This is a genomic window from Pseudomonas boreofloridensis, assembly GCF_030580795.1.
In the GTDB taxonomy this organism is placed as follows: Bacteria; Pseudomonadota; Gammaproteobacteria; order Pseudomonadales; family Pseudomonadaceae; genus Aquipseudomonas; species Aquipseudomonas boreofloridensis.
This window is the reverse complement of record NZ_JAUQOQ010000007.1, coordinates 223,952-281,622: the sequence shown is the minus strand read 5'-3', so window position 1 is coordinate 281,622 and position 57,671 is coordinate 223,952. Positions and strand designations below refer to the sequence as shown.

Genomic DNA, 57,671 nt, shown 5'->3' with positions numbered 1-57,671 from the left:
AACCCCGAGTGGATGGACGCCGCCCTGGCCAGCCTCAAGGTCGCCGTGCTCACCACCATCGCCGCCGTGGCCCTGGGCCTGCCCACCGCCTTCGCCTTGGTGCGTGGGCGTTTCCCCGGGCGCGAAATGCTCTACGGTCTGTTCACCCTGCCCATGATCGTGCCTTTGGTGATCATCGCCGTGGCGGTCTACGCGCTGTTTCTCAAGCTCGGCTACACCGGCACGCTGTTCGCCTTCGTGGTCAGCCATGTGATCGTCGCCCTGCCCTTCACCATCATCTCGATCATCAACTCGCTGAAGCTGTTCGATCAGTCGATCGAGGATGCAGCGGTGATCTGTGGCGCCTCGCGACTGCAGGCGGTGTTCAAGGTGACCTTCCCGGCGATCCGCCCCGGCATGATCGCCGGCGGACTGTTCGCCTTCCTGGTGTCCTGGGATGAAGTGGTGCTCAGCGTGATGATGGCCAGCCCTGACCTGCAGACCCTGCCGGTGAAGATGTGGACCACCCTGCGCCAGGACCTGAGTCCGGTGATCGCCGTGGCTTCGACCTTGCTGATCGGCCTGTCGATCCTGGTCATGGTCATCGCCAGCGCCCTGCGCCGTCGCAACGAAATCAACGCCTGAGTGCCGGAGACAACAACCATGAGTGCAGTCATCCAAGACACCGCGCAGGCCAAGACCCTGGTCAGCCTGCGCAACCTGAACAAGCACTACGGCGACTTCGCCGCGGTCGACGACATCAGCCTGGACATCCAGGACGGCGAGTTCCTCACCTTCCTCGGCTCCAGCGGCTCGGGCAAGTCCACCACGCTGTCGATGCTGGCCGGTTTCGAGACGCCCAGCAGCGGGCAGATCCTGGTCGACGGCCAGTCGCTGGTCAACGTGCCGCCGCACAAGCGCGACATCGGCATGGTGTTCCAGCGCTACTCGCTGTTCCCGCACCTGAGCGTGCGCGACAACATCGCGTTCCCGCTGACCATCCGCAAGCTGGCCAGCGCCGAGATCGCCAAGCGCGTGGACGCCATGCTCAAGCTGGTGCAATTGGAATCGTTCGCCCATCGGCGCCCGGCGCAACTGTCCGGCGGCCAGCAACAGCGCGTGGCCATTGCTCGGGCGCTGGTGTACGAGCCGCGCATCCTGCTGATGGACGAACCGCTCGGCGCGCTGGACAAGAAACTGCGCGAAGACCTGCAGGACGAGTTGCGCCAGTTGCACCGGCGCCTGGGCATCACCATCGTCTACGTGACCCACGACCAGGAGGAGGCGATGCGCCTGTCCCAGCGCATCGCCATCTTCAGCCACGGCAAGATCGTCGGCCTGGGCAGCGGCTATGACCTCTACCAGAATCCGCCCAATGCGTTCGTTGCGTCGTTCCTGGGTAACTCCAACTTCCTGCGGGTCAGCGCCACCGGTCATGGTGCGGCGACCTTCGAAGGCCAACCCTTGGCGATCCGCCTGACCGCAGGGCTCGCCGCTGGCCAGCCGGCGCTGGTGATGGTGCGGCCGGAGAAGGCGTTGGCACTGAGCAGCGAGCAGGCGAGCCGCGAGCCACTGCCAGCAGGCTGGAACGAGGTCGAGGCCAAGGTCGGCGAACTGTTGTTCCTCGGCGAGAGCCAGACCTGCCATGTGCACACCGACGGTGGTACCGCGATGACGGTCAAGGCGCTGTCGGCGGCCGGCATGCCGATGCGCCCCGGTGACCGGGTGAAGGTGCGCTGGGCGGTGGCCGATGCGTGCGTCTACACCCAATGGGCCGAGAGCGACCTGAGCAAAGCGGCCGGCGCACACTGAGCCGCACGGGGCCTGAAGCTGAAAGACGGCGCGCGCGGGTAAGCACCGTCTTTCAGATCACCGCTGCACGGCTACGGCAAGTCTTCCCAGGACCGCTCATCCTGCCCTAGTCTTGTGCACCGAACCCTGATCGCATCCGGCGATCGCACAGGGATCGAAGACACTCAGGAGATGAGATCGGATGAGCAAAAGCCCCTACGTTCCCCCGAAGGTGTGGAAGAACGATGCCGCCTCAGGTGGCCAGTTCGCCAGCACCAACCGCCCGATCGCCGGCCCCACCCATGAACGCGAATTGCCCGTGGGCGAGCAGCCGCTGCAACTGTATTCGTTGGCCACGCCCAATGGCGTGAAGGTCACCATCATGCTCGAAGAGCTGCTGGCCCTGGGGCATGCCGGCGCCGAGTACGACGCCTGGCTGATCCGCATCGGCGAGGGCGATCAGTTCTCCAGCGGCTTCGTGCAGGTCAACCCGAATTCGAAGATCCCCGCCCTGCTCGACCGCAGCGTCGAGCCGCCCGTGCGGGTGTTCGAATCCGGCTCGATCCTGTTGCACCTGGCGGAAAAATTCGGCGCCTTGCTGCCTGCCAACCCGGCAGCGCGCACCGAAACCTTGAACTGGCTGTTCTGGCAGATGGGCTCGGCACCTTACCTGGGCGGCGGTTTCGGGCATTTCTACGTGTATGCACCGGAGAAGATCGAATACGCCATCAACCGCTTCAGCATGGAAGCCAAGCGTCAGTTGGACGTCCTGGAACGACGCCTGGCCGAAAGCCCGTTCCTGGGTGGGGAACACTACAGCATCGCCGACATCGCGGTGTGGCCGTGGTACGGGCAATTGGTGCGTGGCAACTTGTACGGCGCGGCCGAATTCCTCTCGGTGCAGGACTACCCCAACGTGCAGCGCTGGGCCGACAGCATCGCCGCACGCCCGGCGGTGCAGCGTGGCACCCGGGTCAATCGCACCTGGGGCGAGCAAGACAGCCAGGTACCGGAGCGCCATTCGGCGGCGGACCTGGACTGAGTCACCCGCCAGGGCCGCACCGGCGGCCCTGGCTGAGCCGCTTCACCCCAGGCGGTGCCATTCGCGCTTGTCGCGGGTGAGCAATTCGTCACCCGCCTCGGGGCCATCTTCGCCCGCCGCATACTCGTGCACCTCACCGCCTTTGGCCCAGGCGTCGAGGAAGGGCTGCACCGCACGCCAACCGTTCTCGATGTTGTCGGCGCGCTGGAACAGCGTCTGGTCACCGGTCAGGCAGTCGTAGATCAGGGTTTCGTAGCCGGTGGCCGGGGTCATCTTGAAGAAGTCCTTGTAGGCGAAACCCAGCTCGACGTTCTCCATCACCAGCTCCGGGCCGGGGCGCTTGGCCTGCAGGTCGAACCACATGCCCTCGTTCGGCTGGATCTGGATCTTCAGGTAGTTGGGCTTGGGCCGCTCCAGCGCCGACTCGCGGAACTGCGCATAAGGGGCCGGCTTGAAGCAGATGGCGATCTCGGTGTCGCGCACGCTCATGCGCTTGCCGGTGCGCAGGTAGAACGGCACGCCGGCCCAGCGCCAGTTGTCGATCATCACCTTCAGCGCCACGTAAGTCTCGGTACGGCTGTCTTTATCGACGTTGCTTTCCTGGCGGTAACCGGCCAGGCGCTTGCCAGCGCCGTACTGCCCGCGCACCGAGTTCTTCAGGGCCAGCTTCGGCGTCCAGGGTCGGATCGCGCCGATCACCTTGGCCTTTTCACCGCGAACCGCATCAGCGCCAAACGCCGCGGGCGGCTCCATCGCCACCATCGCCAGCAACTGGAACAGGTGGTTGGGCACCATGTCGCGCAACGCGCCGGTGCTGTCGTAGAACGCCCCGCGCGTCTCGACGCCAACGGTTTCGGCGGCCGTGATCTGCACATGATCGATGTAGTGGTTGTTCCAGAACGATTCGAACAGCCCGTTGGAGAAGCGGCTGACCAGAATGTTCTGCACCGTTTCCTTGCCCAGGTAATGGTCGATGCGGTAGATCTGCCGCTCGCTCATCACCTTCAGCAGGCACGCGTTGAGCGCCTCGGCGCTGGCCAGGTCGGTGCCGAAGGGTTTTTCCACCACCACCCGGCGGAAACCACCGCCGGACTCGTCGAGCAGCCCCGCTTCGCCCAGGCGCTGCGCCACTTCCGGGAAGAAGCGCGGCGAGGTGGCGAGGTAGAAAATCGCATTGCCGTGGCGGGTCTTGTCGATGCGCTTGCCCAAGGCCTGGTAGGTGGCCGGGTCGAGGAAATCGCCGGTCTGGTAGTCGAGGCGCTTGGCCAGGCGCGCCCAGAGGTCGGGATCGAGGCTGGGCGGTGCGCCCTCGCCGCCTTTGTCGCGGCCAGCCATGAAGGCATGCAGGCGTTCGGCGAATTGTTCGGCGCTGGCTTCGTTGTGGTCGACGCCGACGATGCGCAGGTTGCGGTCCAACAGGCCATCGCGACTGAGGTTGTACAGCGCCGGCATCAACAGGCGCTTGACCAGGTCGCCATTGGCGCCGAAGAGGAACAGCGTGCAGGGCGGTGCAGCGGGCGTGGTTCGTTTGCTCATGGGCGTTTGTTCTCGACGTGGCCACCGAAGCCCAGGCGCATGGCAGACAGCACCTTGTCACCGAAGGTGCCTTGCTGCTGGCGTGAGCGGAAGCGCGCGAACAGCGCGCTGGACAGCACCGGAACCGGCACCGCCTGTTCCACGGCGGCGTCCACCGTCCAGCGACCTTCGCCGCTGTCGGATACCGAGCCGCTGAACTGGGCCAATTGCGGGTCGGCCACCAAGGCGTCGGCGGTCAGGTCCAGCAGCCACGAGGTGACCACGCTGCCGCGCCGCCACACCTCGGCGATCTCGGCCACGTTCAGGTCGAAGCGCTGGTCTTCCGGCAGCTCGTTGCCACCTTTGCTGCGCAGCAGGTCGAAGCCTTCGGCGTAGGCCTGCATCAGGCCGTACTCGATGCCGTTGTGCACCATCTTCACGTAATGCCCGGCGCCGGGTGGACCGGCGTGGATGTAACCGTGTTCGGCACGCACCGGCTCGCCGCTGCGCCCGTGGGTGCGGGGAATGTCGCCGACGCCTGGGGCCAGGGCAGCGAACAGCGGCTCCAGGCGCTCGAACACCTCACGCTCGCCGCCGATCATCATGCAGTAGCCGCGCTCAAGGCCCCAGACGCCGCCGGAGGTGCCCACGTCCAGGTAATGCAGGCCGCGCGTGGCCAGTTCGGCGGCGCGGCGCATGTCATCCTTGTAGAAGGTGTTGCCGCCGTCGATGATCGCATCGCCCGGCTCAAGCAGATCGGCCAACTGCGCGATGGTCTGCTCGGTCGGCTCGCCGGCCGGCAGCATCACCCAGACGGCACGCGGCGCCTGCAGCGCCTGGACCATGGCGGCGAGGTCGTCAACGCCTTGCGCGCCGTCGCCGGCCAAGGCCGTGACCGCGTCGCGGTTGCGATCGTGCACCACCGTCTGGTGGCCGGCGCGCATCAGGCGCCTTGCAATGTTGCCGCCCATGCGGCCCAGCCCGACGATTCCCAGTTGCATGTGCCGATGCTCCCTCTTTGCGAATGAATGACAACGCGGTTCGGTAATTCAGGTTAGTCCAGCGCGCCGCCCCAGGGTTCACCGACGAACGGCATGACCACGATAAACAAAAAAGTTCCCATCGCCTGGCAAAGAATTCAAAATGCGCGCCGCACGAAGCGTCTACGCTTACTACCGTCACCAGCCAAACTGCGAGGTGTACTCATGGGTACCGTCATGCCTGCCACCGCCACCCAGACCCTCTACGTCACCGTACGCCGCGACGAACTGCGTCAGCTTCGCGACGAGCGTGATCAACTGCGCGCGCAGGTGGCCCAGCTCAACCTGATGCTCGAAGAAGCTCGCCTGAACGGCAAACTGCCCCAGTTCTGACCCTCATGCACTGTTTCGGGGCCTGATCAGGCCCCATCGCCTTATTTCACGCCCTCCTCTCGCGCCTCGTTCCGCTCCCTTTCCGGGCACCTCCAACGGCGCGTGCTCTGCCGCCAACGTTTGCGCAGATCAACGGTCATGGAAAATGTGACCGGCGGGTCACCGCCGCTACCTTTCGTCACCTACACTCAGGCTCGGCCCGTGTTTTGCTGTGTCAGACGGTGAGTGCCACCTTTCGGCCCTCCCTCGACAACCAGTGAAGGCAGCTACTGCAAAATAAGTAGAACTTTCCAAAACATGGGTAGGTCAGCAACTAAGTAGGCCGCGCAAGAGGATCACCTCACGCGCCAGCCCGCCCACCCCAACCAGTCCAAACGCCCGCTCGACCGGACTTTCGAGCGCGCGGTGTTGCTGTGCACGACTCAGGGGCAAGGATCGCATCACGAACACCTGTAACAAAAGGCGAAAACCAATACGAGATAACGCGATGGGTGACGCACCCACCAGCGCAAGGGATGGAGAGAAGTAATGATCAGTGCCGCTGTCGAGCCTCATGTAGAACTGTTCAACCCCGATAATAGCGGGCCCCTGCCACCAGGGTTCGTCACGACAGGCAAGGCACCCGGTATCCAGCGCGGTCAGAACCCGCTCAAGCGCAAGGTGTTGTTCGTCACCTCGGAATTCGCCGATTTGGTCAAGACCGGCGGGCTGGGTGATGTATCCGCTGCCCTGCCCCGCGCCATGGCCCACCTGCACGACGTACGCGTGCTGATTCCCGGCTATCCGCAAGTGGTCGACAGTGACAACCCCATCCATATCGTCGGCGAACTGGCTGGCCATGCCGCGTTGCCGCCGTGCAAGATCGGCCGCATGGACCTGCCCGATGGCCTGGTCATCTATGTGCTGATCTGCCCCGAGCTGTACGAGCGTGAAGGCACCCCCTATGGCGCCAACAACGGTCGCGACTGGCCAGACAACCATATCCGCTTCGCCCGTCTGGGCCTGGCGGCTGCCGATATCGCCGCAGGCGAAGGCATGATGCACTGGCGCCCGGACCTGGTGCACGCCCACGACTGGCCAGCAGGCCTGGCGCCGGCGTACATGCACTGGCGCGGCCTGAATACCGCGACCTTGTTCACCATTCACAACCTGGCCTATCAGGGGGTGTTCAGCCGCGCCTGCAGCCCCGAGCTGGCCATCCCCGACCATGCCATGCAGCAGGAAGGCATGGAGTTCTACGGCAAGCTGTCGTTCCTCAAGGCGGGCCTGGCCTACTCCAGTCACATCACCACCGTGAGCGCCACCTACGCCCAGGAAATTACCACCCCCGAGTTCGGCTGCGGCCTGGACGGTTTCCTGGCCAGCAAGGCCCAGCAAGGCTTGCTCGGTGGGATCCCCAATGGCATCGACGAAAGCTGGGATTCGGCCACCGATACTCACCTGGAGCACAACTTCAGCCTCAACGACTGGGAAGGCAAGGCACGCAACGCCGATCAGGTGCGTGAACTGTTCGGCCTCGAACCGTCCGAAGGTCCGCTGTTCGCTGTGGTATCGCGCCTGGTCTACCAGAAAGGTCTGGACCTGACCTTGGGTGTGGCCGAAGACATCGTCCGTCAGGGCGGACAGATCGCGATCATCGGTCGCGGCGAGCCGGAGGAAGAGCAGGCCATGCGCGAGCTGGCCCTGCGTCACCCGGGCCGCATCGGCGTGCGCATCGGCTTCAACGAAACCGACGCCCGCCGCATGTTCGCCGGCAGCGACTTCCTGCTCATGCCGTCGCGCTACGAGCCATGCGGACTCAGCCAAATGTACGCCCAGCGCTTCGGCTCGCTGCCGGTGGCGCGCAACACCGGTGGCTTGGCTGACACCATCGAAGATGGCGTCACGGGCTTCCTGTTCAACGAGTCGACCGTGGACAGCTACCGCGAAGCGCTGAGCCGGGCATTTTACGTGCATGCCCATAAAGACCTGCTCAACGCCATGCGCTGCCTGTCCATGACTCAACCCTTCAATTGGTGCCAGGCGGTGGAACCCTATGCCCGCCTGTACGAGGAACTGGTCTGCCAGGCACACGCCGGCGCCTACTGACAACGAGGTGTGAAGATGCACAGGCATGGCGCACATTCAATGGACGCCACGTCGGCGCGCTTCGCCCTCTGGGCGCCGGACGCGCGCAACGTGAGCGTGGAAATCCAAGGGCAGCCAGCGGTCACGCTGCTGCCCAAGCACGATGGCTGGTTCGCCGGCATCGCCCCTTGCACACCGGGTGACCGTTACTTCTTCAAGATCGACGATGAGCTGAAAGTGGCCGATCCGGCCTCTCGCTATCAGCCCGAAGGCGTGCACGGCCCCAGTGAAATCGTCGAACTGTCTCACTACTCCTGGGAGCACCCCTGGCAAGGCCGGCCTTGGCACGAGGCCGTGATTCAGGAACTGCACGTGGGCGTGCTGGGTGGGTACAAAGGCGTGGCCCAGCAACTGCCGCGCCTGGCCGAACTGGGTATCACCGCCATTGAGTTAATGCCCGTCAACCAGTTTCCCGGCGAGCGCAACTGGGGTTATGACGGCGCCCTGCCCTTCGCCCCGCAGCATACCTATGGTTCGCCCGCCGATCTCTGCCACTTGGTCGACCAGGCCCACGGCCACGGCCTGATGGTCATGCTCGACGTGGTCTACAACCACTTCGGCCCCGACGGCAATTTCCTGCCCCAGTACGCCAGCACCTTCTTCCGGGAGGATCGCCAGACCCCCTGGGGCGCGGCCATTGATTTCCGCCGCCCCGAAGTGCGCGAATTCTTCATTCAGAACGCGCTGATGTGGCTATGCGACTACCGCATCGATGGTCTACGCCTGGATGCGGTGCACGCGATCGATCAGCCCGATTTCCTCGTCGAACTGGCCGCGCGCGTGCGCGAAGCGGTCGAACCAGGCCGACAGGTCTGGCTGGTGCTGGAGAACGAACATAATCAGGCAGCGCTACTGGAACAAGGCTTCGACGCCCAGTGGAACGACGATGGCCACAATGCCTTGCATGTGCTGCTCACCGATGAAACCGAAGGTTACTACGAAGACTACAAGGACCAGCCCATCGCCAAGCTCGCGCGCTGCCTGGGCGAAGGCTTCGTGTTTCAGGGCCAGCCCAACCGCAAGGGCGAACCGCGAGGCGAGCCCAGCGGCCATTTGCCACCCAGCGCCTTCGTGCTGTTCCTGCAAAACCACGACCAGATCGGCAACCGGGCGCTGGGCGAGCGCTTGACGCGCCTGTGCCCGCCCCAGGCACTGCGCGCCGCGACAGGGCTGTTGCTGTTGTCGCCGATGATCCCGCTGCTGTTCATGGGCGACGAGGAAGGCAGTTGCCGACCCTTCCTGTTCTTCACCGACTTCCACGACGAACTGGCCGATGCCGTTCGCGAAGGCCGTCGCGCCGAATTCGAACACTTCGCCGCGTTCGCCGACCCGGAAAAACGCGAGCATATTCCCGACCCTAATGCGTTGGACACCTTCACCGCCTCGCATCCCGCCGGCAAGCAGGTGCTCGCCGGCTGGCATGGTCTGTATCACCAACTGCTGCATATCCGCCAGCGCGCGCTGATGCCACGCCTGGTCGGCAGTCACGCCCTGGGCGCTGAGGTCATCGGCGAAAAGGCCCTCACAGCGCGCTGGCGCCTGGGCGATGGCAGTGAGCTGCGAATCGATCTGAACCTTGGGCCAGCGGCGCAGCCCATAACCTTACCGGGCGCCGACTCGCGCCTGTTCGACAGCAGCGACAACGCCCACCCGGATTCCACCCTGGCCGCCTATAGCTGTGTGGTCAGTCTGCTTGCCCCTCGCCAGGAGACGCCATGAGCGATACGCCGCTGCACCGCCTCGCCGCCCGCGCAGGCCTGGCCCGTGACTGGACCGATGCCAACGATCGCCCGCAACGCGTTACCGATGAAGCCCTGCGCGGTGTCCTGCAGGGCCTGGGATTGCCTGCCGAAGACGACGCCACCATCGAGCGCAGCCTGGCTGCGCTGGATGAGGCACATGACAGCGACCATCTCCCGCCCCTGCTGACGGTGGACCTGGAAAAGCCCTTGGCGCTCAAGCGCTGGTTCACGGCCGACAGCGCGGTGCGCTGTTCGCTCGAAGACGGCACCTCGCTCACGCTCACGCTCGACGCCCAGGCGCAGTTGCCCGGCGAGCTGCCGATCGGCTATCACCGTCTCGACATTGACGGGCGCACCTTTACCGTGGCCGTCGCCCCTGCGCGCTGCTATAGCCTCACGGACGTGGTCGAGCAACAGCCCCCCCGCTGCTGGGGATTGTCGGCGCAACTCTACAGCTTGCGTCGCCCGGGCGATGGCGGCTTCGGCGACTGCCTGGCGCTGGAGCAATTTGCCCGCAGCGCCGCCGAGCGCGGCGCCGACGCCTTGGCGATCAGCCCGATTCACGCCTTGTCGCTGTTCGACCAACAACATTTCAGCCCCTATTCCCCCTCCAGCCGCCTGCTGCTCAACTACCTCTACGCCAGCCCTTCGGTGGTGCTGGGCGAACGAGAGGTGCGCATGGCCGCTGAGATGGCTGGGCTCACCGAAAGCCTGGAAGACCTGGAACAGCAAGCGCTGGTCGATTGGCCGCGTGCCGCCGATGTGCGGCACAAGCTGCTCAGGACGCTCTATGAAGAGTTCAGCAAGGGTGACCATCCCCTGCGTTCGGACTTCGACAGCTTCCGCGATGCTGCAGGCGATGCCCTGGAGCAGCATTGCCGTTTCGAAGTGCTGCAGGCCGAAGCCGTGGAGCAGGGTCTGGGCGCCGATTGGCGTGAATGGCCCGATGCCTGGAGTCAACCCGACGCCGCCGAAGTCGAGGCGATGGCCGCCGCGTATCCTGCGCAAGTGGAGTTTCAAGCATTCTGCCAATGGTTGACCGAGCGCAGCCTGCAACGCGCCCAACAAGCGGCCAACGGCAGTGGCATGCGCGTGGGCCTGATCGCCGATCTGGCGGTCGGCGCCGACGGTGGCGGCAGCCAGGCCTGGAGCCGTCAGGACGAACTGCTCGCCGAGCTCACCGTCGGCGCACCGCCGGACATTCTCAATCGCTCCGGGCAGGACTGGGGCATCAGCGGCTTCTCGCCCGAGGGCCTCAAGCGCAACGGCTTTCGCGCCTTCATCGAAATGCTGCGGGCCAACATGGCCCATGCCGGCGGCCTGCGCATCGACCATGTCATGGGCCTGCGCAGACTGTGGCTGATCCCCAGAGGCGCCACACCCAAGCAAGGCGCCTACGTCGAGTACCCGTTCGACGACATGCTGCGGCTGCTGGCGCTCGAATCGGTGCGCAACCAGACCATCATCCTCGGCGAAGACCTGGGCACCGTGCCTGAAGGCCTGCGCGAGCGCCTGGCCGACAAGGCCGTGCTGGGCATGCGCGTACTGCCCTTCGAGCAGAGTTCCACGGGCCATTTCAAGCCGCTGTTAGACTGGCCCGATTCAGCCCTGGCCACCACCGGCACCCACGATCTGTCACCGCTGGCCGGCTGGCTCAAGGCCCGCGACATCGACTGGAATCACCGCCTGGAACTGATCGACGCCGCCACCGAGTCGCATTGGCGGCAGGATCGCGAACAGGAAATTCATGGCCTGCGCCGTACCTTGGAATCCAACTACGGTCACTTGAAGGATAACGACGCCTTGATCGACGCTGCCATCCGCTATGTCGGCCACACCCGCGCCCCGCTGGTGCTGGTTCCGCTCGAAGACCTGCTGGGCTTGGAAGAGCAGCCCAACCTGCCCGGCACCACCGATGGGCACCCTAACTGGCGACGGCGCTTCGAGCGTCCGGTGACCGAATTGCTGGATGACGAACACGCCGCCCGCCGCCTGGAATTGCTGGCCCAAGCGCGGGTCCAGGCCGGGGAGCGCGACCGATGAACGCCTTGACTGCGACCCAACGCCTGCAATTTCACAGCGACTTCACCCTCGACGATGCCGTGCCCTTGGTGCCCTATTTCGCTCGATTGGGCATCAGCCACCTGTACGCCTCGCCCATTCTCAAAGCCCGCGCCGGTTCCCGGCACGGTTACGATGTGGTCGACCCGACCCTGGTCAATCCGGAACTGGGCGGCGAGGCCGCACTGCTGCGCCTGGTGGCTGCCCTGCGCGAGCACGGCATGGGGCTGATCCTCGACACCGTGTCCAACCACATGGCGGTCGGCGGCGCGGACAATCCTTGGTGGCAAGACTTGCTGGCCTGGGGGCGGCGCAGTCCCTACGCCGAGTTCTTCGATATCCAGTGGCATTCAAGCGATCCACTGCTAGCGGGCCAGTTGCTGCTGCCATTCCTGGGCAGCGACTACGGCGTCGCCCTGCAAAACGGCGAGCTGCCTCTGACCTTCGACGCCGAACGCGGCGTGCTGGAAGTCGAGCATCACGAGCACCGCTTCCCGATCTGCCCACTGGATTACGGACGCGTCCTCGGCCACAGCGACGACGCAGCGCTGCAGGCGCTGGGCAAGCGTTTCGACGCCCTGAACGACTCCACCCAACCGCTGGCCGAGGCAGCGCCTTTGCAAGCCGAGCTGGCCCAGTGCGTCAACCAAGGCGCCAGTCTCGACCGGGCGCTAAAAGCCTTCGACAGTCACACCGAAGACGGTTTCCAGCGCCTGCACTTGCTGCTCGAACGCCAGAGCTATCGCCTGGCCAGCTGGCGCACCGCTGCCGATGACATCAACTGGCGGCGCTTCTTTGACATCAATGAACTGGGCGGCCTGCGCGTGGAGCGCTCGGCGGTGTTCGAAGCCACCCATGCCAAGCTCTTCGAGCTGATCGAACGCGGCTTGGTGGACGGCTTGCGCATCGACCACATCGACGGCCTGGCCGATCCGCGCCGTTATTGCCGCAACCTGCGCCGCCGAGTGGATACCCTGCTGGCCAAGCGCCCTACCGAAGCGACGCTGCAGCACTTCCCGATCTATGTGGAGAAGATCCTCGGCACGGGCGAACACCTGCACCCGGATTGGCTCACCGATGGCACCACCGGCTATGAGTTCATGAACCAGGTGTCGCTGGTACAGCACGATCCGGCGGGCGAAGCGCCCTTGACCGAGCTCTGGCGCAGCGTGGCCGAGCGCCCCGAGTTCGACGAAGAAGTGCGCATTGCCCGGCGCCTGGTACTCAACGCCAGCCTGGCCGGCGACTGGGAGTCGGTGGCCCAGGCCTTGTTGCAGGTGGCGCGCGACGACCTGATGACCCGTGACCTGACCCTGGGCGCGATCCGCCGGGGCGTGCAGGCGCTGGTCGAGCACTACCCGGTCTATCGTACCTACATCAGCGCGTGTGGCCGTCCCGAGCAGGACGAACCCTTCTTCCAGCAGGCCATGGAAGGCGCCCGGCAATCGCTCAGCGAGGCCGATTGGCCGCTGCTGGAGCAGTTGCAACGCTGGCTCGGCGGCCAATCCTGGCGCGAACTGCCCGTTGGCCGTGCGCGCAAGCGCCTGCGTCACGCCTGCGTGCGCTTCCAGCAACTCACCGCCCCCAGCGCGGCCAAGGCCGTGGAGGACACCGCGTTCTACCGCAGCGCACGACTGCTCTCGCGCAACGATGTAGGCTTCGAGGCCGAGCGCTTCAGCGCGTCGCCGGCCGAGTTCCATAACGAGGCGCAGCGCCGCCTGCGCGACTTTCCCGACAATCTGCTGGCCACCGCGACCCACGATCACAAACGCGGCGAAGACTGCCGCGCGCGCCTGGCCGTGCTCAGCGAGCGCGGGCCATGGTTGGCCAGCCGCGTCGAACATTGGCGCGAACTGGCCCATTCGCTGCTGGACGGGCAGGACGACGGTCCGGCGCCGAGCCCTGCCGATGAAATGCTGCTGTTCCAGACGCTACTGGCCAGTTGGCCGCTGACGCTGGACCGCGACGACCGTGCAGGCTTGCAGGCGTTCGCCGAGCGGGTCGGCCAATGGCAGCGCAAAGCGCTGCGCGAAGCCAAGCTGCGCAGCAGTTGGGCCGCGCCGAACGAGGCGTATGAGCAGGCCTGTTCACGCTATCTCGAAGGCTTGCTGATCAGCGAGGACCACCAACACCTTCGCCATTCGCTGGCCGACGCCGCCGAGCGTATCGCCTGCCCCGGCGCGCTCAACGGCCTGGTGCAGAGCCTGTTGCGCATGACCACGCCGGGCGTGCCCGATCTTTACCAAGGCAACGAATACTGGGACCTGAGCCTGGTCGATCCGGACAACCGCCGGCCGGTGGATTACGCGGCTCGACATGCCAGCCTGGAGCACGAAGCACCGCTGCACGATCTGCTGACGCACTGGCGTGACGGACGTCTGAAACAATCGGTGATCGCCCGTGTACTGAACCTGCGCCGCGCCCATCCCGCCCTGTTCCAGCGCGGCGCCTACCTGCCGCTCAATGCCCAGGGCCGTCACGCCGACAAGGTGCTGGCCTTCGCCCGACTCGGCGAAGGAGAACGGGCAATTATCGTCGTGCCGCGTCTGGCCAGCGATCTGCTCGGTGCGGCCAGTATTCCGTTGATTGCGGCGCAGAACTGGGACGACACCCGCGTCATCCTGCCGTTTGCCGTTTCGCCTGCCACTTGCAGTGGACTTTTCCCAAACACCGTTGTCAGCCCTAGTAGGGAGCTGATGCTCAGCGAAGTGCTGTCGGAATGTCCGCTCAACCTGTTGATTGAACAAGCATGAAGATCAGGAGCGTCTAAATGAGTGTCGATGAAAAGCGTGTTCGCGAACTGGCCCACCAGATCTGGGAATCGGAGGGTAAACCCCACGGTCGCGATGAAGAGCATTGGAAAAAGGCGGTGAAGTTGGCCGAGGCGGAAGCAAAAGCGCCGGCGCCCAAGTCCAAGAAGGCACCCGCCAAGCCCAAGGCTCCGTCCGAGCCGAAGGCCGCGGCATTACCGGGCGCCAAGCCTGCCCCACCGAAAAAGCCGCGCGCACCGAAGAAACCCGCAGCGCAGTAACGCAGTCGCGACACCGCGTCGTTGCCGGCCTTCCTACGGCAACGACGCCTAACCCTATTCCATTCGTTTGGCTAGACGAGAGCTGCCATGACCGCACGCACCCCAAAGAAAACCCGTTCCGTCGCGCCAACCCGCATTCGTGAAGGCCTGCCCTTCCCGCTGGGTGCCACCTGGGATGGACTGGGCGTCAACTTCGCCCTGTTCTCGGCCAACGCCACCAAGGTCGAGCTGTGCATCTTCGACGCCAGCGGCGAGAACGAACTCGAGCGCATCGAACTGCCGGAATACACCGACGAGATCTACCACGGTTATCTGCCCGATGCTCACCCAGGCCTGGTCTACGGCTACCGCGTTTACGGCCCTTATGAGCCGCAGAACGGCCACCGCTTCAACCACAACAAGCTGCTCATCGACCCCTACGCCAAGCAATTGGTGGGTGAGCTGAAATGGTCCGAGGCACTGTTCGGCTATACCCTCGGCCACCCCGACGACGACCTTTCGTTCGACGAGCGCGACAGCGCGCCCTTCGTGCCCAAGTGCAAGGTCGTGGATCCGGCATTCACCTGGGGCCGCGACCAGCGCGTGCAGATTCCTTGGGAACAGACTGTGTTCTACGAGGCCCACGCCCGCGGTATCAGCATGCGTCACCCGGCGGTGCCAGAAAACCTGCGCGGCACCTTCGCGGGCCTGGCCAACGACGAGCTGCTCAAGCACATCAAGGACCTGGGCGTTTCGAGCATCGAGCTGCTGCCGATCCACGCCTTCGTCAACGACCAGCACCTGCTGGACAAAGGCCTGAACAACTACTGGGGTTACAACAGCCTGGCGTTCTTCGCCCCGCACCCCAAGTACCTGGCCAGTGGCAAGATCGCCGAATTCAAGGAGATGGTCGCGCACATTCACGAGAAGGGCCTGGAGGTGATTCTCGATGTGGTCTACAACCACACCGCCGAAGGCAACGAGCGTGGTCCGACCCTGTCCATGCGCGGCATCGACAACGCCTCGTATTACCGTCTGATGCCTGACGACAAGCGCTACTACATCAACGATTCGGGCACCGGCAACACCCTGGACCTGAGCCACCCCTGCGTGCTGCAGTTGGTCACCGACTCGCTGCGCTACTGGGCCGGCGAGATGCATGTGGACGGCTTCCGCTTCGACCTGGCAACCATTCTGGGCCGTTACCACGACGGCTACAGCGAGCGCCACAGCTTCCTCGTCACCTGCCGCCAGGACCCTTTGTTGCGCAGCGTCAAGCTGATCGCCGAACCCTGGGACTGTGGCCCAGGCGGCTACCAGGTGGGCAACTTCGCCCCCGGCTGGGCCGAATGGAACGACCGCTTCCGCGACACCGCCCGCGCCTTCTGGAAAGGCGACGAAGGCCAGCTGGCCGACTTCGCTGCGCGCCTGACCGGTTCGGGCGACCTGTTCGACAATCGTGGTCGGCGCCCCTATGCGTCGGTCAACTTCATCACCGCCCATGACGGCTTCACTTTGCGCGACCTGGTGTCGTACAACGACAAGCACAACGAGGACAACGAGGAAAACAACCAGGACGGTACCAGCAACAACATCTCCTGGAACTGCGGCGTCGAAGGCCCGACCGAGGATGCCGACATCAAGGCGTTGCGCATGCGTCAGATGCGTAACTTCTTCGCCACCTTGCTGCTGTCCCAAGGCACGCCGATGATCGTGGCGGGCGATGAATTCAGCCGCACCCAGCACGGCAACAACAACGCCTACTGCCAGGACAGCGAAATCGGCTGGATCAACTGGGACCTGGACGAGGAAGGCCAGGCCCTGCTGGCCTTCGTCAAGCGCCTGACCAAGTTGCGCCAAGAGTATCCGGTGCTGCGCCGTTCCAACTTCCTGGTGGGCGACTACAACGAAGCGATCGGTGTAAAGGATGTCACCTGGCTAGCCCCCGACGGCAACGAGATGGGCGTGGAGCAATGGGAGGATCCCCATGGCCGATGCCTGGGTATGCTGATCGACGGGCGTGCGCAGGTCAGCGGTATCGCCCGTCCTGGCGACCAGGCCACCGTACTGCTGATCGTCAATGCTCACCATGACGTAGTGCCGTTCAAACTGCCCAGCGTGCCGCAAGGTGAACATTGGAGCTGTCTGATCGATACTGACCAGCCGGAGCAGCGCAGGGCCAAACCGATGGCGTTCGACAGTACCTTCGATGTTACCGGACGTTCGGTGGTGTTGATGGTGTTGCAGCGCGAGCAGGAGTGACGACCTCGTCTGCACCGTAGGCCTAGGCCTATCGGCGGTCAGGTGGCTTTGAGCTGCTCTATGAGGGGCTCTGGCCAGTGACCGCCGACGCTTTTTCTGGGCGCCATCGTTGAGGTAGTCCAGTCAAGTGATTCGACAACTTACCTTGTGGGGATAAAGCATCAAGTCGCAACTGAAGTTGAGCGCGCACTCACCTTTTTTGCTGACGTAGCGGGTCTGCCAAAGCGGGCGATCGAATACCAGCGCAATCTTCTCACCCGGCGCCGGCTCTATCACGAAGAACTCCTTGGTCACAGTGCCAGGCAGGAAAGTCAGGGTAACTAACCTGTCCATTCCCCACCCCCAATCGAATCGTCTGTGCACGTAGAAGGCCGGATGCGAATACGTCGCCCTCAAAGCCAGTACGGTGTCGCGACGCGAGTCGAATTCGGACGCAGGCGCTGTCACGTAGAACTCATCGTGGAAGTGGTTGGAGTGTAGAACGCAGCGTGGCATGGACAAAGGCTCTTCGAAACCCTCGACATGCAGCTGCATACCGAACCCACCGCTGACCTTGTTACGTCCACTCAATGTCCAAAGTTGCTGGCCCTTGGCAAGCGGCTGGGTCGCACCGAAGGCAGGACTGGCTTGTAGATCCTTGGCGTTCAAGGTACCTCCCTGGAACGTCAATCGACAGGACGGCGACAACACGTGTAACGGGCTCTGGGGCTTGGCGCTGACAAAAAGCGTTGGCGTAGACCCCGTCCCGTAGTCCCACGGCATGAACACCACGGCTGAAACGGGCTTGCCGTTTACGGACACCTCTACTTCATCTTCCAGGCGCGTCGACAGCAAAAAAGCTTGGTCGATTTCCAGCGTCTTGGAAAATACGCGATCGGAGACGACCACCCTGACCCCGAAGTCACCGCTGACCTGGCCTCCTTCTAGCACCCATTCCAAGCCCTGTGCTCCGAGCACAAGATCGTGACCATAATTGGGAGTCGCTGTCACATCGGGCATGCCCAGGCTGCGGCCCACGAATTCCAGGTAGACGCTCAAGCCGAGTCCACCTAACGGACTCTCGGCCTTGGGTTGCAACGTCAACTTGGCTGGCTGTTCACGACGAAAGATCGCAGGATTCGGTACGGCCGCACCTTGTAGTTTCAACTCCGCTTCATCGCCCAGATCTGCCGACAGCAGCACAGCCTTCGACACGCTCAAAGGCTGCTCGAACCCCTCCACCTTCAGCGCCAGAGCAAAATCGCCACTGACCTGCTGTCCTTTGAGCGACCATGACAACCCATCGGGGCCGAGCTTGCGCTTACTGAGGTAAGCCGGTGTGGAAGGTATCTGAGCCTGGCCCAGGCTGCCTGCCTCGAACACCAGCCAGGCCTCTGGCTGCAGGCGGCCTAGCGGACTGCCTGCTTTAAGCGCCAGGCTGAGCGTGCGCGGCGCCCCGCGCTGGAACAGTGTGAGAGCAGGCACCGCCGCACCATCAATCTGTAGTTGTGCCTCATCGCTGAGTTGGCTCGACAGCACCATGGCATTGTCGAGGCTCAACGGCTTGGCGAATCCCTCGACATGGACCGCCAAGGCGAAGTCGCCACTGCTCTGGCCTGGAGTCAAGGTCCAGCCCAGCCCGGCGGCAGGCACCTCACGCTTGGCCTCGTAGTCGGGCTGGGCAGGCACTTGACGCGATTCCAGCGTCCCCTTGATGAAACTCAAGTGACCCATTCGGCCAAGCGCTGGCAGAGGGCTGCCTGGCTTGATCTGCAGACGCAAGGTACGCGCAATCCCTCGACGCCAAAGCGCAGTCGGACCGATAGCTTCTGCATCGAGCGACAGCTCGACTTCATCGCCCAGTTCGGCAGACAGTTGCGCCCCTTTGAAAGAAAACGGTGCCGGCAGATCGTCCGTCGCGGTCTCCAGTACGAATGTCCCGGAGTCCGTGCCCCCCTTGAGCGTCCAACTGATGCCCTGCGCTGTCATCGTCTGCGCGGCAGTCGGCGTGAACGTAATCCCTCGCTCAGGCTTGCCGTTGGGCCAGCGCAAGAGGATCGGTTTGCCGACGAAGAAGCTGTCCGCTTTTTTCGGTTTCAAGGTCAGATTGACCTCGGCCTGGCGTGTCAACAACAGGGCGATTTTTTCGAAGTCGGTAACAGGTTTGCCCTCGAACAGTACCTCCAGCTCGGCCCCCCACGGCGACACGGCGAACACCGGCAGCTTCTGGACTTGCTCACTGACCTGCTTCAGTTCGTCTTCGTAGACCGCTTTGAACACCGCGTGATTGTCGACGCCTTCGTCGCCGGGCTTGGGCAGATACTCGATGCTCGACAGCCCCTTGGCATCAGTGGGCTGGGTGGCGAACAGCGTGTCGTTCAACAGCCACTTGACCGGCCTGCCGACGGCCGGGCGCTCAGGGACGAACACGTTGTGGAGCATCACGCTCAATTGGGTGCTATTGCCATACTCGACCACAGGGACAACGCCATCCCACTCGATCTCCTCAAGGCCACATCGGAAATCGCCGAGCTGCGCCTCGAGCTCGAATCGCGGCGCTTGCCAGTAGCTGCCCAGGCCGAGGCCGATCTCACCGGCTTGAGTCGCGGTAGCGCCCGCCTGCAATTGCCATTGGGCACCGTCGCCCTCGTCCAGCGGTTGATAGCGATCGTCCTGATCGCCCGCGTTCTGGTTCAAGGGCGGCCTGGCGCTCAGCCCGAAGGCACTGGGCGGGTGCTGATTGTCGTCCATCCAGATCAGACTCACAGGCTGACCCGACCAGGCGTCTCCGGCCGCCGACTTGACCTGCAAGACATGCTCAGCGCCATGGCACAGCAGGAACGGCTGGCGCGTCTGTTCGATCTGATTTTTCCCACCTGGATCAAGGACCAGCTTGACCGTGCTGGCCGAGGACAACTCAGGCAAGCGTAGCTGCGAGATCACTTGGCGCAGGTACAACCTGGATGTGATCTTGCCGTCCAGCCGAGTATCGAACGCGACGCGCACCGCCGTCGTATCGCCCGGCAGATCGACGAGCAACGGCGCCATGCGATGCCAGGTCGGCACAGCGCCAGGTGCCAGAGGCTCATCCTCAAGCGTGCCCTGGCCCTGCAAACGCTCGACGAACACCTGCGCCCCTTCCTTGCCGTCTTCGAGCAGGTGGACCGTCACCAGGCACTCCTTGAAATTGTTCAAGGCGTAGTCGCAACCCAGCCAGTACTGCGGCCGCGCGCCGTCAGCCTGCGGCGCGACGGGCAGATCGATGTCCTGCCAGACCCGCTCGTTGCGCTGGATACCCAGGTAGGTCGAACCGTCTCCACCGTCGCTGAAATCGATCAACTGACCCAAGCTGCGCCAGGGGCCATCGGCAGAGAAATCCGCCTGCTGCAGAAACGGCGCTTTCAGCACTGAATGGCCCTGGGTGTCCTGATCAGCATCGCCTGACACGTCGGGGGTAGGTCCAGCTTGAGTCCGTGGGCTCATGTCATTCTCCCAAATAGATATCGCCCCTGAGGGTCGTCAGTTCATCGAGGGTTGCGCCTGACCGGGCACGACAGTCGCCAGCGACCAGGCTCACTGCACTGGGCTACGGGCCCTGAGTCGGGCCTGCTCGATCACCTCCAGCCAGGTGTCGTTCTCGTCTTCGGACACGGTGAACCAGGGGTACTGCTGCACACGGCGTTCGTAGTTCGCCCATTGCCCCTCGACCTCTTCGCCGGCCGCCCGCACCACGCGGTACTCGCGACCCAGCGCGTCGTAATAGTGGGTGTCGGCATAGATGCCCTCTCGGGCGCTGTCGTCGCTGACCCAGCGCCAGTCATCCAAGTAGAACGGCAGCCAGACACGCACGGCCTGGCCCTTGTTGTCATACTCGGTCTTGCCGCTGACCGCCCAACGCACAGCCGCATCACGACTGACCGCGCCCCCCTGCGCATCGGCCAGCAACGCGCCCTGTTCGGTACGCACGAACGCTTCGCCGGGAGGATTGAGCACCGCGCTCTGCAACAACTGCCCTCCCCCTGTCAGGGTCACGGTGACGCGCACCTGCTGCTCGGGGTCATCGTCGTAGCGGTCGCTGAGGATGTGCACGGTATGCGGCGGCGTGCGCCCAACCATGGCAAAGGGTCCCAGGCCGTTGGCGCTTAGCCGGGCGGCCATTCGCCGCCAGGCCAGGGCACCACACCGACGCGCAGGGTCGGTGCTACCGTCGCTGGTGAGCGCCAGCGGCATCCAACTGTCGGCGACCACGGTGAAGGCGGTATGCACCGGTACGCCTTTGCTGTCGTTGAGTGCCACCGCGTCCGCCACGGTCGGCGGCGGCGTGAACGGACGGCCCGAGCAGTAACCGGTCATCACCGCCTCATCGCTGCCCGCTGCGGTTTGCGTGCCGTAGAAGCGGGTATGCAAGACCCTGCCCAAGGCATCCAGGGCCACCTCACTGAGATTGTCGTTGGCATCCTGGATGCGCACCGGTTGCAGAAAACGCCAGTCGTACGCCTCGATGGTCGATGTCAGTCCGGCGGCATCGCAGACCTTCACCACCACCACATCGTGCGCGCTGTAGCTCAGTTGGCTCGGTCCTGTGACGGTACTGTCCTGCATGCGGTGGGGCTGCCAGAAATGCAGAGCGTCCTGGTAATGACTGATGCCGTGGTGACCACAATAGGCCTGCTCGACCAGCGGCTCTCCCGCAATGCCGGGCACGCCAAGCCCATCGGGATCGGCGGCGTCGGCCAATTCCTCGGCATCCAGCGGCCGGTCCATGGCGATATAGCCACCGCGTTTGAGCAGTTCAGGCAGTGTCTCTTCCTGCAGCGGACGATCCAGCTCTTGCCGCACTGCCAGTAACCAGGCCTGCTCGGCTGCCGTGCGCGCAGGCGAAGACGGTACGCGTTGCAACGCGGCCAGCAGCGCTCGGCAGAACAGTGCGTCGGCGCTTTTGGCCGACAGCGCGCTGACCAGCGCAGCGTGCAGCGTGGCCAAGACAGCGGCGTCTTGCGCGTGCTGTGCGCCGAACCAGGCCAGCACCGACCCTAGCGCGGCGTCAGGTACACGACTTTCCTTGCGCAGCGCGCCATGAAGGCCCTCAGGCAGCGCCTCGGCGGCTTCGTCCAGCAGCCGATCACGCAGGACCTGTACCGAAATGACGTGCTTGAGCGCCTGACGCAGCATCTGCGACGCCTCGCGGTCGTCAGGCGCCTGCTCCAGATAGGACAGCAACAGCCCGTAGGTCACGGCGTGTTCGACCACCGGCAGGCGTCTACGCAGGCGCCCCAGCACCGCCGGGTCGCTGGACGGATTGGCCAGCGCATCCTGCAACAGGCCGAGCAGGGTCAGCTCGAACGCCGGACGCAGCACGTCGAGCGAAGCCTTGTCGAGCATCGCGGTGCGGGTGTAGGCCCGCAGTGCCTGGCGCGAAGGCTCGCTGCTGGCGCCGCTGCCGTCGGCCTGGCGCCACACGGTCTTTTCGTAGCTGGCCAGGACGGTGCGCGCCGGATCACTCAGGGGCAGCCCCTGCTCGAGCAGGTACTCGACACTGAAACCACCCTCGGGCACTTGTGCCTGGGCGAAGTGCACCATGTCCCGACGCATGGCGCCTGGCAGCCCGATCACGAAGTCGTCGTCCTTGACCCGGTTGTGCACCGTGGCGCGGCTGAGGCTCACCCAGCAGTCGTATTGCTGCTCGTCGCAACTGGCCTCGATCAGCCCGGTCGGCAGGCTGGCCGGGTAGATCTTGCGCTCGACCTCCTCCTGAGCCAGCGCCGCCGGATCGAGCAGGCGTGGATACTTCACGGTGACGCTCTCAAGCACATTGCCATACCGATCCTGTCGCAAGACGATGGCCTGATCCACCTGGGGATCCTGCGGATAGCGCTCACAGTTCAAGCCCAGACGCTGCACGGCGGTGATCAGAGCGGACGGATGCAGGTCGTCAGCCGTGGCGCAGGCGCGAATCTGCCAACGCGGGCGCTCGACGCTGTAGGGTTTGTCGGCCTGGGCCTGACCATCCAGGCCGTATACCTCCCGGCGCAGCAACTGCCCCCGCAGTGCGCGGTACAGCCATGTGCGTAGCGCCGGCTCCGGACTGAAGGGGTGCTCATCGTCGCCGGCACCCTGGGTCAAGCGCACCTCACCCTGGGGGAACGCAGCGTCCATGTCGGTGAAAGCCTCTTCGGCCAGCCCGTCGAGCGTCTCGATACCGCAGTGAAACCAGCTCAGGACCCGCGTCGGCGGTGACAGATGGGTGGCCGATGCATCGACCAGCGCGTGGGTGTCGGTCTGGAGCAGGCGCCTGAAACCGGCGAACTCGCGCTCGGTGGAGTCCCAGACGCCACCGAGGTAGCGCATTTCGCTGCCCAGCGTCACCCCGGTGATTTCATTCACCGCGGTCACCCGGCTCAGGGTGTGCACGGGAAACGGCAGATGACTGACCGGCGCCCTGCCCGTGCGGTGCGTCACAGCCGCCTTCTCGTCGAGCCAGGCCTGGGCTGAGCTGCGGTAATCCAGCTCGGTGCGGCTGCCAAGATTGTCGACGATGGTGTGCAGCAACCAGGGGCGCCGCTCGTTGAAGCGATACAGCCAACTGCGCGGGGCATTGTCCGCACCGTGAAGGGGTACGGTCAGCAGCAGGTCGGCCGTGCCCTGCCCGCGCACATCGGCGACTTGCACCTGGCACGTGTCGTCCAGGACCAGGCCGTCCGGCGCTTTGATGAAAGGGCCTTCCACGAAGCGGTTACCGCACTGGCTGACGAACACGCGGATGCCATCGGGCTGCAGGTAAAGAATGTCGGTGGTGCCGGCGCCGTCGGTGTCGGCCAAAAACACCCGCGAGGGATTGAAGTCGGCCACCTCGAATCCGGGAATCTGCAGCGCCTCATCGAACCGGCCGTAGCCCAACGAGGGCCACAGGGTGACACCCTGGCCGGTGATGCGCACCAGGTGTGCCTGGCCGCTGCCGGCAGGATCGGCGAAGACCACCATTGACTGGTCCAGCGAGGGCAGCGGTACGCGGCCGTGGTACTGCTCGGACCGCGCCGCCAGCCAGCCGCGATTGCCCGCCGAGGGGTATAGGCGCACGCTGCGCGGCCCCAGCGCGCGCAACATCACCACATCAGACTGGCCGTCGCCGGTCAGGTCGGCCAGGCGCATCTGTGGGTGATCGTATTCACTGGGCAACGCCGCGATCGGCACCAGGCCGCTCCAGGCGCCGTCCGTGCCTAGCGTGAAGCTGCCCTGCAAGCTACCTGCGGTAACCACCCATTCGGGGCGACCATCGCCATCGAGGTCCATCAAGTCGGCGCGGCCAATGGTCGGCACCTGCGGCAGCGGCTCGGGCGGGCCCCAGGTGATGCGGTCTTCGCCAGCGCCGCGCTGGGGCGCGCGATAGTGCCAGGCGTGCTCGTCCAGGTACAGCAAGCCCGGCACGCCATCACCGTGAAGATCGGCCAGTTGCCAGGCGTCGGCCCAGAAACCCTCCAGCTCAGGCAACGCCTCCCATTGCGGCACTGCCCGGCCCGGACGGCTCAGCTCGAACTCCAGCGGGGGCAAGCGCAGATCGACATCGGCGCTGAGTTGTGCAGCGGACACCAGAATACTGGCCACCGGGCTGCTGTCGTACTCCAGGTGCAGGCGTGCAACCAGTTCGGGTGTCGGGTCTGCCTGCCCGTCCAGCCGCGCGGTGCGGTGCCACAACAGCACGTCACGGCACAGCCGACGAAGACGCACATTGAAGCCGTAACGCCAGAACGAGTGGCAGTCGTCGCGAACCGGCCAGCACTGCGCGGGCTCGAACAGCGGAACCTGCTCAGGATCGGCGCCGCGCTCGCCATAATCGAACACGGTGAAGGTCAGGAAGTCATCTTCGTCGAACGCCTGCGCCGGAATGAGCAGCCCCTCGCTGGGCGTGGCATTCATGGCGTACACCGCCTGCGGATAAACGTTGGCGACCCGCGGATGGGCCTCGAGCTCCTGCTGCGAACAGCCCTGCTCGTCCTCCGAGCGATAGCGATACACCACATGCTCGCCACGTGCGGACACCTGTTCTTCGAGGTACCAGCATGCGGTATGCCGGGGCTCGCCAGGGGCGAACAGACGTGCCGAATCCGACCAGCCATACAGCGACAGACTGCCGTCGGCCAGGTACTGCAGCCAAAAGCCTGGTCCATCCGGATCCTCTTCGGCCAGCCAATGCTCCAGGCGCGCGTCGAGCCCACCGACACGCTCGGTCCACGGGGTGACGACATACCCCGCAGGTGTCGCGCTGAACGGCAGGCGGATGGCACGTCGGGGCTCAGCGGCCCTCAGCAGTTCGCCCCCGGACGGACCGACCAGGCGGTCATGACCGTCATAGCGCGGAAAACCGAAGCGTGTCGTGCACGCCACCGCGGGCAGCGCGTACTCCCACCCCGCGCCGAAAGCACTGTTGCCGCCGGCGCTGGAATAGTTCAGCGCCAAGCTGGCCGATAAGGCTCGGCCGCTGGGCGAAGGCAGCGGCAGATGCCAACCGGCCGCACCGTCTGGTCCGGCGCTGGACAGCATGCCGCCGCCCACCGAGACCGTGCCGCCACCTTTGGGCAGCGCTGGCGGGGTATAGAACGCCGGGCGCTCGGCGGACGCGTCCGGTTGCAGGTCCTGGGGGCTTTGTTCAGTCACGGCCTTTCCCCTGCTGAGCAGCCTCGGGGGCCGCGCCAGAGGCGTCGGCGCACAGCAATTGTTCGACCTGATCCTCGAACTCAGCACCGCCATGCAGCGCGTAGTAGCGGACCTCCAGGACAACGTCGCTCAAGCTCTCGATCATCTCGCCCTGTTGCGCGTGACGCGGGAAGCGCAGCGTCCAGTCGGAAACGGCGCCGGTGCCCTCGAACGGCAGGTAGCGGTCATCGCTATCCGTGCCGCTGACCAGTCCCATGTCCTGCTGCGCCGAGGATAGGCACACCTGCTGCTGGGCGCGCAGGCTCATCATCACGCTTTGCGGCGCCGCCGCCACGTCTGCATCGCCATGGAGGAACTTCACGCCCTCGATGTCGGGCCGGATCAGCAAGCGGCTGCGCTTCTGCGCCAAGGTGGCGCGGATGTTCTGATAAGGCCCCAGCAAGGCAGGCAGCGACAACGCCACGCTGTGCAGACGGCGCAGGTAGTGGCCCGGGTAATCCAGGTCGAACAGACGCTGCGACAGGGTCAAGCTGATTTCGCCGTCGTCAGTCAGGGCGTTGCGAATCGCCGACCAGGAGTCCAGGGGAGTACCGGCCTTGTCCGTCACCAGATCGAGTTCGAGCAGGGCGTGGAGGGATACGGTCTTGCGCACCTCCAAATGCCGCTCGCCGCGCAGCAGCATCTCCGACTCCAGGCGCATCAGGTCCAGGCGTAACTCCCCGCCAGCGTTGAGCCCAAGACGGTCGGCCTGCCACACCGGCGGACGGATCACGCGTTTCTGGTACTGGCCCGTCTCGTACTGCCAGCAGGCTTCGGCACTGTTGCACAGGCTCACCGCCACATCGAACAGCGTCGAATGCCAGGCGGTGGCTTGCGAACGCAGCCAGCGATACAGCGCTTCATTACTCGAACGGTTCTGGTAGAAGGTGTAGGTCTGCTCGGCCTGGGCCAGTAGTTGGCGGCTGTGCGCCAGCGCGCGCTCGGCGGCCAGCGTGCCGTGCTGCTGGGCCTCGAGCTGCTTGTCGATGACGCGCAGTTCATGCTGCGCCGTCTTGCGCTGCAGATCCCATTCCTGGCGACGGCGACGCCAGGTTTCGGTGTCGCGCAGGTTATCACTGGCGGTCAGCGCGATATTGGCGATGACCTCGGTGGTGTAGCCCAGTGCCATCAGCGGGCCTTTGTACTCCATGCCACCGTTGGCCAGGCCGAAGATCTTCGGCACCAGGTCGGTGAGATAAGAGGAGCCAATGGCGGCGCTGGCGACATTGCTGGTAGCCCGGCCTGCGGTGTGCAGCCACTGCAAGGCCACCTCGCCGACCGTGACGTTTTCTTCGTAGAGCGCCGAGAAATGATCCACCCGCTGCTCGGCACCGGTGCGCTGCATCTGCAGCACCTGCGCGTTGTGCTGTTGCTGCTCGTGCAGTTGCTCCTGAATGGCGATGGCGTACTGGGCGATCTGCGCCGCGTGTCGGAACTGCAGCACCTCCTGCTGGGTGCGCTCCTCCAGTTCCATGTAACTGCGCAGTTGCTCGCCGAACTGGATGAGTGCCGCCACCGCTTCGTGGGCCTTGAGTACCAATGTGCGGAAACGATAAGGCGGTACCACCGTGCGGTTACCCATGGGTCGGGACAACCCGGAGCCCCCGCTCATGCGTGCAGCGAGCAGGTCGAATGGATCGGCGGCCGGCGCATAGAGCGGCAGTTCCATGGGCTGTCCATCGAGGGTCAGGAAATGCCTCAGGTTGTACAGGCGCGAGTCGAGCAACTGCCAGGTATCGAGCAGCTTCTGGTTGACCGGCAGGCGAAAGGCCGGGTGCACGGCCACGCCGGCCCAGAAGAACGTGTTCAGGTGCTTGGGCAGCGCGCTGGGCTCGACGACCGAGGCCAAGCCCAGCAGCCGTTCATCGCCAGGGCTGGCGTCCAGCAACTGCGAAACGCTGGGAGATTGCCAGGTGCTCACCGAGCGGGCTTGGGGCGCCTCGCCCATCAGGCCGATGGCCATACGGTAAAGCAGCCAGGCTTGCGCCAGGCTGTCGCGAGTCTGCTGACGATAGAGGCTGTCTGCCTGGTCGATGAGCAGCGTGACGTACTGGATGAAAATCGCCTTGCGATAATGCGACGGCGCATGCAGCGCGATCACATGCGGGTCGCTCAGCTCGTGCTCGAGTCCCGGCGCTGCCGTGTCCTCGAGCATCAACCAGGCACATTTCCAGTAATCCTGGCCGAGGTGCTCGGTGGCCTCGCGCTTGCGGTAAGGGTCGAAGATCAGGGCCAGCCACCGGCGCGCTTCGTCGTAGCGCTCTTCCTCGTGCAGCCGCGAAGCGATCAGGTGCGGCACGTGGAAGAACAGTTCGCGCAAATACATGCCGTTGGCATCGTCGATGCTCATGCCGGGGTCCGTAGCGCTTGGGCGCCACCGCTGGAGTTAACGCGCCTTTGCTTTCGCCACGAAGGCCGGTTCCTGCTGGTGCTGGGCATCCCAGGCGAATACCCACTCGGTAGATGCCTCGGCCCGATTGATCAGGTCAGGCACATGCTGGGAGTTCAGACGTACCGCCAATGGCGCGTCCTTGCCGCCGATACCGGCAAACACCAGGAAATCGGTGCCACTGGACTGCTGGTGGATCAACGGTGCCGGCGGCCTGGCCAGCACTTGGGAAGCGGCCAGCGTGACCGTGAAGGTGGACGTTTTACCGCCCGCATCGACGGTAATCTCGACCTCGTCTGCGCCGTCCACAACACTGACGAGCCAACCGCTGGTCGCCGCACCTGTGAGCGACCAGTCGCCTGTCCATAGCTCGGTCTCTGCGGCCTTCACCTTGACCGCCTTCACGGTGGCAGGCTCGAACGCGATCGCCACGTGGTTCTGTGGGTCGCTCAGCGGGACAGGCGTTGCTGCATCGATCGCCACCTTGAAGCCGACGCCGTCACGAACCGCCTGCGGTGCCAGATCGTCCAGGCTCATGGCCTTGTCGAGCTTCACCGATCGACGCGCCACCCATATGAGAAAAGGTACGCCTTGACCACTGAGTTCCGACTTGAAGTCAGCCCGGGTGAAGGTGGCGGGGTCGCTCAACGACGGATGGCTGAACACCAGTTCGTCGAAGGTCGGTGGCATGACCATGCTGCAGAGCAGATGAGCGTCGAGCGCGTTCTCCATCGACACCTGGCATTTGACGCTCAGCGCATCCGATGTATTGACAAACCGTGCGCAGTACAGCGCATGCAGCCACCCCTCGTTGCGCCGCTCCAGCGAATAGCTCCGCACATGGAGTTGGTACTTGTCGTCCTGCCTGCTCAGTTGCGCATCCAGCCCGACGAACTTGTCGTTGTCCGCAGCGGCTGTGACCTTGCGCACCCACTTGTCGCGCGCACTCAGGCGTCGCTGCAACCTGAGCTTGCCCGGCTCGCTGCGAAAATCGCCGAGCAACGAGCCGGCCATGCGCTCGTCGAACTGTCCACTGGGGCGTTTGAGCACATCGCGCCACACGTTGAAGTGGTGGGTGTAGCTGCCATCGGCCTTGGGGCTGGCGCAGGCCACCAGCAGTTGATCGTCACTGCCTTTCGTTCCGGCGACGGCCAGTGCCAGCAATTCATAGCCCGTTGGATCGAAGTTGCCATCCTCGGTGCTGACCTGCGCGCTCCAGAGCAGCTCGGGAGTCGACCAGATGCTGTCCAGGCCCAGGTAAATGATTTCCAGCCTCAGCGGGTAGGTCCGGGCGGCGGAATCCTGCTCCACCTCGATCGGCGGCTGCTGGTGCAGCCACACCAGGTGCAGTCGCCCGCACAGCAGCACAAGTCGCGCCTGAATCACGGTGTGCCCACTGGGCATGCCGACCAGCTTCCATTCCGACCAGGCATCAGGGGCGATGCGCTGGGACTCCTGGTCCAGCCGGACGCTCACGCGACGATGGTAATACTGGCCCTCTGGATCCCTGCCCAGCAGGTAGTAGTCGGAATTGGCGTAGGTGTAGCCTTCGAAGTGATCGCCATCGCGTTGTTCGTCGCGGTAATCGATGTAGCCGGAGACCACGCGGATACTGTTCTGGAATTCGTACTGGCGGAGGAAGGCGAGCACCGCACTGCTGACCGAGGCATCGGAAATGCGCGCCTGCCCCAGGGCATCTTCCAGTGCCTGGAAGGGCTCGGTCTTATCCAGGCGCAGGTCGGCGCGGATGTAGTTCTCCGGATAGTCCTCCAGCATCTGGTAGGCCGCCCACACCGAGTAGTTGGACATGCCCTGACGCCAGAAGGTGACCAGCTTTTCGTCGAACGTCGCGCGATAGCCAGGCTCGAGGTTGTTGAAGATCGCGTTGACGTAGGTCTGGGTACAGGCGATCGCCTCCGCCAGGTATGAGGTGCTGACCGCCGCGCACACCTGGGTATCGAGCATGAAATAGTGGTCCAGATGCTCGGCGCTGATCATGTTCAGCGGGCCGGCATCCAAGCGCTGTGGCATGACGTGATGAATCACATAAGCACTGAGCGCATCACGCCATTGCTCGGTCAAGCGGGCTACCAATTCGGTGTTCATACTCACCTCTATCATTCGCGTCAATCAGGGTCAGGGCTGCGCTGGCTGAACGATCAGATCGAGCCAGACCACGCGGCTCGCCTTACGGTAGGTAATGCCCAACTGCGGCCGGGACTCGTGCGAGAGCCCCGTCGAGACGGCGGTCAGCGTCCAGCTCACCGTGCGCTCCTCGAAGGAGGCGACCTCACCGAGGCCGGGCTCGAAACTCAGCCCCAGCGCCGGTGCGGAATCGCGTCCGTCATACAGCAGTTGCAGCCCTTCCTTGAGCAGGGGGTGGTCGGCGGGCAAGGTGCAACTGAGCGTGTACGTGTCCTGCGCCGCGCCAGGCGCCGGTTGGCGAATGACGACCGGCCCGTCGACCGGCTGGTCGTCGAAGCACACCTGCATGTCCAGCGCCGGCAGAAAGATCACCTCGTCGAACTTCACTTCTTGCGGGTCTTCGCCCCAGGTGGCGACCACGGTGCGCGGTCCGGGAGTGGTCGCGCTGAGGATGAACCGCGCCTTGCCATGGGCGTCCGTGGTCATAGGCTGCGCAGGGTGGCCGCCCTCCTGCACTGTCCAGGTCACCGGACAGCGCTCCACCGGACGGCCATCGCGGGTGCGGACCTGGATCAGGAAGTCGCTGGCGTCGATACCATCGGCCAGCGGCCAAACGAGCCCTTGCTCGGTCACCACCTCCAACGCGTCCGGCAGTACCTCCAGCGTCAGCTCGCGAGGGTGGAAGCCTGTTTCATCATCGTCCTTCGAGCGCAGGGCCACACGCACCTGCAGCGTCCCGGCCTCGGTGGCGTCGATGCGCAGCCGGGCCTCGCCGTGCTCGTCGGTCTGGGCGTCGCCCTCAAAGCTGGGGGCATCTTCGCCATCGCCACGGGTGCACGCCCACACCAGCTTCTGGCCGCTGGCAGGCTCGCCGTTGACGCTGAGCACGGTGGCCTTGACGATGAGTGTGCCGACCACTGCCCAGGAGTCCAGCGCCAGCGCACGAATCGACGGCCGGTCTTCGAATTCCAGCGCGAATACCTGAGGATCGTCGGTACTGCCGGCGTACCACATGGCGACCCTGCCCTGGCCAGGATCCATGCTGCGCAGACGTGCCTGACTCAGGCCTTCATCGTTGGTCAGCGTTTCGCCTGCCAAATCGACGAACTCGCCGATATCGCTCGCCCAGTTGATCAAACGATCGACACCTGGATTGTCGTAGTCGTCGAACAGGCCCGCGACGATGACGTATTCGCCGAGCTTGCCTGCTGCTTGCCACGGCGCTGCAGGCAGCGGGCTCAGGCGAATGAGCGTCAACGAGTCTTCGTCGCAGTCGATGACGATGGGCGGCGCATAGGCCTCGCTGTCGAGCAAATAGGTGGCCTTGACGTGAGCCACCCCCATCAGCTCTCCGGCGTCGAGTTCGACCGTCACCACGCCGTTGTGGTCGGTATAGCCGAAGCGGCTGAGCAAGGTCCCCAGATCGGTGGTCCAGCTCACGCGAATATCGGCCACCGGCTGGTTGCTCATATCCAGCAGGGTCAGGCTGATTCGGGTCGATTCGTCCGGCTTGTTGGCGATCAGCCGCGACTGGCTGACCACGCAGCGCGTGGCCAGGCTCTGACGTAGCTCGGCGTCTTCGCCACGGGTCTCGCCGGGGCGGTTGAGGCTGCTGAGCATCTGTTGCGCTGCCTCGCGGTGGTCCTGGGTAGACGCGTGGGAATCGAGCCGGCTGAGCTTCATCAGCGAGATCGCGCTCAGGCCCGTGCGGTCACTGATGGCCTTGACCTGGGTCAGCACGATCAAATGGTCCAGGTTGCGGACGATACCGTCGGGCGTCAGGTGGGTCGCGACATCGAGCACCTCGCGAATGCCCCAGCCCATCCAGTTGGCGATCTTTTCCGCTGCGGCGTCCTTGATCAGGCGCCGCTCGTTCTCGCTCATCTCGCCCAAGGCCGCGATCGCCTGCCAGTAACCCAGCAACTGCTCCTCGGACTGGCGGGCGCGTTCCACTGCATGGGTGTAACGCTCCAGGCGATACAACGTCGGCAAGTTCAGTTCCAGGTCGCTCAGGCTCAGGCGCGGACGCTGCGTCGTCGACAGCAGCGTGGCCAGCAGCAGCGGTGAGAGCTTCAGGCGTTCGACCACCCGGGCGTGCCGCTGCATGCGCTGAAGCAGCGGCATGATGGCCTTTGCCGTGGGCGATCGATTGTCCAGGGCATCGAACCTGGCGGCGCTTTCGAGCAGCGCGTGGACCTTGCCTGCGGCCCAGTACACGACCGCGATCACCCGGTCCGCGCTAAGCGCCAACGCTTGCGCCAGACGTTCCTGCACCACGCCCCATTGCTGCGAACGCACACGCAACAGCGTGCCCAGGATCAGACTCTTGAGGCGCTGCTGCTCGTCCGGGGCAAGCTCGGGCAATTGGGAATCCAGCGACCCGGGCGTAGCGACCAGCGCATCGATCACTACCTGGATCTCGCGCTCCAGAAACTGCTCGTAAAGCGCCGGTTCGAAGTCTTCTTCCGGGGTGCGCGCCTCGCGAAACAGCCCCAGTTCATCGACGATCTGCTTGAGCTGTTGCTGCCAGCTCGCGGTGCGCAGGGCCATCACGCCCGCTTCGGCCAGGTGCTGGTCGAGGTCCTGGAATGGCAAGAGCTCGCGCTTGATGTCGCCCAGCAAGCTCAGCGTTGCCTGCGGTACCACATCGACGGTTTCGATCGGCAGCAACTGTTGCACCAGCCAACTGATCGGCACGTCCTGCTGCTGACACCAGAGCACGCAGTGGGCTATCGCGTGGACCACGCTGAGGGTATCGGTCTGGGAAAAATTCCGGTGCATCGCATTGGTCGGTCGCCCGGCAGCCTGCAACGCGTAGAGCCCTTCGGGGCTGAGGGTTTCCAGCAGCGACAGCAGTTCGATGGTACTGATCGACAGCAGCCTTGCCAGCAAGGTCACTCGGTAGAACGCCGAAATCACCGGCAGCGAGCGGCGCAACGTCTCGCTGCCCTGCGCTTGCATGACCGTACGGGACAGGTAGCGGAAGGTTTCCAGGTTGATCCCCAGGCCATGGCACAGTTGGTCGATGGTACGTTTGCTGTGCGGATCGTCCCCGGAGAGGCTGAACTCCTCGTCGTCGAGCACCAACGGCAAGGCCGCGCCGCTGTTGAACACCCGGTCGAAGTGACTGGGGGTATCGCCAACGCCATGGACACCCATGTTCGACAATAAGGTGGCGAAGTCTTCGGCACTGCAGCCCAGGCGTTTGCGCAGGAACTGGAACACCCCCAGACCGCGCAAGGTGTTGGTGCTCATCCACAGCGGGGAAGCCTCGAGCACTGGGCGGCGCTTGAGCTCGGTGGCTGCAACCTGCTCGGCATCGATGATCGCGCAGACCACCTGATCGACCTGCACATAAGGCAACTGCAGGGCATGGGCCAGGCGCATGAAGCGGTTGATACGATCCAGGCGCACCGGCGTCAGGTTCAGGAAGTAGTGCAGTTGCGGATCGACGGCGCTGCTGTCGACCGCCACAGGCTCACCGACGCTGCTGTTGATGAAGCGTGCACCGAACGCCGCGGCACCTGAATCCGCCACATCGCTGCGGACATTCTCCGAGCGCCGGGGCGCGTGGCCGGCCAGGGCGAACAGCGACTCCATCTGTGTCTGGTCGATCTGCACGATCTGGCAAAACGATACGACCCGACGTAGCGTCGCCTCCCCTTGCACACCAAAGTTCTCCAGGAAGAACTGCGCGCTGGCGTCTCGCTCCTCGTCGGCATGGGCGGCACTGGCCGGATCGCGCAGTGCCAGCAGCTTGCGATTCTGTGGGTCGACACGTAGTTGACTGCCGTTACCGAAATACGGCCGTTCGACCAGGATGGACCGCAGCGCCGGACCCAGCTCGCTTTCCTGCTGAAGGGCCGAATCGGACCAGTGCGAATGGGCTCCTGGCTGGATGAAATAGGGGTTGTCGAGATCGCCGAGACGCGCCACATCACCCAGGTGCAGATCGTTATGTGCAAGCACGGTCAGAATCTGCTGCCAATAGGTTTCATAGGGGAACAAACGCAGCGGATGGCGAACCTGCAGCAGCCTGTCCTCGACGGCAGACGATTCGCCCTTGCGCTGCTGCTCATCGACGATTGCCCGTTCGAGCACCTGGTTGACCACCTCCACCTGCGGCACCTCTCGACTCAGGGTGCGCTGATCGAGGGTCAGTTCGAACAGGTCTGGACGGCGCACCGACAGTGGCCGTAGGTCGGGGTGCTGATTGTCGCCTTCGATGTACTGCTTGACGAAGCTGAGCATGTCGATCAGATACGCGGCAGGCGAGGTGGTGGCGTCCACGGCCTCGGGCCGGGCGTTGTTGGCCCAAGAGGGCGAGAACTGGTTTTCGTATGTAGGACCGGTGCTCAGGGCGAGCGGCCCTTTGCGTTCATCCAGTGGCCGTGGCGCAGTGGCGATGAGTCGCTGTTCACGGAACGCGCGCATCATGGCCGCGCTGGCGACGTCCAGACGCCCCTGCAGACGATGGACTTCGCTGGCTTGCAGGGTGGGAAACTGCGCCATCAAGGCCACCTCACCGCTGCGCTGCAAGGCCATCACCGAGGCGGGTAGCTGCAGCGTATCGACCAGCGAGGCGTGAGCAGGCAATTCGCTCGCGAGAATTTTCTTCAGTAAAGCCTGCGTATCACTTGCTTTGCGTTTAGGCATAACCGTTCCCCGAGCTCCGTCCGAGAGGCCCCTGCGCGAGTGACTGGGCAGTCACGGCGCTTGAAGTTCAAGGGATCTTAGGGGCGACGGAGAAACTGGGGAAACTGACAAAGTTATCAGGTGCGGCGCACCTACTGCTGCACGAACGCCTTGGCCACGACCAGAGCGGGCCGCTGCCAAGGCGCAGACTGCCTCATACGCTTACTGGCCAGGTCTCATCACCAATACGCCCAGCGGCGGAAGGTTCAAGGCCAGCGACATCGCCTGACCGTGGCTGGGCAATGGCTCAGCCTGGACGCCGCCGAAGTTGCCCATATTGCTGCCGGCATACAGCTCGGCATCGCTATTGAGCAATTCCACCCAGTGCCCTTCGAACGGCACGCCGACGCGGTAATCCTGGCGCGGCACCGGGGTGAAGTTGGCCACCACCAGCAGTGGCTCGCCCGTGCTGCTCCAGCGCAGCCAGGCGTAGACGCTGTTCACTGCATCGTCGCCGATCAGCCATTGGAAGCCCTGGGGCTGGCAGTCCTGCTCGTGCAAGGCGGGGTACTGGCGATACAACTGGTTGAGATCGCCCACCAGCTTCTGCACGCCCTGGTGCTCGGAGTACTGCAGCAGGTACCAGTCCAACTGCTGGTCATGGTTCCATTCGCGCCACTGGCCGAACTCACAGCCCATGAACAGCAGCTTTTTCCCCGGGTGCATCCACATGAACGCCAGATAGGCGCGCAGGTTGGCGAACTTCTGCCAGCGGTCGCCCGGCATCTTGTCGATCAGCGAATGCTTGCCGTGCACCACCTCGTCGTGGGAGATCGGCAGGATGAAGCGTTCGGAATAGGCATAGACCAGGCCAAAGCTCAGTTCGTTGTGGTGATGCGCGCGGTGGATCGGATCGTTCTGGATGTAGTGCAAGGTGTCGTGCATCCAGCCCATGTTCCACTTGTAGGCGAAGCCCAGGCCGCCCTGCTGGGTCGGTTGGCTCACGCCGGGCCAGGCGGTGGATTCCTCGGCGATGATCAAGGCACCCGGGGCCTCGTGCAGGGCCACATCGTTGAGCTGGCGAATGAACTCGATGGCTTCGAGGTTCTCGCGCCCACCATGACGGTTGGGCACCCACTCCCCCGCTTTGCGCGAATAATCCCGATACAGCATGGACGCCACCGCGTCCACACGCAGGCCGTCGATGTGGAAGTGCTTGAGCCAATGCAGTGCCGAGGCCAGCATGAAGCCACGCACTTCGTTGCGGCCCAGGTTATAGATCAGCGTGTTCCAGTCCTGGTGAAAGCCTTCGAGCGGGTTGTCGTACTCGTACAGCGCGGTGCCGTCGAAGCGCGCCAGGCCATGCTCATCGGTGGGAAAGTGCGCCGGCACCCAATCCAGAATCACGCCAATGCCGCCTTGGTGACAGGCGTCGATGAAGGCGGCGAAATCTTCGGCCGTGCCATAGCGCGAGGTGGGCGCGAACATCGACAGCGGCTGATAGCCCCAAGACCCGCCGAACGGGTGCTCCATGATCGGCAGCAGCTCGATGTGGGTGAAGCCCAGTTCCTGCACATAGGGCACCAGGCGCTCGGCCAGCTCACGCCAGTTGTAGAAACGCGCGACTTCGCCAGCCTCGTTCAGCTCACAGCGCCAGGAGCCGGCGTGCAGTTCGTAGATTGACAGCGGCGCGCTGTAGGCATGGCGTTGGGCGCGCTGCTCCATCCACTGCTGGTCCTGCCACGTATGGCCCAGCGCACCGGCCACCTTGGAGGCCGTACTGGGCGGCAGTTCCGTGGCCCGAGCCAAGGGGTCGGCCTTGAGCGGCAGCACGCCATCACGGCCCAACACCTCGAATTTGTAGGTCTCGCCTACGGCCAAGCGCGGGATGAACAACTCCCAGACACCGGCATTGTGGCGCAGGCGCATGAGGTGGCGACGGCCATCCCAGTTGTTGAACGCCCCGACCACCGAGACGCGCCGGGCATTGGGCGCCCACACCGAGAAGCACACCCCGTCCACACCCTCGACCTGCATCGGCTGGGCGCCGAAACGCCCGGAGAGGTCACGGTGGTTGCCTTCGGCGAACAGGTACAAGTCCATTTCGCCCAGTTGCGGGCCGAAGCTGTAGGGGTCTTCAGTGGTCTGCTCGCCCCCGGCCCAGCCGATCTGCAAGCGGTATGGGCTGCGCGTATCGACATGTGCAAAGAACAGGCCCGGCAGGCTGCCCTGCTCCATCTGCGCCAACACTCGATCGTCGTCGCGCGCCAGCACCCTTGCACTCAGCGCCCCCGGCAGGAACGTGCGGATGACCTGACCGCCTGCACCGTCATCGTGCGGCCCCAGCACTGCAAAAGGATCGGCATGCTCGGCGCTGGCCAGGGCGTCGAGATCGCGCTGCCGAAGTCCGCCATTGCTGCGCGTGGTTGGATTCATCTGACTCTTCCTTAACAGGTGATTTCGGTAGTGGGCTCAAACGTAAACGGTGACACCGACAACAGGTCCTTCAAGACTCGCCCCACGTGCTGATCAGTCCATGCAAGCCATGCAAAGGCACGGCCAGCCAGCTCGGACGATTCTCCGCTTCATAGGTGATCTCGTACGCGGCTTTCTCCAGGCAGAACAACTCCAGTGCCGCACGCTCGCCGTCGGCCTGCTGCCAGGCATGGGGCATGGCGGCGGTGGCAAGGCCGTAGGCTTGAACGAAGGCATGACGTGACTGGTGCAGGTATTGCCGGGCGATGCGTTGACGGGCCTGACCGGCAGCCTCGGACGAGTCCACCGCCGAGGCGCTGCGCAGGATCATCGCAGCAGCATAGTCGAAGGAGCGCAGCACACCGCTGACGTCTTTGTACGGGCTGTGCATGGCACGCCGTTCGTCCAGCGGACGCGAAGGCTCACCTTCGAAATCGATCAGATAGGCATCGCCCTGCACCACCAGCACCTGCCCCAGATGCAGGTCGCCGTGCACGCGCATCAGCAGACCCCCTTGGGCCTGCTGCGCCAGGTGTTCGATGTGCTGGGCCAAGCCTTCGCGCTGTTGTTGAAGATCGTCGACCAACGCCTGGCTGTCGGCATCCAGCTGCGCGCGGTGCTGGCCCAGCAGGTCCAGCGCGTGGCTCAGTTCGGCGGCGATCTGCGCGCCCCAGCGCGCACTGTCGGTGGCCTCGCTGGGGCGCGGTGCGAAGGCTGAATCATCGGTCGGTGCGCCAAGCAGCAAGTGCATCTCACCCAGGCGTTGGCCCAGCAAGGTGGCAAAACCGGCCAGCTCGGCCAGGGCATCGGTATGCGCCTCGGCGCTGGCAGGGTTGGGCTCCATCTCATCGCGGATCGCCCGCTCCAGGGTGTTCTGGGTCCAGGACCAGGCATCGCCCTGATTGCTCAAGTAGCCTTGGGCGATCATCAACAGGTGCGGTTGCTCCTGCGCATCCACGCGGCTGACCCAAGCCAGTAACGGCGAGATATTGGCGAACCCGGCTGCCGTGAGGTAGGCGCTCATTTCCAACTCGGGGTGGATGCCCGGATTGACCCGGCGGATCAACTTGAGGACGACACGCTCTCCAATCACCACCGAACTGTTGGACTGCTCGGCACTGAGGTAGCGCACCGCGCTGTCTTCGCCCAATTGCAGGGCAGCCAGTTGCTCGGTGCACTCGAAACGCAGCTCTCCCACCTCGGTCGGCAGTTGGCTGCCCTCCTGGCAGGCCCGCAGCACGGCGCGGATGAAAGATTCCTGGACGAAGGCATCGGTGATCAAGCCGACCTGACGCCCGCGACGCACCCGCGACAGCGCCAATTGCTGGGGCAAGGCGCTATTAATCTGCTCTTCGGGCAGCAGACCGAGTGGCAATTGGTAGTGGGTGCTCACGCCGTCGCTGACCACCTCCAACTCGCTGAGCAACACCGGGTTGGTCGGGGTGCCGAAGCGCACGCCATAACGGATGCGCACCGCATCGATCGGCGCTTCCTTACCTGCGAACCAGCGGCGCTTGGGCAGGTACTGGGGCAGGATGGTGTCCTGCAGGGTGTCGACGGAGGGCGCTTCGAGCAGTTCCTCCAGGCGCTGGCGCAGCACGAGCGTGGTCAATTCGGGCATTCCTTCGGAGGGTATGTTATGCCAGCTGGGCAGGCTGTCGTGGGAGGCCAGCAGGAACCAATAGAAACCATAAGGCGACAGGGTCAGCAGAAACGGCAGTTGTCCGATCGGCGGGAACGCGTTGCCGCCGAGCATTTCCACCGGCACCTTGTCGACATAGGCCGACAGGTCCAACTCGGCGGCCTGGGCGGCGCGCGACACGTTGGCGACGCAGAGGATGACTTCGGTACTGCCCTGGCCATCGGTGTACTCGCGCACGTACGCCAAGATGCGGCGGTTACTCGGGCTGAGCATCCTCAAGGTGCCGCGACCGAAGGCCTTCTGCTGATTACGCACCGCCAGCAGGCGGCGGTTCCAGTTGAGCAGCGAATGCGGGTCGTGGCTTTGCGCTTCGACGTTGACGGTCTGGTAGCCGTACAGCGGGTCCATCACCGGCGGCAGCACCAGGCGCTGCGGGTCGGCTTTGGAAAAACCGCCGTTGCGGTCAGGCGACCACTGCATCGGCGTGCGCACGCCATCGCGGTCACCCAGATAAATGTTGTCGCCCATGCCCAGCTCATCGCCGTAGTACAGCGTCGGCGTGCCGGGCATCGACAGCAGCAGGCTGGTGAGCAATTCGATGCGCCGACGGTCGCGTTGCAGCAGCGGCGCCAAGCGTCGACGGATGCCGAGGTTGATGCGCGCTCGACGGTCTTCGGCGTAGTAGTTCCAGAGGTAGTCGCGCTCGCGGTCGGTGACCATCTCCAGCGTCAGCTCATCGTGGTTGCGCAGGAAGATCGCCCACTGGCAGTTGGCGGGAATCTCCGGGGTCTGGCGCAGGATATCGGTGATGGGGAAACGGTCTTCCATGGCCAGGGCCATGTACATGCGCGGCATCAAGGGGAAGTGAAACGCCATGTGGCATTCATCGCCATCGCCTTCGCCGAAATACGGGCGCGTGTCTTCCGGCCACTGGTTGGCCTCGGCCAGCAGCATGCGGTCGGGGTAGTTGGCGTCGATCTCGGCGCGAATCGCCTTGAGCACCCGATGGGTCTCGGGCAGGTTCTCGTTGTTCGTGCCGTCGCGTTCGATGAGGTAGGGGATCGCATCCAGCCGCAGACCGTCCACGCCCAGGTCGAGCCAGAAGCGCATCACCCCGATGACCGCCTTCATCACCTGCGGGTTGTCGAAGTTCAAATCGGGCTGATGGGAATAGAAACGGTGCCAGAAGTACTGGCCTGCGACCGGATCCCACGTCCAGTTGGACTTCTCGGTGTCGAGGAAGATGATCCGCGTGCCGTCGTACTTCTGGTCGTCATCGGACCAGACATAGAAGTCGCGGGCCTTGCTGCCGCGCTTGGCACGCCGTGCACGCTGGAACCAGGGATGCTGGTCGGAGGTGTGATTGATGACCAGCTCCGTGATCACCCGCAGCCCACGCCGATGCGCCTCGGCAATGAAGCGTCGGGCGTCGGCGAGGCTGCCGTAGTCCGGATGCACGGACTTGTATTCGGCGATGTCATAACCATCATCACGCCGTGGCGAGGGGTAGAACGGCAGTAACCAGAGGGTGTTGACGCCCAGCGCGGCGATGTAGTCGAGCTTGCTGATCAGGCCGGCAAAATCACCGATGCCGTCATTGTTGGCATCGAAGAACGACTTGATGTGCAACTGGTAGATCACCGCGTCCTTGTACCACAGCGGGTCGTCGATGAAGGCTGCCGGGCGGGAACGCTTGGCCATGGGGGACTCCTTGGAAGACGACCGTGATCAATCCAGACGGCTGATGCGCCAGATACCGAACGGCTGATACCCAGGATCGATGCGCATCCATTGGGTCTTGCCATGCCAGGTCCAGCGGTGCCCGGTCATCAAATCCTCCCCGTGGGTATCGGCGTGGTCGTCCAGCCCCAATTCCCACAGCGGCAGCTCGAAGTGCGCCTCCTGTGGGGTGTGCGGGTCCAGGCTGATGGCGATCAGGATGTAGTTGTCGCGCTCGGCGGTGCGCTTGGCGAAGTACAGGATCTGGTCGTTCCAGCAATTGAGGAAGGTCACCCCCAGATGCGTCTGCAAGGCGGGGTTTTGCCGGCGGATGCGGTTGAGCTGGGCGATCTCGGCGATGATGTTCCCAGGCGCGGTGAAATCCCGCGGACGGATCTCGTACTTCTCCGAATTGAGGTACTCCTCCTTGCCTGGCAGCGGCGCGCCTTCGCACAGCTCGAAGCCCGAATACATGCCCCACAAGCCCGAACCCATGGTCGCCAACGCGGCGCGGATGAGAAAGCCCGCACGGCCGTTACTCTGTAGGAAAAACGGGTTGATGTCCGGTGTGTTGACGAAGAAATTGGGCCGGTAGCACAGGCTCCAGGGCGGCTGGTTCAGCTCTTCGAAATACTCGCGCAGCTCCGGCTTGGTGTTGCGCCAAGTGAAGTAGGTGTAGCTCTGCGCATAACCCACCTTGCCCAGCCGCGCCATCATCGCCGGACGGGTAAAGGCTTCGGCGAGGAACAGCACGTCAGGGTACTGGCTACGCACATTGGCGATCAGCCATTGCCAGAACGGCAGCGGCTTGGTGTGCGGGTTGTCGACCCGGAAGGTACGAACGCCCTCTTGCACCCAACCAATGATGACGTCACGCAACGCCAACCACAGCGACGGCACGGCGTCGGGCGCGTAGAAGTCGACGTTGACGATGTCCTGGTATTTCTTCGGCGGGTTCTCGGCATAGCGGATGGTGCCGTCCGGGCGCCAACTGAACCAGCCGGGGTGCTCGGTGAGCCAGGGGTGATCCTGGGAACACTGGATGGCGAAATCCAGGGCGATTTCCAGGCCGTGCTCGGCAGCGGCGGCCACCAGGCGGCGGAAGTCTTCACGGCTACCCAGTTGCGGATGGATGGCCTCGTGGCCGCCCTCAGGGCTACCAATGGCATAGGGACTGCCCGGATCGTCGGGACCGGCCTGCAGGGAATTGTTGCGTCCTTTGCGGTGCTGTTTGCCGATGGGGTGGATGGGCGGGAAATACAGCACGTCGAAGCCCATGTCGCGGATCATCGGCAGGCGCTGATGCACATCATTGAAGGTCCCGTGACGTTCGGCCTCGTCGGTGATCGAACGGGGGAACAGCTCGTACCAACTGGCGAAAAGCGCTTGTTCTCGATCCACGTCCAGCGGTAGTTCGCGGCTGCAGGTCAGGTAGCTGCGGTGCTCAGCCTTGCCCATCAGCTCGGCGCTGTGCGGGTCGAGCAGCAATGCCACCTGCTCATCGGCCGACAGGCTCGGCAGGCGCTGCTGCAATGCCTGCAACTGCTCGCGCAACGCGCCTTCACTGCGGTCCACGCCCTTGCCCAGCAGCAGCCGACCTTCTTCCAACTCCAACGTCACCTCGACCCCGGCGTGGTACTTCTTTTCCAGGTCGTGACAATAGGTGGCGTAGGGGTCGATCCAGGCTTCGATGCAGAACAGGTGAAGGCCCAGCTCAGCGGGTGTGAATTCGGCAGTCCACAGGTCGTTGCCTTCAGCGAGCATAGGCACCGCGTGCCATTGGCGACTGTGCGCCTGGCGCCAGTGCAGCAGCACCGACAGGCGGTCGTGGCCGTCGCTGTAGACCTTACTGGTCACCGCCACCGGCTGATTGCGGATGGCTTTCACGGCAAAGGCCCCACCGTCGAGCACCGGCGTGGTGTCTTCGATGACGATACGCGGCGCCAGCAGCGCCTGGGACAGATTGATGGCCTGGTCGGGATGATCGTTGGCCTTGGGCACTTGCTCGAAAGGCGCTGCTGCAACGGGCTCGTTACCTGACATCGGACCTTGCTCCCCTGGCTGGTGGCGGTAAGGGTTCAGAGCCTGGGGCTAGAGCGGGGTTCCATAAAAATTGAGCGATTGCTGCCCAAGTCATGTCGTACCTGTACACCCTTGGAACACCGACGAGGTCCGGCCATGAACATTCCGACCAATCCTGAAACACCCGATCCGAATATCGACGACCCGACACTGCCGCCGCCGGTGCCGGAAAAGGAGCCGGATCCGTTACCGATAAAGCCGACCGTCCCACCGACGGTGGGTGATCCGCCCAGTGATGAGCCGCCGGTCAAGGCGTGAAGATCGTTCAATGCACTGATCCGTCCTGGGGCGGATCGTGCTCTGCTGGTCAGTGTCCCTCCAACTGAGCAATCGTCAGTTCGCGCATGCGAAACTTCTGAACCTTGCCTGTCACCGTCATGGGGAACTCATCGACGAAGCGGATATGCCGCGGCACTTTGAAGTGTGCGATGCGCGCTTTGCACCAGTCCGACAGCGCCTCGACCGTGACGCTATGCCCGGGATGCAGCTTGATCCAGGCCACGATCTGTTCGCCGAAACGCTCACAGGGTATGCCCACCACCTGCGCTTCGGCGACCGCCGGATGGGTGTGGAGAAACTCTTCCAATTCGCGCGGATAAATGTTTTCGCCACCGCGGATGATCATGTCCTTGTTGCGTCCGACGATGCGCACATAGCCCTGCTTGTCCATCACAGCCAGATCGCCTGTGTGCATCCAACCGTCTGCATCGATCGCCCGTTCGGTCGCCTCTGGATCATTCCAATAGCCGAGCATCACGCTGTAACCCCGCGTACACAACTCACCAATCTCACCGCGCGCAACGATCTCGCCCTGCTCGTCCACCAGCTTGGTTTCGAGCTGTGGCTGGGTCCGCCCGACGGTGGTCACGCGTAACTCCAAGTCATCGTTCGGCCCGGTCTGCAACGACACCGGGCTGGTCTCGGTCATGCCATAGGCGATCTGCACCTGGGCCATGTGCATCTGCTCGATCACCCGACGCATCACCTCTATCGGGCACGTGGCACCGGCCATGATGCCGCTGCGCAGGCTCGACAGGTCGAGGCGGTCGCGCAGCGGATGGTCGAGCATGGCGATGAACATGGTCGGCACGCCGTAAAGCAGGGTCGCTCGCTCCTCGGCCACCGTGCGCAGCGTGTGCTCGGGATCGAAGGCGTTGTTGGGATAGATCATGGTACTGCCGTGGACGATACAGCCCAGGTTACCCATGACCATGCCGAAGCAGTGGTAAAGCGGGACCGGGATCACCAGGCGATCGTGCTCGCTCAGTCCGAGGCTGCGACCGACCATGTAGCCGTTGTTGAGGATATTGCGATGGCTCAAGGTGGCGCCTTTCGGCGCGCCGGTAGTGCCGGAGGTGTACTGGATATTCACCGCCTGGTCATCGTGCAGGGCGCACTCACGCGCGCGCAAAGCGGCCACCTCGATTTGCCCCGCGCGCTCGGCCAACACCGTCCAGGGCAGGAAACCTGCCGGCGGTGTGGTCGCCAGGCTGATTACCCCACGCAGCTCAGGCAAGCGTTCGCTGCCCAGGGGATGGCTGGCCAGTTCGGGCAACAGCGTCTGCAGCATCGCGTGGTAGTCGGACGACTTGAAGGCATCGGCGCACACCAGCCAACTGCAGCCGGACTGTCGCAGCACATACTCGAGTTCTGCGCTGCGATACGCGGGGTTGATGGTCACCAGGATCGCACCGATCTTGGCTGTGGCGATCTGCAGGATGCACCACTGGGCGCAGTTCGGCGCCCAGATACCGACCCGCTCGCCGGGTGCGACACCCAACGCCATCAGGCCGCGGGCAGTCGACTCGACCTGCTCGGCCAGTTCGCGCCAGCGATAGCGCAGGCCCTGATGGCGCACCACCAGCGCCTCACGCTCCGGCCAGCGGGCGACCGTGGCATCGAATGCCTGGCCGAGGGTCTGGTCCAGCAACGGCACATCCTGGCGACCTTGGGTAGAGCTTGGTTGACTCATGGCTGTCCCTTCTTGTGATTGTTCTGGGCATGACTGAAGCAAGCGAGCGATACTGTGGCGCAGATTGACGTTTACGTAAAGGTGAAAAACACAGCGTCCGCTTGCGGCGAGGCGAGTCGGCCGCCCTGCTGTCTGGCGCTCAGGCACGACACAGGCACCGGCGCGCGGACGCGACCGGAGACGTTATGTAAGAAGAGGGAAATAGCGAGGGGTGATAACGATGCCGGTCATGTTAGGAGACGCCTGATGACCGTGTAGGCAACCGCCCAACTGACGGGCGGCCTCAGTGCCGCCCGTGCGAACGCACCACCACACCCAACACCTGCAAGTCTTCACCGCACAACAGCTTGGGGTAAGTCGGATTCAGTGGGCTGAGGTAGCGCTGGCCACCGTCCTCGAGCAACTGCCGGAACACCGCCGATGTGCCGTTCTGTCGGGCGATCACCAGCTTGCCCGGTGCGGCCTGCACGCCGGGATCGACCAGCACCAGCATACGCTCGGGCACACTGGGACCGGTGGGCGCGCTCATCGCATCGCTTTCCACCGGGAGCCAGAACGCCTTGCCCTGCGCGCAATAATCGGTCTGCTCGTGGACGATGCAATCCTGCGGCAAAGGCCCGTCCAGTTCGGCCCAGGCCAGTACCGGATAGCGGAAGCACATGATGTACTGCAGGAGATCTTCGTCGTCCGGCGCGTTGCCGGGATAACGGCCGCTTCGCTCGGCCAACTGATCGATGCGCTCCATGCGCAGCGACACGTGAAGATGCGTCAGGCCCAATGCCTGCAGCACATCATTCATCATGGCCACTTTCGGCTGACGCGTACCGCGCAGCCAATGACCGACGCCACCTTGGGTGACCCCAACGCGTTCGGCGAGTTGCTCTTGCGAAAGCCCCAGCTCCCGCATCCTTTGCTTGACCAGCGCGATCCATTTTTCCATCGCCCGCACGATACGGACTGCCCGTCAGCGCTCAATACACATATTGTATTATTAATTGATCGATAAAAAATACGTTAAGTACTAATATCGTGAATGACTGATTTCCCTACAGCTCTCATAGGTAACAGGATGAAACCAATGACACATCCAGAAAAGGATTTGGACGGCGAAGCGGCACGCCGCGCTCTCGACTACTACCTCAACCCTACCCCGCCCCACGCCAGCATCGACGTGCTGCCCTGGACCGTGCGCGAAGACGTGTCGTCCGAGCAGGCCAGTGCCCATGCCATGGCCCTGTTGCGCTGCGCTGCCGCCACCGCCCAAGAAACCGGCAATCACCAGCAGGGCACCACCCGAGAGGTGTTGTTCGCCCTGATGCACATGCTGAACATGGCCCGGGCGCTGCTGGAACAGCGTCAAGGCTCATCGATCACGTAGGTGACAGGCGAAAAAAATCCCGGATCCTCAGCGCCTTGCAGGATCGCCTCGGAAACCGGGATTTTCTTGAGGAGCAGGCACTGTCTGCTCCTTGAACACGTCACTCAATCGATACGCGGATGCTGCTGCACCAGCAGCTTGCGCTTGTTCTCGAGCTCGGCGATCTGCTCGTCGATGTCCTCGATCTTCTGCTCGATGGTGTCGTGGTGCTCCTGCAACAGCTCCTTGGCCTCTTCCAGATCCGAAGCGGCAGGTGCAGCGCCGCGCAGCGGCTTGTTGGCGGTTTCCTTCATGGTCAGGCCGGTGATCAGGCCAATCACGGCGATCACCATCAGGTAGTACGCCGGCATGTATAGGTTGTCGGTGGTTTCCACCAACCAGGCCGCAATGGTCGGCGTCAGGCCGGCGATCAGCACGGAGATGTTGAAGGCACTGGCCAGGGCGCTGTAGCGGATGTGCGTCGGGAACATCGCTGGAAGCGTCGATGCCATCACGCCAATGAAGAAGTTGAGCAGGATCGCCAACATCAACAGACCGGCGAAGATCACACCCAGACTGCCGCTGTTGATCAGCGCGAACGCCGGGATGGCCAGCACGAACAGGCCGATGCTGCCCACCAGGATGAAGGGCCGGCGACCGACCTTGTCGCTGAGGAAACCGATCACCGGCTGCACGAACAGCATGCCCACCATGATCGCGATGATGATCAACACCCCATGGTCTTCGCTGTAGTGCAGGTTGTGCGACAGATAGCTGGGCATGTAGGTGAGCAGCATGTAGTAGGTGACGTTGGTCGCGATCACCACACCGATGCAGGTCAGCAGGCTGCGCCAGTGCTTGGTGGCCACCTCCTTGAACGAAACCTTGGGACCACCGGCCAGGCCTTCGCGGTCACCCTGCTCGAGCTTGTCGACGTGCTGCTGAAACGCTGGGGTTTCTTCCAGCGCATGGCGCAGGTAGAGGCCGATGATGCCCAGCGGCAAGGCCACCAGGAACGGCAGGCGCCAGCCCCAGTCGAGGAATTTCTCCTCGCCGACGATGGCGGAGATCATCACCACCATGCCGGCGCCGAGCACGAAGCCGGCAATCGAGCCGAAGTCCAGCCAACTGCCGAGGAATCCGCGCTTGCGGTCCGGCGCATACTCGGCGACGAAGATCGAGGCACCGGTGTACTCGCCCCCCACGGAAAAACCCTGGGCCATCTTCGCCAGCAACAGGAGTATCGGCGCCCAGATGCCAATGGAGGCATAGGACGGTATGAGGCCAATGGCGAAGGTGCTCAGCGACATGATGACGATGGTCGCCGCCAAGACTTTCTGACGGCCATAGCGGTCACCCAGCGCACCGAAGAACAACCCACCCAGCGGGCGGATCAGGAACGGTACCGAGAAGGTCGCCAGGGCAGCGATCATCTGCACGCTCGGCGAGGCATTGGGGAAGAACACCTTACCCAGCGCATAGGCGACGAAGCCGTAGACACCGAAGTCGAACCACTCCATGGCATTGCCCAGCGCCGCAGCGGTAATGGCCTTGCGCATCTTGGCGTCGTCGACGATGGTGATGTCCTTCAAGCCGATGGGCTTGACTCTCTTGCGTGATTTCATAAGCGAATACTCTGTAGCTGACCTGTCATGACAATCCGCTGTCCCAGGGGGCAGATCGGGCGGGCGAACGGTGATTCGGCCCGGTACCCATGAAGATGATGGCAACGGGCCCTATGGGGTCAGATACAAATGGACACTAAATAATTCCACGCTTGATGAATTTTTGTCCTCGCCATGCGCTTAAGCAGAAGGGTTTCAGCCATTGGTGGAAGACGTCACCGTTTTCCAGGGATGCAACTGCAGCAAGCGCAGGGTTTGCGCCAGGATCATCGATCGCTCGCCCTGCGCGCGGGCTTCGGCCAGCGCATCGATGGCTGCGAGGGTGGTCTGCTCGGGTGACTCTCCGGCCTGCTCCATCAGTATCTCCAGGCGCTCGTGATAAGGCGCGTTCAATGCATCGAACAGTTGCGGTTCGCTTTCGTGCAGGAACGCCTGCCAGAACGGTCTGTCCGACAGCGAGTCGGCGATTCGCGCTTCGCTCTCGGTCGTCAGAATCGTCTGCATCGCTTGTCGCAGATGCGTGTCGCTCACGCCTGAAAACAGCCGGTGATGCATGTAGCGCGACTGCGCTGGCAGGCCCAGTGGGCCAACCAGCCCGGCGCGGTAGGCCAGGTAAGTCTCGACCTCGTCGTGGAAACCGTAGGGGTCGCGCGCGCGCGCCGAAGCGATGTGCTCGCTGGCCACACGGTCTACCTCATCCAGGCGATACAACTCACGACCCAACTGCACCAGCGCGCCAGCCTGCCCGGCAACGTCCAGGCCGGCAGTGCGCACCGTGACCAATACCCGCACTTCGAGCAGGCTGAGGATCAGCAGCATCTGGTCAGAACAGGTACGCGACCCTGCGGCTTGCTGGAACACGGCCTCGCGCACCTCAGCGTCCTCTGCGCAGACGGCAATCATTTGCCACACCCGTCGACGCAGGTCCATACCTTGAAAATCGTAGTCTTGCGAGCGGCCCAGGTCTTCTAGAAAGCGCATCAGATCGCCACTGCCGGACGCCTGTGCCAGTGCCGACCAGTGTTCCGTGCGCAGCTTGCGCTCGGCGTCAGTGGCGCCGTCCAACCAGCGCTCGAGCGAGTCCTGCCCACCGGCGCCGTGACGACGTGTCGGTAACACCCCATGCGCTTCAGGACTCAAGGCAGCCCGCGCCGCCGTTTGCGTCGCTTCGGGCAGCGGATTGTCATGCAGGCTCAGATGCGCCAGGCGCCGCCGGGAATGCATCAGCGTCGGGCTCAGCTCGTCGAGGCGATTGTCACGCAGGTCGATGTCTTCCAACGACCAATGCATGTAGGCCTGCACGGGCAACTCGGTGAGGCCGGTGTCGCGCAATGACAAGCGCCGCAGGTCGGGCATGCAGGCGATCGGTGGCACTCGTGTCAGGGGATTGTGCGCCATGTCCAGTTCGCGCAGTCGAGTCAAACGACTGAGTCGAGCCATGCCAGGTTCGTCGAGCACGATGTGGTTGCTTACCAGGTTCAACCGGGTGAGCTGGGTCAGCGACTCTATCCCCTCAGGAATGCACACCAGCAGGTTGTGGCCCAGGTCCAACCTGCGCAGATTGACGAATCGCGGCAGGAAGTCGGCGGGCACGCTGCTCAGGTGCAGACGGCGCAAGGTCAATGCGCTGACATGCTCGAAGCTGATCCCTGCCGCAAGCACCGGCAAACTGTCGAGCCGCTCGCTATCGATGACCAGACGATACTCGCCGTCAGCATCCGCACGCTTGCGCCGCCAGCAATGGCGAATGCGCCGTGCAGCCAGGCGCCGGCGCTCGACCAGTGCTGGTTGAGCGGCCTCACGGCGCCATGCGGCCAGGTGTTCGGTGAGCTGATCGAGTTGCTCGCTCAACCCTCTCAGGTGCTGCCAAGGCCGCTCGCCACGCTGACGTACGCCGTCCAGATACGCTTCCACCTGAACGTCGCTGAGGGTCGGGAAGATCTGCTGATAGCCTCGTATCAACGCGCCGCGCGAGTGGTGTGGCCGCCCACTCAACGGGTAGCCCAGGCGACCGTCGCCCAGCCGCCAAGGCGCACGCATACCAGGGCCCACAGGCTGTAAACCGATCAGGGCAGCCGCCTGATCGCGGTCGGCGCAGGCGCGATCGGCCAAGGCATTGGCCAGTTCGGCGCCGGATTCATCCGCAAGCCCCAATGAGGAACGCTGTTGTGTGTCCATCAACCACAACAGCGCCTGAAACAGATCGTCGCTGGCCTGGGTACCTGGCACTGGAATCCCGCCCTGGCCTACCGCCAGATAGCCTTCTCGCTCTCGCCATAACTGTCGCGTCTGGACAACTGGACCCTGGCTTGTCTGCGCGCGCAGTAGGCCTGCGGCGTGAGTCTCGCGTACCTCCACCCGTACCCCGCTCGGCCAGTTGGACCACTGGCCGATAAGGCCCAACGCCAGTCGCTCGGTGTCCGCATTCACCGCAGCGCCCTGCTCGAAACCCGCGCACGCCCTGTCCAGCCGACTGTCGCGCAGGTTTCCGCGAGCCATTTCGGCCAGCGCAAGCGGGACCCGCCCCTGTTCAAGCAGAATGTCCACCTGCTCGCCCGTCGCCTCGGCCAGGATCGCGCTCGCCGCTCGACTGGACAGCGTCGGAAAGTCCCGCTGCAATGGCTGCGCAGCGCGGGGCGCGGTGGCCTGGGTCTGCCGGAAATGGGCCTCGAAACCCTCGTCGCGCAGTTTCGGATACCACTGATGCAGGCGGTAGCGTTGGGCCGCATCGTAGAGCCGCGCCGGGGCCGGTGCGTTTTCCAGGTGCAAGCGCCGCACCTGCGCTGCGCTCATCCCAAGGCTGCGCAACAGCGCGTCGGCCGTTTCGTCGCTGACCTGGCTGAAGCCGGCGCCCAGACGACGCAGCAGTCGACCGGATCCCGACCAATGGGCCACCGGCTCCAGGGCATGGCGCAATCCGCCATCGGCGTTGTCCTCCAGCCTGATCAGCGCAGCCTCAGGTCGTTGAGGGTGGACCAGCACACCCGCTCCGACGCCCCCTTGCAGCTTATAGGTCTGGCCTTCGATGCCCACATGACCGACCCCCTCGACCAGGCTGCGCTGGCCGTGCGCGAGGGGGTGTTCGGACACGGCATAGCCCGGCAGACGCGGATCGATCAATCGCCACTGGCCGTCGGATGCCCGGGTCGGTGCCAGATCATCGACCAGGCGGCTGCGGGCGAATCCGCTCACGGCGGCTTCGACACCCGCGCCGAGCGCCAGCCCGGTGACGTTCAGCGCCACACCCAGCACATGCCCCAAGGCGGCCTCGCGGTCGCCCAATTCCCAGTCGCGATAGCCCTCGAAGACCTCGTCGACCAGTTGCGCGGCAGCGATGGCCAGCAGCGGCAAGCCCAACTGGGGCACATAGAAGCTGGCCAGTCCCAGCAGGTCCAGGCCCAGCCCCTTCAGCCAGCGCAGACGCCGGTCACGCTCGGCGCAATCGACCACACTGGTGGGCACGGCCAGCACCTGTGCGTCAGCCAAAAGCGTGTCGACCTGTACCCGGCGCAGGTGTGCGCACAGCGCACCGGTCACCGGTTCGCTTCGCCCGTCGAGCGGCAACGCATCCTGTGCCGCGACACCTTCGATGACTCGGGCCAAGGTCCGGGCGAACGGCACGCGGTCCTGTTCGCTGACGAAGCGTTGGAAGAAGCGCTGATAACCGACTTCGCGCAAACGCTGGCCCAAGGTCATGAACAGTGCATCCCAAGAGGCATGCGTGCTCAGTGGCCCCAGCGGATCGTCGGGGATCCAGGCGATCAGTCCAGGATCCGTCGTGCCCGAAGCACGGTGCCTCTGGAACACCACGACGCCCTGCAACCGATGGCCCAGCACACGGATATCCATGGCCGTGATCGGGCTCGGCGTTGAGTCGGCGAGCGCCTGCTGCACCTCGGTGTGGACCGATTCATCGATGTCGCCCTTGAGTCGGGCCACCCACAGTGCCGCCTCCAGGCCAGTACGCCATCCGGTTTCCAGAACGGCCTCGCTGGCTCGCCGCCGAGCGTCGTCTTCCATGAGCACCGTTTTCAGGTACTGCTGGTAGCGCCCGCCCAGATCCAGCGTTCGACAGACGCCGGCGAACGCGCGAGGCTGCAAGGCGATGGCGTTGCCTTGGGCGTCGAGCAGCACCGAGCTGTCCCGCCACGCCGCCTTGGCGGTTTCTTCACGCTCGAAATTGTGCAACGCACAGGCCAACAGGCTTTGGGTGAAAATGCGCGGCACGATGCCGTCCGGCACCCAGCCGACCCCGGAAGGACTGCGGATCAACACCTGCCGACGCAATACGCTGCCTCGTACGTCGAGCGGCTGTTGCAGCAGTGTTTCCAGGGCTTCGCTGAGCAGAGGCGCGGCGAATTGATCCAGCGGTTGGATCTGCGCGAGTAATGTCTGTACCGCGTGTTGGGCACGCTGTTGGGCAACCAATGCCTGATGCACGGCCGGCAAGTGCTCGGGGGTCGCGCCCTTGAGCCAGGTGGGTAGACGCTCGGCGATGAGCGTGTCGACCGAGTCGTCGGAAAGGGTATCGAAAGCCATGGCCAGCTCCATTGCGGGATAAACGTGCATGGAGCCAGCTCCGTTCAGCAGCCGGTGGTACTTATGTCGAGCTCGCGGCCTGGCTGCATGGCTGGTCGCGAGCCAATCTAACGTGAAGCCGAGCGTGTGGACTGGGGCCTGCAGATGCAGATCCATGACCCGTTCGGCAACCGCCTGCGGTTCTGCGAGCAGATCGACGAGCAGCCGTAAAGCGCAATTGGTGACTGAACGTTTCCCATCCCTCGCGGATGTATTATCGTGGCGAGGTGCGCATTCAGAAGCAGCCCGACCGATCGGGCCATTGCAAGACGATAGAGGGTGTCATGAGCAACGAGATCAACTGGGACAAGCTGGGCTTCGACTACATCAAGACCGACAAGCGCTTCCTGTCCGTGTGGCGCGACGGCAAGTGGGACAACGGCACCCTGACCGAAGACAACGTGCTGCACATCAGCGAAGGCTCGACGGCCCTGCACTACGGCCAGCAGTGCTTCGAGGGGTTGAAGGCCTACCGCTGCAAGGACGGCTCGATCAACCTGTTCCGTCCCGACCAGAACGCCGCTCGCATGCAGCGCAGCTGCGCCCGTCTGCTGATGCCGCACGTGCCCACCGACATGTTCATCGAAGCCTGCAAGCAGGTGGTCAAGGCCAACGAGAAATTCATCCCGCCGCACGGCAAAGGTGCGCTGTACCTGCGCCCGTTCGTGATCGGCACCGGTGACAACATTGGCGTGCGCACCGCGCCGGAGTTCATCTTCTCGGTGTTCGCCATCCCGGTTGGCTCCTACTTCAAAGGTGGCATGAAGCCGCACAACTTCCAGATCTCCAGCTTCGACCGCGCGGCCCCGCAAGGCACCGGTGCGGCCAAGGTCGGCGGCAACTACGCGGCCAGCCTGCAGCCAGGTGCCGAGGCCAAGAAGGCCAACTTCGCCGACGCCATCTACCTGGACCCGTTGACCCACAGCAAGATCGAAGAAGTCGGCTCGGCGAACTTCTTCGGCATCACCGCCAACAACGAATTCGTCACGCCCAAATCCGCCTCGGTGCTGCCGGGCATCACCCGCCTGTCGTTGATGGAGTTGGCGCAATCGCGCCTGGGCCTGACTGTCGTCGAAGGCGACGTGGAAATCGCCAAGCTCGATCGCTTCATCGAAGCCGGTGCCTGCGGCACGGCGGCGGTCATCACGCCGATCGGCGGTATCGAGTACAACGGCAAGCTGCACGTCTTCCACGACCTGGAGAAGGTCGGCCCGGTCACCCAGAAGCTGTACCACGAGCTGACCGGCATCCAGAGCGGTGACGTGGAAGCGCCGGCAGGCTGGATCGTCAAGGTCGCCTGACACTCGGCGGCGCAATGAAAACGGGGCGTCCCATTGGCTGGGACGCCCCGTTTTTTTTACATCGGTCGCAGGCTAAACGCCCGCAGCGCGACTCAGTCGGCCAGGCGCCAGGTGGTGGTGCCCTTGCTGTCTTCCAGGACCACGCCCATGGCGGTGAGCTGGTCGCGAATGCGGTCCGACTCGCCCCAGTTCTTGTCCGTGCGCGCCTGCAGGCGCGCCTGGATCAACGCTTCGACCTCGGCAGCATCGACCTTGCCTTCGGCACCGGCGCGCAGGAAGTCGTCGGCCTCCAGTTGCAACACGCCCAGCACGTCGCCCAGCTCACGCAGACGACCGGCCAGCCCAGCAGCGGCCGCAGGGTCGCTTTCGCGCAGACGGTTGATTTCACGCACCAGGTCGAACAGCACGGCGCAGGCTTCGGGGGTGCCGAAGTCGTCGTTCATCGCCACGGCGAAACGTTCGACGAAGGCTTCGCCCCCCTTGGCCTCGACCCGTGGCAGGCCGCGCAAGGCGTGGTAGAAGCGCTCCAATGCACCCTTGGCATCGCGCAGGCTGTCTTCGGAGTAGTTGATGGCGCTGCGGTAATGGCTGGCGACCAGCAGGTAGCGGACCACTTCCGGGTGATACTTGTGCAAGACGTCGCGAATGGTGAAGAAGTTGTTCAACGACTTGGACATCTTCTCGCCATTGATGCGAATCATGCCGCAGTGCATCCACGCGGCCGCATAAGGCTTGCCGGTCGCGGCCTCGCTCTGGGCGATCTCGTTCTCGTGGTGCGGGAACTCCAGGTCGCTGCCGCCACCGTGGATGTCGAAGCTTTCGCCCAGGCAGCAGGTGGACATCACCGAGCACTCGATGTGCCAGCCCGGACGACCTGCCCCCCACGGCGACTCCCAACTCGGCTCGCCGGGCTTGGCGCCCTTCCACAGCACGAAGTCCAGCGGGTCTTGCTTGGCCTCGTCGACTTCGATGCGGGCGCCGATACGCAGGTCTTCGATCTTGCGCCGCGACAGCTTGCCGTAGCCGACGAACTTGCCGACCCGGTAGTACACGTCGCCATTGCCCGGTGCGTAGGCATAGCCCTTGTCGATCAGGGTCTGGATCATCGCGTGCATGCCGGCGATGTGATCGGTGGCGCGCGGTTCCTGATCCGGCGGCAGGATGTTCAGACGACGCTCGTCTTCGTGCATGGCATCGATCATGCGCGCGGTCAGCGCCTCGAACGCCTCGCCGTTTTCATTGGCGCGGTTGATGATCTTATCGTCGATGTCGGTGATGTTGCGCACGTACGTGAGCGCGTAACCGCTCTTGCGCAGCCAGCGGGTGATCAGGTCGAAGGCCACCATGCTGCGACCGTGACCCAGGTGGCAGTAGTCGTACACGGTCATGCCGCAGACGTACATGCGCACGTTGTTGCCGTCCAGGGGTTTGAACGCTTCCTTGGTCTTGCTCAGGGTGTTGTAGATGGTAAGCACGAAGGTTCCTCAGCTGCCCCACGAATCGCGCAGGGTCACGGTGCGGTTGAACACCGGACGTCCTGGCTGGCTGTCTTTCAGATCGGCGCAGAAGTAGCCTTCGCGCTCGAACTGGAAGCGGTCTTCAGGCTGGGCGTGGCCCAGCGAAGGCTCGGCACGACAACCGGTCAGCACCTGCAGCGATTGCGGATTGATGTTGTCCAGGAAGCTGCCGCCCTCCTCGGTCTTCTCCGGGTTGGGCGAGCGGAACAGGCGGTCGTACAGGCGCACGTCGCACTCCACGCTGCCTTCGACCGGCACCCAGTGGATCACGCCCTTGACCTTGCGACCTTCGGGGTTCTTGCCCAGGGTGTCCGGATCGTACGAGCAGCGCAGCTCGACGACGTTGCCGTCGGCGTCCTTGATCGCTTCGTCGGCGCGGATCACGTAGCTGCCGCGCAGACGCACCTCACCGGCCGGTTCCAGGCGCTTGTAGCCTTTGGGCGGCGCTTCCATGAAGTCGTCGCGGTCGATGTACAGCTCTCGGGCGAACGGCAACACGCGCACGCCCATGTCTTCCTTGGGATGGCGCGGCAGTTCGAGTTGCTCGACCTGGCCCTCGGGGTAGTTGGTGATGACCACCTTGAGCGGACGCAGCACGCACATGGCACGCGGCGCGGCGCGGTCAAGGTCGTCACGGATGCTGAATTCGAGCATCGACATGTCGACCACGCCGTCGGAGCGGTTGGTACCGACCATCTCGCAGAAGTTGCGAATGGATGCGGGGGTGTAGCCACGACGGCGGTAGCCGGACAGCGTGGACATGCGCGGGTCGTCCCAGCCGTCGACGTGCTGCTCGTCCACCAGTTGCTTGAGCTTGCGCTTGGACGTGATGGTGTAGTTCAGATTCAGGCGGCTGAACTCGTACTGGCGCGGGTGCGCCGGCACCGGCAGGTTGTCCAGGAACCAGTCGTACAGCGGGCGATGGCCTTCGAATTCGAGGGTGCAGATCGAGTGAGTAATGCCTTCGATGGCATCCGACTGACCGTGGGTGAAGTCGTAGTTGGGGTAGATGCACCAGGTGTCGCCGGTCTGGTGGTGGTGGGCATGACGGATACGGTACAGGATCGGGTCGCGCAGGTTCATGTTCGGCGACGCCATGTCGATCTTGGCGCGCAGCACACGCTCGCCATCCTTGAACTCGCCCGCCTTCATGCGTGCGAACAGGTCCAGGTTCTCTTCCACGCTGCGCTCGCGGAACGGGCTGTTCTTGCCCGGTTCAGTGAGGTTGCCGCGATACTCTTTGGCTTGCTCGGGCGTGAGGTCGCAGACATACGCCTTGCCGCGCTTGATCAGCTCGACCGCCCAGTCGTGCAACTGCTCGAAATAATCGGAGGCAAAGCGTACCGGACCGGTCCACTCGAAGCCCAGCCACTTGACGTCCCGCTGAATCGCGTCGATGTACTCCTGGTCTTCCTTGGCCGGGTTGGTGTCGTCGAAACGCAAGTGGCAGGCGCCACCGAACTCCTGGGCCAGGCCAAAGTTGACGCAGATCGACTTGGCGTGGCCGATGTGCAGGTAACCGTTGGGCTCCGGCGGGAAGCGGGTGACGATGCTGCTGTGCTTGCCCGAATCCAGATCGGCCTGGACGATCGGTCGCAGGAAGTTCGCAGGGACGGCGGGGGCGCCTTTGGCAGCGGCGTTGGTCGCGTTGTCGGTGGGCTTGCTCATAGGATCCTTGAATGCAGATGTCCGGTCCGGGTAGGCCGATTGAATCAAAACGCCTATCATAGCCGAAGCAGTCAAGCCGCTGACAGCCGGGCACGGACAAACTGGCGCGATTTATCGTGATGCCCGCGCGGCGCCGGCCAGATCGAACCCTGCACACCTTGTGCCGTCACAGCTTCGTGCCGCGTCAGTTCGTGCAAGCACGCTGCATACCCCTATTCCCCAATGCCTTGAAAGAGCGAGTTTCAGCATGACCCAAGTCAAACTGACCACCAACCACGGCGACATCGTCCTGCAACTGAACGCGGAAAAAGCACCGAAGACCACGGAAAACTTCGTTCAGTACGTCAAGGACGGTCACTACGACGGCACCGTCTTCCACCGCGTGATCAACAACTTCATGATCCAGGGCGGCGGTTTCGACACGGCCATGAAACAGAAGTCGACCCGTGCTTCGATCCAGAACGAAGCCGACAACGGCCTGAAGAACACCAAGTACAGCATCGCCATGGCCCGCACCATGGAGCCGCATTCGGCTTCCGCGCAGTTCTTCATCAACGTATCCGACAACGACTTCCTCAACCACAGCGGCAAGAACGTGCAAGGATGGGGTTACGCGGTGTTCGGTGAAGTGATCGAGGGCCGCGAAGTGGTCGACGCGATCAAAGGCGTGAAAACCGGTTCCAAGGCTGGCCACCAGGACGTCCCGAGCGAGGACGTGATCATCGAGAAAGCCGAGATCGTTGAGTGATCCTGCTGATCTCCGATCTGCACCTGCAAGAAGAACGCCCGGACATTACCCGGGCGTTTCTCGATCTGCTCGACGGTCGCGCACGGCAGGCCCAGGCGCTGTACATCCTGGGCGACTTTTTCGAGGCCTGGATCGGCGACGACGCCATGACGCCCTTCCAGCTTTCGATCTGTCAGGCCCTGCGCACGCTGGCCAACAGCGGCACGGCGATCTACCTCATGCACGGCAACCGCGACTTTCTCATCG

32 protein-coding genes and 1 pseudogene (2 of these 33 running past the window's edge) are annotated in these 57,671 nt (G+C 63.9%); 17 read left to right on the top strand and 16 right to left on the bottom strand.

The genetic code is table 11. The features are described 5' to 3' along the window. From Q6A47_RS11545 to yghU, 3 genes are all read left to right on the top strand, one after another. Window positions 1-624: the 3' portion of an ABC transporter permease gene (locus Q6A47_RS11545; protein ID WP_304484378.1), read on the top strand. Its footprint begins 186 nt before the window's first position; only the last 624 of its 810 coding nucleotides appear in the window; its start codon lies beyond the left edge, outside the window; it ends in the stop codon at window positions 622-624. Window positions 625-642: 18 nt separating this feature from the next. Next, entirely contained in the window at window positions 643-1,791 is a 1,149-nt protein-coding gene (locus Q6A47_RS11540; RefSeq protein WP_039577258.1) for an ABC transporter ATP-binding protein, read from the top strand. A 181-nt stretch (window positions 1,792-1,972) separates the two neighbouring features. Continuing rightward, window positions 1,973-2,812, top strand: a complete 840-nt coding sequence (gene yghU / locus Q6A47_RS11535) for a glutathione-dependent disulfide-bond oxidoreductase (protein ID WP_116888062.1) — start codon at window positions 1,973-1,975, stop codon at window positions 2,810-2,812. Between the two features lie 42 nt (window positions 2,813-2,854). Here yghU and zwf read toward each other — a convergent pair whose 3' ends face one another. Further along, window positions 2,855-4,348 carry a glucose-6-phosphate dehydrogenase gene (gene zwf, locus Q6A47_RS11530; RefSeq protein WP_029614068.1) on the bottom strand — a complete coding sequence of 498 codons (1,494 nt, stop codon included), beginning with the start codon at window positions 4,346-4,348 and terminating at the stop codon, window positions 2,855-2,857. Further along, window positions 4,345-5,376: a phosphogluconate dehydrogenase (NAD(+)-dependent, decarboxylating) gene (gnd, locus tag Q6A47_RS11525; RefSeq protein ID WP_275898092.1), complete on the bottom strand. Its 1,032-nt coding sequence runs from the start codon at window positions 5,374-5,376 to the stop codon at window positions 4,345-4,347. Before gnd ends, zwf begins: the two co-directional genes overlap by 4 nt. Before the next feature lie 156 nt (window positions 5,377-5,532). On the opposite strand from gnd, the gene Q6A47_RS11520 reads away from it, so the two are divergent. The 7 genes from Q6A47_RS11520 to glgX all read left to right on the top strand — a co-directional run bounded on the left by Q6A47_RS11520 (window position 5,533) and on the right by glgX (window position 16,902). After that, window positions 5,533-5,700 carry a DUF6026 family protein gene (locus Q6A47_RS11520; RefSeq protein ID WP_162889512.1) on the top strand — a complete coding sequence of 56 codons (168 nt, stop codon included), beginning with the start codon at window positions 5,533-5,535 and terminating at the stop codon, window positions 5,698-5,700. A gap of 528 nt (window positions 5,701-6,228) precedes the next feature. Beyond that, entirely contained in the window at window positions 6,229-7,788 is a 1,560-nt protein-coding gene (glgA, locus tag Q6A47_RS11515; protein ID WP_039577250.1) for a glycogen synthase GlgA, read from the top strand. A 15-nt stretch (window positions 7,789-7,803) separates the two neighbouring features. Next, the gene (gene treZ, locus Q6A47_RS11510) at window positions 7,804-9,546 is read left to right on the top strand and encodes a malto-oligosyltrehalose trehalohydrolase (RefSeq protein WP_304484377.1); all 1,743 of its coding nucleotides are present in this window, start codon (window positions 7,804-7,806) and stop codon (window positions 9,544-9,546) included. Continuing rightward, window positions 9,543-11,612, top strand: a complete 2,070-nt coding sequence (gene malQ, locus Q6A47_RS11505) for a 4-alpha-glucanotransferase (protein WP_304484376.1) — start codon at window positions 9,543-9,545, stop codon at window positions 11,610-11,612. Before treZ ends, malQ begins: the two co-directional genes overlap by 4 nt. After that, on the top strand, window positions 11,609-14,383 hold the full coding sequence (locus tag Q6A47_RS11500) for a malto-oligosyltrehalose synthase (RefSeq protein ID WP_304484375.1): 2,775 nt from the start codon (window positions 11,609-11,611) through the stop codon (window positions 14,381-14,383). The genes malQ and Q6A47_RS11500 overlap by 4 nt, the downstream gene beginning before the upstream one ends. Window positions 14,384-14,400: 17 nt before the next feature. Beyond that, complete coding sequence (locus Q6A47_RS11495) at window positions 14,401-14,661, top strand: DUF2934 domain-containing protein (RefSeq protein WP_029614074.1); 261 nt, start codon at window positions 14,401-14,403, stop codon at window positions 14,659-14,661. An 87-nt stretch (window positions 14,662-14,748) separates the two neighbouring features. Continuing rightward, entirely contained in the window at window positions 14,749-16,902 is a 2,154-nt protein-coding gene (gene glgX, locus Q6A47_RS11490; protein WP_304484374.1) for a glycogen debranching protein GlgX, read from the top strand. Between the two features lie 123 nt (window positions 16,903-17,025). Here glgX and Q6A47_RS11485 read toward each other — a convergent pair whose 3' ends face one another. Next, window positions 17,026-19,929, bottom strand: a complete 2,904-nt coding sequence (locus Q6A47_RS11485; protein ID WP_304484373.1) for a hypothetical protein — start codon at window positions 19,927-19,929, stop codon at window positions 17,026-17,028. Between the two features lie 3 nt (window positions 19,930-19,932). On the opposite strand from Q6A47_RS11485, the gene Q6A47_RS11480 reads away from it, so the two are divergent. Further along, the gene (locus Q6A47_RS11480; protein ID WP_304484372.1) at window positions 19,933-20,292 is read left to right on the top strand and encodes a hypothetical protein; all 360 of its coding nucleotides are present in this window, start codon (window positions 19,933-19,935) and stop codon (window positions 20,290-20,292) included. 162 nt (window positions 20,293-20,454) lie between these two features. Here Q6A47_RS11480 and Q6A47_RS11475 read toward each other — a convergent pair whose 3' ends face one another. The 7 genes from Q6A47_RS11475 to Q6A47_RS11445 form a co-directional block, all read right to left on the bottom strand. Further along, a complete protein-coding gene (locus Q6A47_RS11475) occupies window positions 20,455-25,533 on the bottom strand; it encodes a SpvB/TcaC N-terminal domain-containing protein (RefSeq protein ID WP_304484371.1) in 5,079 nt (1,692 codons plus the stop codon). Beyond that, on the bottom strand, window positions 25,526-27,922 hold the full coding sequence (locus tag Q6A47_RS11470) for a Tc toxin subunit A-related protein (protein WP_304484370.1): 2,397 nt from the start codon (window positions 27,920-27,922) through the stop codon (window positions 25,526-25,528). Before Q6A47_RS11470 ends, Q6A47_RS11475 begins: the two co-directional genes overlap by 8 nt. Window positions 27,923-27,958: 36 nt before the next feature. Next, window positions 27,959-30,067: a neuraminidase-like domain-containing protein gene (locus Q6A47_RS11465; RefSeq protein WP_304484369.1), complete on the bottom strand. Its 2,109-nt coding sequence runs from the start codon at window positions 30,065-30,067 to the stop codon at window positions 27,959-27,961. Between the two features lie 30 nt (window positions 30,068-30,097). After that, complete coding sequence (locus tag Q6A47_RS11460) at window positions 30,098-34,762, bottom strand: Ig-like domain-containing protein (RefSeq protein ID WP_304484368.1); 4,665 nt, start codon at window positions 34,760-34,762, stop codon at window positions 30,098-30,100. 201 nt (window positions 34,763-34,963) lie between these two features. Continuing rightward, window positions 34,964-37,177, bottom strand: coding sequence for a 1,4-alpha-glucan branching protein GlgB (gene glgB, locus Q6A47_RS11455; RefSeq protein WP_304484367.1), 2,214 nt, complete (start codon window positions 37,175-37,177; stop codon window positions 34,964-34,966). 70 nt (window positions 37,178-37,247) lie between these two features. Further along, complete coding sequence (gene treS / locus Q6A47_RS11450; protein WP_304484366.1) at window positions 37,248-40,559, bottom strand: maltose alpha-D-glucosyltransferase; 3,312 nt, start codon at window positions 40,557-40,559, stop codon at window positions 37,248-37,250. Between the two features lie 27 nt (window positions 40,560-40,586). Continuing rightward, entirely contained in the window at window positions 40,587-42,620 is a 2,034-nt protein-coding gene (locus Q6A47_RS11445; protein ID WP_304484365.1) for an alpha-1,4-glucan--maltose-1-phosphate maltosyltransferase, read from the bottom strand. A 135-nt stretch (window positions 42,621-42,755) separates the two neighbouring features. Here Q6A47_RS11445 and Q6A47_RS11440 point away from each other — a divergent pair, with 135 nt between their 5' ends. Beyond that, complete coding sequence (locus Q6A47_RS11440) at window positions 42,756-42,917, top strand: hypothetical protein (RefSeq protein ID WP_295488214.1); 162 nt, start codon at window positions 42,756-42,758, stop codon at window positions 42,915-42,917. Between the two features lie 49 nt (window positions 42,918-42,966). Here the strand turns inward: Q6A47_RS11440 and Q6A47_RS11435 are convergent, their stop codons facing one another. Together Q6A47_RS11435 and Q6A47_RS11430 are read right to left on the bottom strand one after the other, a co-directional pair. After that, complete coding sequence (locus tag Q6A47_RS11435) at window positions 42,967-44,631, bottom strand: AMP-binding protein (RefSeq protein WP_304484364.1); 1,665 nt, start codon at window positions 44,629-44,631, stop codon at window positions 42,967-42,969. 283 nt (window positions 44,632-44,914) lie between these two features. Then, window positions 44,915-45,571, bottom strand: coding sequence for a LexA family protein (locus Q6A47_RS11430; protein ID WP_304484363.1), 657 nt, complete (start codon window positions 45,569-45,571; stop codon window positions 44,915-44,917). 129 nt (window positions 45,572-45,700) lie between these two features. Between Q6A47_RS11430 and Q6A47_RS11425 the strand changes: the two genes are divergently transcribed. Continuing rightward, complete coding sequence (locus Q6A47_RS11425; RefSeq protein WP_029614090.1) at window positions 45,701-46,009, top strand: DUF6124 family protein; 309 nt, start codon at window positions 45,701-45,703, stop codon at window positions 46,007-46,009. A gap of 104 nt (window positions 46,010-46,113) precedes the next feature. Here Q6A47_RS11425 and proP read toward each other — a convergent pair whose 3' ends face one another. Beyond that, on the bottom strand, window positions 46,114-47,613 hold the full coding sequence (gene proP, locus Q6A47_RS11420) for a glycine betaine/L-proline transporter ProP (protein WP_039577216.1): 1,500 nt from the start codon (window positions 47,611-47,613) through the stop codon (window positions 46,114-46,116). Window positions 47,614-47,808: 195 nt separating this feature from the next. Next, window positions 47,809-52,182, bottom strand: coding sequence for an NEL-type E3 ubiquitin ligase domain-containing protein (locus Q6A47_RS11415; RefSeq protein WP_304484362.1), 4,374 nt, complete (start codon window positions 52,180-52,182; stop codon window positions 47,809-47,811). An 84-nt stretch (window positions 52,183-52,266) separates the two neighbouring features. Between Q6A47_RS11415 and Q6A47_RS11410 the strand changes: the two are divergent. Together Q6A47_RS11410 and Q6A47_RS11405 are read left to right on the top strand one after the other, a co-directional pair. Beyond that, a pseudogene (locus tag Q6A47_RS11410) lies at window positions 52,267-52,362 on the top strand (glyoxalase superfamily protein); the annotation flags it as partial. Window positions 52,363-52,475: 113 nt separating this feature from the next. Next, entirely contained in the window at window positions 52,476-53,492 is a 1,017-nt protein-coding gene (locus tag Q6A47_RS11405) for a branched-chain amino acid aminotransferase (protein WP_029614697.1), read from the top strand. Window positions 53,493-53,584: 92 nt separating this feature from the next. Here the strand turns inward: Q6A47_RS11405 and cysS are convergent, their stop codons facing one another. Further along, window positions 53,585-54,967: a cysteine--tRNA ligase gene (gene cysS, locus Q6A47_RS11400; RefSeq protein WP_304484361.1), complete on the bottom strand. Its 1,383-nt coding sequence runs from the start codon at window positions 54,965-54,967 to the stop codon at window positions 53,585-53,587. A gap of 9 nt (window positions 54,968-54,976) precedes the next feature. Beyond that, window positions 54,977-56,677 (bottom strand): glutamine--tRNA ligase/YqeY domain fusion protein, encoded by a 1,701-nt coding sequence (locus Q6A47_RS11395; RefSeq protein ID WP_039577206.1) that lies wholly within the window; start codon window positions 56,675-56,677, stop codon window positions 54,977-54,979. 247 nt (window positions 56,678-56,924) lie between these two features. Between Q6A47_RS11395 and Q6A47_RS11390 the strand changes: the two genes are divergently transcribed. Together Q6A47_RS11390 and lpxH are read left to right on the top strand one after the other, a co-directional pair. Next, window positions 56,925-57,425, top strand: coding sequence for a peptidylprolyl isomerase (locus tag Q6A47_RS11390; RefSeq protein WP_029614696.1), 501 nt, complete (start codon window positions 56,925-56,927; stop codon window positions 57,423-57,425). After that, window positions 57,422-57,671, top strand: the 5' end (the start) of a protein-coding gene (gene lpxH, locus Q6A47_RS11385) for a UDP-2,3-diacylglucosamine diphosphatase (protein WP_039577204.1). Its footprint extends 473 nt past the window's final position; only the first 250 of its 723 coding nucleotides appear in the window; it begins with the start codon at window positions 57,422-57,424; the stop codon falls past the right edge of the window. The genes Q6A47_RS11390 and lpxH overlap by 4 nt, the downstream gene beginning before the upstream one ends.

Coding starts and splice junctions, on each gene's coding strand:
- Q6A47_RS11540 (WP_039577258.1), top strand. CDS start 643: ATGAGTGCAGTCATCCAAGACACCGCGCAGGCCAAGACCCTGGTCAGC.
- yghU (WP_116888062.1), top strand. CDS start 1,973: ATGAGCAAAAGCCCCTACGTTCCCCCGAAGGTGTGGAAGAACGATGCC.
- zwf (WP_029614068.1), bottom strand. CDS start 4,348: ATGAGCAAACGAACCACGCCCGCTGCACCGCCCTGCACGCTGTTCCTC.
- Q6A47_RS11520 (WP_162889512.1), top strand. CDS start 5,533: ATGGGTACCGTCATGCCTGCCACCGCCACCCAGACCCTCTACGTCACC.
- glgA (WP_039577250.1), top strand. CDS start 6,229: ATGATCAGTGCCGCTGTCGAGCCTCATGTAGAACTGTTCAACCCCGAT.
- treZ (WP_304484377.1), top strand. CDS start 7,804: ATGCACAGGCATGGCGCACATTCAATGGACGCCACGTCGGCGCGCTTC.
- malQ (WP_304484376.1), top strand. CDS start 9,543: ATGAGCGATACGCCGCTGCACCGCCTCGCCGCCCGCGCAGGCCTGGCC.
- Q6A47_RS11500 (WP_304484375.1), top strand. CDS start 11,609: ATGAACGCCTTGACTGCGACCCAACGCCTGCAATTTCACAGCGACTTC.
- Q6A47_RS11495 (WP_029614074.1), top strand. CDS start 14,401: ATGAGTGTCGATGAAAAGCGTGTTCGCGAACTGGCCCACCAGATCTGG.
- glgX (WP_304484374.1), top strand. CDS start 14,749: ATGACCGCACGCACCCCAAAGAAAACCCGTTCCGTCGCGCCAACCCGC.
- Q6A47_RS11485 (WP_304484373.1), bottom strand. CDS start 19,929: ATGGCGCCGTTGCTCGTCGATCTGCCGGGCGATACGACGGCGGTGCGC.
- Q6A47_RS11480 (WP_304484372.1), top strand. CDS start 19,933: ATGCCAGGTCGGCACAGCGCCAGGTGCCAGAGGCTCATCCTCAAGCGT.
- Q6A47_RS11470 (WP_304484370.1), bottom strand. CDS start 27,922: ATGAGCATCGACGATGCCAACGGCATGTATTTGCGCGAACTGTTCTTC.
- Q6A47_RS11465 (WP_304484369.1), bottom strand. CDS start 30,067: ATGAACACCGAATTGGTAGCCCGCTTGACCGAGCAATGGCGTGATGCG.
- Q6A47_RS11460 (WP_304484368.1), bottom strand. CDS start 34,762: ATGCCTAAACGCAAAGCAAGTGATACGCAGGCTTTACTGAAGAAAATT.
- glgB (WP_304484367.1), bottom strand. CDS start 37,177: ATGAATCCAACCACGCGCAGCAATGGCGGACTTCGGCAGCGCGATCTC.
- treS (WP_304484366.1), bottom strand. CDS start 40,559: ATGGCCAAGCGTTCCCGCCCGGCAGCCTTCATCGACGACCCGCTGTGG.
- Q6A47_RS11445 (WP_304484365.1), bottom strand. CDS start 42,620: ATGTCAGGTAACGAGCCCGTTGCAGCAGCGCCTTTCGAGCAAGTGCCC.
- Q6A47_RS11440 (WP_295488214.1), top strand. CDS start 42,756: ATGAACATTCCGACCAATCCTGAAACACCCGATCCGAATATCGACGAC.
- Q6A47_RS11435 (WP_304484364.1), bottom strand. CDS start 44,631: ATGAGTCAACCAAGCTCTACCCAAGGTCGCCAGGATGTGCCGTTGCTG.
- Q6A47_RS11430 (WP_304484363.1), bottom strand. CDS start 45,571: ATGGAAAAATGGATCGCGCTGGTCAAGCAAAGGATGCGGGAGCTGGGG.
- Q6A47_RS11425 (WP_029614090.1), top strand. CDS start 45,701: ATGAAACCAATGACACATCCAGAAAAGGATTTGGACGGCGAAGCGGCA.
- proP (WP_039577216.1), bottom strand. CDS start 47,613: ATGAAATCACGCAAGAGAGTCAAGCCCATCGGCTTGAAGGACATCACC.
- Q6A47_RS11415 (WP_304484362.1), bottom strand. CDS start 52,182: ATGCACGTTTATCCCGCAATGGAGCTGGCCATGGCTTTCGATACCCTT.
- Q6A47_RS11405 (WP_029614697.1), top strand. CDS start 52,476: ATGAGCAACGAGATCAACTGGGACAAGCTGGGCTTCGACTACATCAAG.
- Q6A47_RS11395 (WP_039577206.1), bottom strand. CDS start 56,677: ATGAGCAAGCCCACCGACAACGCGACCAACGCCGCTGCCAAAGGCGCC.
- Q6A47_RS11390 (WP_029614696.1), top strand. CDS start 56,925: ATGACCCAAGTCAAACTGACCACCAACCACGGCGACATCGTCCTGCAA.